The 57,671-nt window shown below is 44.4% G+C and carries 53 protein-coding genes (1 of these 53 running past the window's edge); 35 read left to right on the top strand and 18 right to left on the bottom strand.

What is annotated here, in order from left to right:
* From paaK to B3143_RS10680, 4 genes are all read left to right on the top strand, one after another.
* A protein-coding gene (gene paaK / locus B3143_RS10695) for a phenylacetate--CoA ligase PaaK (RefSeq protein ID WP_286740468.1) crosses the window boundary here: on the top strand, positions 1 to 1,159 show its 3' portion. 134 nt of this gene lie to the left of the window's left edge; only the last 1,159 of its 1,293 coding nucleotides appear in the window; its start codon lies beyond the left edge, outside the window; the stop codon is at positions 1,157 to 1,159.
* Between the two features lie 60 nt (positions 1,160 to 1,219).
* Positions 1,220 to 2,161: a phenylacetic acid degradation operon negative regulatory protein PaaX gene (paaX, locus tag B3143_RS10690; RefSeq protein ID WP_286740466.1), complete on the top strand. Its 942-nt coding sequence runs from the start codon at positions 1,220 to 1,222 to the stop codon at positions 2,159 to 2,161.
* 41 nt (positions 2,162 to 2,202) lie between these two features.
* Positions 2,203 to 2,802, top strand: a complete 600-nt coding sequence (locus B3143_RS10685) for a gamma carbonic anhydrase family protein (RefSeq protein ID WP_286740464.1) — start codon at positions 2,203 to 2,205, stop codon at positions 2,800 to 2,802.
* Positions 2,803 to 2,942: 140 nt separating this feature from the next.
* A complete protein-coding gene (locus B3143_RS10680; RefSeq protein WP_286740462.1) occupies positions 2,943 to 3,722 on the top strand; it encodes a class I SAM-dependent methyltransferase in 780 nt (259 codons plus the stop codon).
* A 55-nt stretch (positions 3,723 to 3,777) separates the two neighbouring features.
* Here B3143_RS10680 and B3143_RS10675 read toward each other — a convergent pair whose 3' ends face one another.
* Entirely contained in the window at positions 3,778 to 4,587 is an 810-nt protein-coding gene (locus B3143_RS10675) for a cytochrome C assembly family protein (protein ID WP_004783358.1), read from the bottom strand.
* Positions 4,588 to 4,725: 138 nt separating this feature from the next.
* Here B3143_RS10675 and ffh point away from each other — a divergent pair, with 138 nt between their 5' ends.
* From ffh to B3143_RS10660, 3 genes are all read left to right on the top strand, one after another.
* Positions 4,726 to 6,132, top strand: a complete 1,407-nt coding sequence (gene ffh / locus B3143_RS10670; protein WP_104426567.1) for a signal recognition particle protein — start codon at positions 4,726 to 4,728, stop codon at positions 6,130 to 6,132.
* Between the two features lie 173 nt (positions 6,133 to 6,305).
* Complete coding sequence (locus B3143_RS10665; protein WP_175966780.1) at positions 6,306 to 6,881, top strand: RBBP9/YdeN family alpha/beta hydrolase; 576 nt, start codon at positions 6,306 to 6,308, stop codon at positions 6,879 to 6,881.
* 133 nt (positions 6,882 to 7,014) lie between these two features.
* Positions 7,015 to 7,620 carry an RBBP9/YdeN family alpha/beta hydrolase gene (locus tag B3143_RS10660; protein WP_180012869.1) on the top strand — a complete coding sequence of 202 codons (606 nt, stop codon included), beginning with the start codon at positions 7,015 to 7,017 and terminating at the stop codon, positions 7,618 to 7,620.
* Here B3143_RS10660 and B3143_RS10655 read toward each other — a convergent pair.
* Together B3143_RS10655 and B3143_RS10650 are read right to left on the bottom strand one after the other, a co-directional pair.
* Positions 7,574 to 8,314: a type III pantothenate kinase gene (locus B3143_RS10655; RefSeq protein WP_286740456.1), complete on the bottom strand. Its 741-nt coding sequence runs from the start codon at positions 8,312 to 8,314 to the stop codon at positions 7,574 to 7,576. The two genes, B3143_RS10660 and B3143_RS10655, sit on opposite strands and share 47 nt — an antisense overlap.
* A 14-nt stretch (positions 8,315 to 8,328) precedes the next feature.
* Positions 8,329 to 9,084: a biotin--[acetyl-CoA-carboxylase] ligase gene (locus tag B3143_RS10650; protein WP_286740455.1), complete on the bottom strand. Its 756-nt coding sequence runs from the start codon at positions 9,082 to 9,084 to the stop codon at positions 8,329 to 8,331.
* Positions 9,085 to 9,111: 27 nt separating this feature from the next.
* Between B3143_RS10650 and B3143_RS10645 the strand changes: the two genes are divergently transcribed.
* From B3143_RS10645 to rlmF, 6 genes are all read left to right on the top strand, one after another.
* On the top strand, positions 9,112 to 9,915 hold the full coding sequence (locus B3143_RS10645; RefSeq protein WP_004783347.1) for a sulfite exporter TauE/SafE family protein: 804 nt from the start codon (positions 9,112 to 9,114) through the stop codon (positions 9,913 to 9,915).
* A gap of 194 nt (positions 9,916 to 10,109) precedes the next feature.
* Positions 10,110 to 10,805 (top strand): GntR family transcriptional regulator, encoded by a 696-nt coding sequence (locus B3143_RS10640; protein ID WP_005234246.1) that lies wholly within the window; start codon positions 10,110 to 10,112, stop codon positions 10,803 to 10,805.
* 11 nt (positions 10,806 to 10,816) lie between these two features.
* On the top strand, positions 10,817 to 14,269 hold the full coding sequence (gene smc, locus B3143_RS10635) for a chromosome segregation protein SMC (protein ID WP_175966787.1): 3,453 nt from the start codon (positions 10,817 to 10,819) through the stop codon (positions 14,267 to 14,269).
* A 1-nt stretch (position 14,270) separates the two neighbouring features.
* Complete coding sequence (locus tag B3143_RS10630; protein ID WP_104426560.1) at positions 14,271 to 15,278, top strand: cell division protein ZipA C-terminal FtsZ-binding domain-containing protein; 1,008 nt, start codon at positions 14,271 to 14,273, stop codon at positions 15,276 to 15,278.
* Between the two features lie 96 nt (positions 15,279 to 15,374).
* Complete coding sequence (gene ligA, locus B3143_RS10625; protein WP_286740452.1) at positions 15,375 to 17,414, top strand: NAD-dependent DNA ligase LigA; 2,040 nt, start codon at positions 15,375 to 15,377, stop codon at positions 17,412 to 17,414.
* Between the two features lie 224 nt (positions 17,415 to 17,638).
* Positions 17,639 to 18,613: a 23S rRNA (adenine(1618)-N(6))-methyltransferase RlmF gene (gene rlmF, locus B3143_RS10620; protein WP_104426558.1), complete on the top strand. Its 975-nt coding sequence runs from the start codon at positions 17,639 to 17,641 to the stop codon at positions 18,611 to 18,613.
* Between the two features lie 121 nt (positions 18,614 to 18,734).
* On the opposite strand, the gene B3143_RS10615 is transcribed toward rlmF, so the two are convergent.
* Positions 18,735 to 19,802 (bottom strand): SDR family oxidoreductase, encoded by a 1,068-nt coding sequence (locus B3143_RS10615; protein ID WP_175966790.1) that lies wholly within the window; start codon positions 19,800 to 19,802, stop codon positions 18,735 to 18,737.
* 338 nt (positions 19,803 to 20,140) lie between these two features.
* On the opposite strand from B3143_RS10615, the gene ftn reads away from it, so the two are divergent.
* Positions 20,141 to 20,605, top strand: a complete 465-nt coding sequence (gene ftn / locus B3143_RS10610) for a heteropolymeric bacterioferritin subunit Ftn (RefSeq protein ID WP_214001541.1) — start codon at positions 20,141 to 20,143, stop codon at positions 20,603 to 20,605.
* 54 nt (positions 20,606 to 20,659) lie between these two features.
* Here ftn and B3143_RS10605 read toward each other — a convergent pair whose 3' ends face one another.
* The 5 genes from B3143_RS10605 to B3143_RS10585 all read right to left on the bottom strand — a co-directional run bounded on the left by B3143_RS10605 (position 20,660) and on the right by B3143_RS10585 (position 25,965).
* A complete protein-coding gene (locus tag B3143_RS10605) occupies positions 20,660 to 21,079 on the bottom strand; it encodes an ExbD/TolR family protein (RefSeq protein WP_286740430.1) in 420 nt (139 codons plus the stop codon).
* Between the two features lie 20 nt (positions 21,080 to 21,099).
* Positions 21,100 to 21,525: an ExbD/TolR family protein gene (locus tag B3143_RS10600; protein ID WP_005234255.1), complete on the bottom strand. Its 426-nt coding sequence runs from the start codon at positions 21,523 to 21,525 to the stop codon at positions 21,100 to 21,102.
* Between the two features lie 15 nt (positions 21,526 to 21,540).
* Positions 21,541 to 22,425 carry a MotA/TolQ/ExbB proton channel family protein gene (locus tag B3143_RS10595; RefSeq protein ID WP_175966794.1) on the bottom strand — a complete coding sequence of 295 codons (885 nt, stop codon included), beginning with the start codon at positions 22,423 to 22,425 and terminating at the stop codon, positions 21,541 to 21,543.
* Between the two features lie 40 nt (positions 22,426 to 22,465).
* Positions 22,466 to 23,170 (bottom strand): energy transducer TonB, encoded by a 705-nt coding sequence (locus B3143_RS10590; RefSeq protein ID WP_214001540.1) that lies wholly within the window; start codon positions 23,168 to 23,170, stop codon positions 22,466 to 22,468.
* Positions 23,171 to 23,307: 137 nt separating this feature from the next.
* Positions 23,308 to 25,965: a TonB-dependent receptor gene (locus tag B3143_RS10585; RefSeq protein WP_214001539.1), complete on the bottom strand. Its 2,658-nt coding sequence runs from the start codon at positions 25,963 to 25,965 to the stop codon at positions 23,308 to 23,310.
* Positions 25,966 to 26,690: 725 nt separating this feature from the next.
* Between B3143_RS10585 and B3143_RS10580 the strand changes: the two genes are divergently transcribed.
* The 6 genes from B3143_RS10580 to B3143_RS10555 are packed head-to-tail and all read left to right on the top strand — an operon-like array spanning position 26,691 to position 36,146.
* Positions 26,691 to 28,448: an ABC transporter substrate-binding protein gene (locus B3143_RS10580; RefSeq protein WP_214002322.1), complete on the top strand. Its 1,758-nt coding sequence runs from the start codon at positions 26,691 to 26,693 to the stop codon at positions 28,446 to 28,448.
* A gap of 22 nt (positions 28,449 to 28,470) precedes the next feature.
* Positions 28,471 to 30,273: an ABC transporter substrate-binding protein gene (locus B3143_RS10575; RefSeq protein WP_214001538.1), complete on the top strand. Its 1,803-nt coding sequence runs from the start codon at positions 28,471 to 28,473 to the stop codon at positions 30,271 to 30,273.
* 19 nt (positions 30,274 to 30,292) lie between these two features.
* Entirely contained in the window at positions 30,293 to 32,296 is a 2,004-nt protein-coding gene (locus B3143_RS10570; protein ID WP_214001537.1) for a M3 family metallopeptidase, read from the top strand.
* 17 nt (positions 32,297 to 32,313) lie between these two features.
* Positions 32,314 to 33,252, top strand: coding sequence for an ABC transporter permease (locus tag B3143_RS10565; protein WP_004783323.1), 939 nt, complete (start codon positions 32,314 to 32,316; stop codon positions 33,250 to 33,252).
* 7 nt (positions 33,253 to 33,259) lie between these two features.
* On the top strand, positions 33,260 to 34,408 hold the full coding sequence (locus B3143_RS10560; RefSeq protein WP_214001536.1) for an ABC transporter permease: 1,149 nt from the start codon (positions 33,260 to 33,262) through the stop codon (positions 34,406 to 34,408).
* Positions 34,409 to 34,418: 10 nt separating this feature from the next.
* On the top strand, positions 34,419 to 36,146 hold the full coding sequence (locus B3143_RS10555) for an ABC transporter ATP-binding protein (protein WP_214001535.1): 1,728 nt from the start codon (positions 34,419 to 34,421) through the stop codon (positions 36,144 to 36,146).
* 195 nt (positions 36,147 to 36,341) lie between these two features.
* On the opposite strand, the gene rluB is transcribed toward B3143_RS10555, so the two are convergent.
* The 3 genes from rluB to B3143_RS10540 are packed head-to-tail and all read right to left on the bottom strand — an operon-like array spanning position 36,342 to position 38,809.
* Entirely contained in the window at positions 36,342 to 37,385 is a 1,044-nt protein-coding gene (rluB, locus tag B3143_RS10550; RefSeq protein ID WP_214001534.1) for a 23S rRNA pseudouridine(2605) synthase RluB, read from the bottom strand.
* Positions 37,386 to 37,427: 42 nt separating this feature from the next.
* Positions 37,428 to 38,018 (bottom strand): SMC-Scp complex subunit ScpB, encoded by a 591-nt coding sequence (gene scpB, locus B3143_RS10545; protein ID WP_214001533.1) that lies wholly within the window; start codon positions 38,016 to 38,018, stop codon positions 37,428 to 37,430.
* A complete protein-coding gene (locus B3143_RS10540; protein ID WP_214001532.1) occupies positions 38,015 to 38,809 on the bottom strand; it encodes a segregation and condensation protein A in 795 nt (264 codons plus the stop codon). Before B3143_RS10540 ends, scpB begins: the two co-directional genes overlap by 4 nt.
* A 449-nt stretch (positions 38,810 to 39,258) precedes the next feature.
* Here B3143_RS10540 and B3143_RS10535 point away from each other — a divergent pair, with 449 nt between their 5' ends.
* On the top strand, positions 39,259 to 39,822 hold the full coding sequence (locus B3143_RS10535; protein WP_214001531.1) for a hypothetical protein: 564 nt from the start codon (positions 39,259 to 39,261) through the stop codon (positions 39,820 to 39,822).
* Positions 39,823 to 39,848: 26 nt separating this feature from the next.
* Here the strand turns inward: B3143_RS10535 and B3143_RS10530 are convergent, their stop codons facing one another.
* From B3143_RS10530 to B3143_RS10520, 3 genes are all read right to left on the bottom strand, one after another.
* Positions 39,849 to 40,121: a hypothetical protein gene (locus B3143_RS10530; protein ID WP_214001530.1), complete on the bottom strand. Its 273-nt coding sequence runs from the start codon at positions 40,119 to 40,121 to the stop codon at positions 39,849 to 39,851.
* Positions 40,122 to 40,159: 38 nt separating this feature from the next.
* A complete protein-coding gene (locus tag B3143_RS10525) occupies positions 40,160 to 40,777 on the bottom strand; it encodes an L-threonylcarbamoyladenylate synthase (protein ID WP_214001529.1) in 618 nt (205 codons plus the stop codon).
* Positions 40,778 to 40,861: 84 nt separating this feature from the next.
* A complete protein-coding gene (locus B3143_RS10520; protein WP_214001528.1) occupies positions 40,862 to 41,524 on the bottom strand; it encodes an elongation factor P hydroxylase in 663 nt (220 codons plus the stop codon).
* Between the two features lie 99 nt (positions 41,525 to 41,623).
* Here B3143_RS10520 and B3143_RS10515 point away from each other — a divergent pair, with 99 nt between their 5' ends.
* The 6 genes from B3143_RS10515 to lysM all read left to right on the top strand — a co-directional run bounded on the left by B3143_RS10515 (position 41,624) and on the right by lysM (position 45,419).
* Complete coding sequence (locus B3143_RS10515) at positions 41,624 to 42,181, top strand: YceD family protein (protein ID WP_004783305.1); 558 nt, start codon at positions 41,624 to 41,626, stop codon at positions 42,179 to 42,181.
* A 77-nt stretch (positions 42,182 to 42,258) separates the two neighbouring features.
* Complete coding sequence (gene rpmF, locus B3143_RS10510; protein WP_004783304.1) at positions 42,259 to 42,441, top strand: 50S ribosomal protein L32; 183 nt, start codon at positions 42,259 to 42,261, stop codon at positions 42,439 to 42,441.
* Between the two features lie 245 nt (positions 42,442 to 42,686).
* Positions 42,687 to 43,673 carry an ACP S-malonyltransferase gene (gene fabD / locus B3143_RS10505; RefSeq protein WP_175966821.1) on the top strand — a complete coding sequence of 329 codons (987 nt, stop codon included), beginning with the start codon at positions 42,687 to 42,689 and terminating at the stop codon, positions 43,671 to 43,673.
* Positions 43,670 to 44,404 carry a 3-oxoacyl-ACP reductase FabG gene (fabG, locus tag B3143_RS10500; protein ID WP_034701607.1) on the top strand — a complete coding sequence of 245 codons (735 nt, stop codon included), beginning with the start codon at positions 43,670 to 43,672 and terminating at the stop codon, positions 44,402 to 44,404. Before fabD ends, fabG begins: the two co-directional genes overlap by 4 nt.
* Before the next feature lie 86 nt (positions 44,405 to 44,490).
* Positions 44,491 to 44,727: an acyl carrier protein gene (gene acpP, locus B3143_RS10495; RefSeq protein WP_004783299.1), complete on the top strand. Its 237-nt coding sequence runs from the start codon at positions 44,491 to 44,493 to the stop codon at positions 44,725 to 44,727.
* Positions 44,728 to 44,909: 182 nt separating this feature from the next.
* Positions 44,910 to 45,419, top strand: a complete 510-nt coding sequence (gene lysM, locus B3143_RS10490) for a peptidoglycan-binding protein LysM (RefSeq protein WP_208462127.1) — start codon at positions 44,910 to 44,912, stop codon at positions 45,417 to 45,419.
* 125 nt (positions 45,420 to 45,544) lie between these two features.
* On the opposite strand, the gene B3143_RS10485 is transcribed toward lysM, so the two are convergent.
* The gene (locus B3143_RS10485; RefSeq protein WP_214001527.1) at positions 45,545 to 46,012 is read right to left on the bottom strand and encodes an Lrp/AsnC ligand binding domain-containing protein; all 468 of its coding nucleotides are present in this window, start codon (positions 46,010 to 46,012) and stop codon (positions 45,545 to 45,547) included.
* 140 nt (positions 46,013 to 46,152) lie between these two features.
* Here B3143_RS10485 and B3143_RS10480 point away from each other — a divergent pair, with 140 nt between their 5' ends.
* The 4 genes from B3143_RS10480 to B3143_RS10465 all read left to right on the top strand — a co-directional run bounded on the left by B3143_RS10480 (position 46,153) and on the right by B3143_RS10465 (position 50,553).
* Complete coding sequence (locus B3143_RS10480) at positions 46,153 to 47,412, top strand: D-amino acid dehydrogenase (protein WP_125278766.1); 1,260 nt, start codon at positions 46,153 to 46,155, stop codon at positions 47,410 to 47,412.
* Positions 47,413 to 47,447: 35 nt separating this feature from the next.
* A complete protein-coding gene (gene alr / locus B3143_RS10475; RefSeq protein ID WP_208462129.1) occupies positions 47,448 to 48,578 on the top strand; it encodes an alanine racemase in 1,131 nt (376 codons plus the stop codon).
* Between the two features lie 20 nt (positions 48,579 to 48,598).
* On the top strand, positions 48,599 to 48,961 hold the full coding sequence (locus B3143_RS10470; RefSeq protein WP_208462130.1) for a RidA family protein: 363 nt from the start codon (positions 48,599 to 48,601) through the stop codon (positions 48,959 to 48,961).
* A 152-nt stretch (positions 48,962 to 49,113) separates the two neighbouring features.
* Positions 49,114 to 50,553 (top strand): amino acid permease, encoded by a 1,440-nt coding sequence (locus B3143_RS10465; RefSeq protein ID WP_208462131.1) that lies wholly within the window; start codon positions 49,114 to 49,116, stop codon positions 50,551 to 50,553.
* Between the two features lie 56 nt (positions 50,554 to 50,609).
* Here B3143_RS10465 and B3143_RS10460 read toward each other — a convergent pair whose 3' ends face one another.
* Together B3143_RS10460 and B3143_RS10455 are read right to left on the bottom strand one after the other, a co-directional pair.
* Complete coding sequence (locus tag B3143_RS10460; protein WP_208462132.1) at positions 50,610 to 51,062, bottom strand: CopD family protein; 453 nt, start codon at positions 51,060 to 51,062, stop codon at positions 50,610 to 50,612.
* Positions 51,063 to 51,085: 23 nt separating this feature from the next.
* Positions 51,086 to 52,315, bottom strand: coding sequence for a beta-ketoacyl synthase N-terminal-like domain-containing protein (locus tag B3143_RS10455; protein ID WP_005234293.1), 1,230 nt, complete (start codon positions 52,313 to 52,315; stop codon positions 51,086 to 51,088).
* Between the two features lie 275 nt (positions 52,316 to 52,590).
* On the opposite strand from B3143_RS10455, the gene B3143_RS10450 reads away from it, so the two are divergent.
* From B3143_RS10450 to fusA, 4 genes are all read left to right on the top strand, one after another.
* The gene (locus tag B3143_RS10450; protein ID WP_208462133.1) at positions 52,591 to 54,093 is read left to right on the top strand and encodes an EcsC family protein; all 1,503 of its coding nucleotides are present in this window, start codon (positions 52,591 to 52,593) and stop codon (positions 54,091 to 54,093) included.
* A 155-nt stretch (positions 54,094 to 54,248) separates the two neighbouring features.
* Positions 54,249 to 54,623: a 30S ribosomal protein S12 gene (gene rpsL, locus B3143_RS10445; RefSeq protein WP_004783283.1), complete on the top strand. Its 375-nt coding sequence runs from the start codon at positions 54,249 to 54,251 to the stop codon at positions 54,621 to 54,623.
* 180 nt (positions 54,624 to 54,803) lie between these two features.
* Entirely contained in the window at positions 54,804 to 55,274 is a 471-nt protein-coding gene (rpsG, locus tag B3143_RS10440) for a 30S ribosomal protein S7 (RefSeq protein ID WP_004783282.1), read from the top strand.
* A 130-nt stretch (positions 55,275 to 55,404) separates the two neighbouring features.
* Positions 55,405 to 57,540, top strand: a complete 2,136-nt coding sequence (gene fusA / locus B3143_RS10435) for an elongation factor G (protein WP_175966832.1) — start codon at positions 55,405 to 55,407, stop codon at positions 57,538 to 57,540.
* Positions 57,541 to 57,671 lie beyond the last annotated feature (131 nt).

Genomic DNA, 57,671 nt, shown 5'->3' with positions numbered 1-57,671 from the left:
AGCCGGTGTTCATCCGGATGATCTGAAATCACTGGACGATCTGGCAAAATTCCCGTTTACCACCAAGCAGGATCTGCGCGAAAACTATCCATTTGGTATGTTTGCTGTGCCTCAGGAGCAGATTGTCCGTGTACATGCTTCTTCAGGCACTACAGGTCAGCCGACTGTAGTCGGTTATACCCAAAATGACATTAATACCTGGTCAGATGTGGTGGCACGCTCGTTACGTGCAGCCGGACTCAGCAATAAGGATACGATTCAGGTGTCTTATGGCTATGGGCTATTTACTGGCGGTCTAGGGGCACATTATGGCGTAGAACGTCTGGGCGCCACCGTAATTCCAATGTCAGGTGGCCAAACTGACAAGCAGGCCCAGTTGATTCATGATTTCAAGCCAACAGCTTTAATGGTCACTCCATCTTACTGTCTGAATATTATTGAGTGTCTGGAGAAAAAATTCGGGACTGCCAAGGACTGTTCAATCAAGACCGGGATCTTTGGTGCAGAGCCATGGACCAATGAAATGCGCCGTGAAATCGAAGAACGTCTGGGTATTGATGCACTGGATATTTATGGCCTGTCTGAAGTGATGGGGCCGGGTGTGGCGATGGAATGTCTGGAATCTAAAGATGGTCCAACGATTTGGGAAGACCACTTCTATCCTGAAATTATCCATCCGGAAACTGGTGAAGTATTACCTGACGGTGAGCTGGGAGAGCTGGTATTTACCACCATTACTAAAGAGGGTATGCCGGTGATTCGTTACCGTACCCGTGATCTGACACGCTTATTGCCTGGTACAGCACGTACCATGCGTCGTATGGACAAGATTGTCGGTCGCAGTGATGACATGATGATTATTCGTGGCGTGAATGTGTTCCCATCACAAATTGAAGAGCAAATCCTGCATATTCCGCAGCTTATTCCAAATTATCAGATTCAGATTTGTAAACAGGGTCATCTGGATACATTGCATATTCGTACCGAAATGCGTAAAGATAATGCTATAAATATGACACACCAATTGGCAAATCAGCTGAAAGTACAAATCAAGACCATGGTCGGGATTAGTGTCAGTGTGGAAGTTTTACCGGAAGGTAGCTTGCCACGTTCTGAAGGTAAGGCTCAGCGGGTGTTTGATATCCGAAAGTCCGCTTAAATACGTCTGGATGACAGGCTCAGGTCTGTCATCCGGCTTTGACAAGGTAAATTGAACGTAATGAATCCGAAATTAAAACAAGTAATTGATGATTTCATTCAGAATGAGACCCTCAGTGGGACCTCATTGGTAATGACGATTTTTGGTGACAGTATTTATCACCGTGGGGGAGTAATTAGTCTTGCCAGCCTGATTCAGCTGATGGATGTATTTGGCTTCAATGAGCGTTCTGTGCGTACCGCCGTATTCCGTCTGGTACAAAATGGCTGGCTGAGTTCTGAAAAAATTGGCCGCACCAGTTATTACCGGATTACCGAAAGCAGCCGTCAGCGTTTTATTACTGCAGACCAGAAAATTTACAGTTTCCAGCATAATGAATGGGATCAGAAATGGGATCTGGTTCTGCTCAGTTCAGTTGAACTGGAAAATAAACAGACACTGAAAAAAGAACTGGAATGGTTGGGCTTTGCCAATATCGCGACCAATGTCATGGCCTATCCGGGGTGTGATCAGCAGAAACTGCGAAACCTGTTACTGAATAACAAGATGACCGATCAGGTCGTAGTGTTTCGTGCTGAAACTTTACAGCTTTGGCAGGAATCTTATCCAACCATTAAACGCATGGTTGAGACTAACTGGCCAATCCCGGAACTGCATCAGCGTTATGAAAAATTTATTAGCGATTTCCGCGAGTTTTTCTATCTGGTGGAAAATGAAGAGGAACTGGATCCAGTACAAGCCTTTCAGATTCGTATCCTGCTGATCCATCAATATCGCCGTATTTTACTGAAAGACCCGAATCTGCCATTTGAACTGTTGCCAACAGACTGGTTGTCACTGATTGCGCGCAACCTGAGTACCAATCTATATCAGGCAGTATTTGCAGCAGGAGATGAGTTTTTCCTGGAGACTGCCCGGACAGCGGAAGGCTTTATGCCACCTGCACATCCACAATTTTATAAACGTTTTGGTGGCTTAAAGCAGCCAGAATTGACTTTTTAATATTTAAAAGATCATGAACCTAGTAGCTCAAGGAGGAGTCTATGCCATGTTATGCGATTGATGGGGTTATTCCTGTCGTCAGCCCTAAAGCTTATGTCCATCCTACGGCTGTGCTGATCGGTGATGTGATCATTGAAGCCGGAGTTTATATTGGTCCGTTCGCTTCGTTGCGTGCCGATTTTGGCCGGATTCATATCCAGAAAAATGCCAATGTACAGGATTCCTGTACCATTCATGGATTTCCGGACAGTATGACCTTGGTTGAAGAATATGGCCATGTTGGTCATGGTGCCATTCTGCATGGCTGCGTGGTACGAAAAAATGCCTTGATCGGTATGAACAGTGTAATTCTGGATGAGGCCGAAATCGGGGAGAATGTTATTGTTGGGGCCAACAGTACAGTTAAGGCTAAATTCAAAGTGCCAGCAAATAATCTGGTACTTGGCAGTCCGGCAAAAGTCATCCGTCCTTTAGAAGAAAAAGAAATTGCCTGGAAAAGCCATGGCACCGAGCAATATATCCAGCTCACTACACGTTGCTTGAATACCATGCAGGAAGTAGAAGCTTTAACCGAAAATTCCGCAGAGCGACGTAGTTATCAGAACCTTAAAGCGGATTATCAAATCAAGCAAAATAGTTAAACTCGCTGATTTTTAAAAAATTTAGATAATTAAAATACGCTAATTTTTTAGTTTTAAAATTATTGGAAATGAAACCAAATTACTATTGTCGCCTTTCCGGATCGAGTTAAGCTGTGAGAAAACAGGTTAGGAAAGTGCAGATGGAAAGTCGGGAATTTAAAGACCATTTCTCCCAGCAGTCCCAAGATTATGCCTTGTTTCGCCCGCATTATCCGGACACTTTGGGGAAGATACTTGCAGAGCTAGCACCGAGTACGAAAGTAGCTTTAGATGTTGGCTGTGGCTCAGGACAGTTTTCAGAGGTTTTGGCACATTATTTTGATCAGGTGATTGCCATTGATGCGAGTAGCGAACAAATCGCACAGGCCCAACCTCATCCGAAAATTCAATATCATCAGGCCTTAGCCGAAGAAATCCCATGTGTTGACCAGAGTGTGGATCTGATTTCAGTTGCACAGGCTGCACATTGGCTGGATCTGGACAAGTTCTATGCGGAAGTTCGCCGTATTGCAAAACCCAATGCCATTCTGGCTCTTATTAGTTATGGGGTATTCAGTGTCGATGAAGAACATCTGAATCATTATTTCAGACATTTTTATGAAGTGACGATCGCGCTCTATTGGGCACCTGAACGTCGCCATGTTGATGAAGGCTACAAAAATCTGCCATTCCCATTTCATGAAATTGCTGTACAGCCGCCGGTATTACAAGTCGAGTGGAACTTTTACCAACTGATAGGCTATATGAGCACTTGGTCAGCCGTAAAAGCAGCCACTCAGGCACTCGGACATAATCCGCTGAATATACTGGCAGATGCCTTATTGCCAGAATGGGAAGATCCGGAATTGCCCCGGATAGTGAGCTGGCCCCTATCTGTACGGGTAGGGAAAGTGAATCCAGATAAAGAAAAGGATAATTAAATAAAAAGCCCAGTCTTAGCTGGGCTTTTGTAATATCGATCGAGGATCAATCACTTTATTTGTTTAATAGCATTTCCAGCACAAACTTGGAACCGATAAAACCAAGCGCCAGCAGGCCAAACCCAAGCAAGGTAAAACGAACTGCTTTCTGGCCACGCCAGCCAAATTTCCAGTGTCCAATCAGTAATGCACCATAAACCAGCCAGGACACAATACTAAAGGCAGTCTTATGGGCCAGATGCTGGGCAAAGAAATTATCGATGGTAAAGAAGCCGAAACCCAATGCCAGTGTCAGTAAAATGAAACCGGTCATCAGCATATCGAACAATAAAGATTCCATATCCTGATAGGATGGCAACAGATTCACCCAAACCCGACGTTTCTGTTTTTTCTTCAGTTCACGATCCTGAAACCGCAAAATGACGGCCTGAATCGTCGCCATCAATAACACAGCGTAAGCAGATAGGGACAAGATAATATGAATATCCAGACCTAGGGAATTCTGTGCAATGACTTTCGCTGGCTGGGTGAAACTAAAACCGAGGATCAGGCCGGTCGCAGCGACGGGAATACCAATCAGGTTTAGCGCAATAATCGGCCGATAGGTACTGTAAATGATACTCAGCAGTAGCATTAGCCCTGAAGTAAAGGAAAGTAAGGCAAATACATCATAATTCATCCCCATCGGGGTATACATGTCACCTGATAAAACCAAAGCATGGAGTACCAGTCCGACTAAAGCTGTTAAGCCGACAAACCATTGATTTGGAGTACGTTTAGTCATTAAATGAATGAACAGATACCAAAAAGAGGAGGTATAAGCGATTAATGCTAAGATCGTGTAAACCAAGGGTAGGCTAAGCATGTCAAACCTTTTTAAGGGTGATGAATATTCATTTATATAAATTCAGTGCGAACTACAGTATCCTATAGCATTCTATGCATAAATTTTCTATTTTAAGAAACAATTTTTTGCTACTGGCTATTTTAAGCGGATTTTGCAATGTTTGATACCTTAACAGAACGACTCACGCAGAGTTTAAGAAATGTTACTGGCTCAGGGCAGCTAACCGAAGACAATATTAAAGATACGTTACGTGAAGTACGTATGGCACTTCTTGAAGCCGACGTTGCGTTACCTGTAACTCGTGAATTTATCGCGAAAGTTAAGGAAGAAGCATTAGGCCAGGAAGTGATGACTCAGTTATCACCAGGGCAAGCTTTCGTCAAAATCGTTCATGACGAATTGACCAAAATGATGGGCGAGGCCAATGAAAGCCTTGACCTTGCAGCCAAACCACCGGTGGTGGTACTGCTTGCCGGTTTGCAGGGTGCGGGTAAAACCACGACTGCAGCCAAACTTGCACGCTTTCTTCAAGAACGTCAAAAGAAAAAAGTGGCTATGGTGTCTGCCGACGTTTATCGTCCGGCTGCGATCAAGCAGTTACAGACAGTGGCTGGCGAAGTTGGCGCGATTTTCCTTGAATCAAGTGCTACTGAAAAGCCAATCAGTATCGTTAATCGTGCAATTGAACAGGCAAAAATCCAGTTTGCCGATGTGTTGATTGTCGATACCGCAGGTCGTCTGCATATCGATGACGATATGATGGAAGAGATTAAAGAGCTGCATGCAGCGATTAATCCGACTGAAACCCTGTTCGTGGTTGATGCCATGACCGGTCAGGATGCGGCAAATACGGCCAAAGCATTTAATGATGCGCTTCCTTTGACGGGTGTGATCCTGACCAAAACTGATGGTGATGCGCGTGGTGGTGCAGCACTGTCTGTTCGTGCGATTACTGGCAAGCCAATCAAGTTTCTTGGTATGGGCGAAAAACTGGATGCCCTTGAACCATTCCATCCGGAACGTGTGGCACAGCGTATTCTGGGCATGGGTGACGTGCTTTCTTTAGTCGAAGAAGTTGAACGCAAAATCGACAAAGAAAAAGCCGAAAAAATGGCGAAGAAATTGCAGAAAGGCGGTAGCTTCAACTTTGAAGATATGCTGATGCAATTCGAGCAGATGAACAAGATGGGCGGCATGATGGGCTTCCTGGACAAACTTCCAGGTATGAGCAATTCTGGTATTCAAGATGCGATTGCGCAGGCGAATCCTGAAAAGCAAGTGAAGAAAATGGAAGCGATTATTCAGTCAATGACCATTAAGGAACGCCGTAACCCTGACCTGATGAATCCAAGCCGTAAAAAGCGTATTGCAGCAGGTTGCGGTATGGAAGTCTCAGAAGTCAACAAGCTGATCAAGCAGCATGCGCAAATGGCGAAGATGATGAAGAAATTTGCCAATCCGTCGGGTATGGCAAAAATGATGAAATCACTGAGCGGTCTGCAAAAACAGTTTGGTGGCGGCGGTGGTATGGGTCCACTGTTCGGCGGCAACGACAAAAAATAACTGTTTTAAGTAAGAAAGGCGCGTATAGCGCCTTTTTTATTGTCTGTATTTTCTTTTATATCTAGTTTAAACAAAACAACATTTGCTTACCCAAATTTCCAGAAAAATCAGGCAGACTCGAAAACATTCGAAATAAAATAATACAGATAAAATAATACAGAAGGATGTATATAATGACTCAAGTGATTGTGGTGCATGGCTATACCGCAAGTCCTGAAGAAAACTGGTTTCCATGGATTCAGGAAAAAGCCCAGCAGGAACATGTCAGCTTGAAAGTACTCAGACTTGACCCATCGACTACGCCAAAACTGGAGGTCTGGGAACAGCAAATGCGTGAACAGATTGACGGGATTGACGAAAACAGCATTTTTATTGCACATAGCTTGGGTTGTCTGGCTGCATTACATTATTTAAGTCGCGAATTAAAAAATCAGAGAATCAGGCAACTGGTTTTGGTGGCCGGTTTTAATGGCAGACTGGGACGTCTGGAAGAAGTTAATCCTTTCATTGACGCGGCTGAAGTGGATTTTGATTTACTGAAACGTCAGATTGATGAACGTGTGGTGATTTATTCGGAAGGTGACGATCGGGTTCAGCCTGACTTTAGCCTGGAGCAGGCGGAAAGTTTGGATGCTATCGTGGTCTGTGCCGAGCATCAAGGGCATTTTATTAATTCGCAGGGCTGTACTGAACTGCCGGAAGTCTGGCGAGTGATTCAGCCTTATCTGATTCAATCTTCCACTGAATAGGGAGGATGATGAATAGATTGGTTCAATGATGGCAGGATGAAGTTGAATAAGGAATATTGAATTTCATCCGCTAATAATTAAAAACTTAACTTTTGTCGGAGCATTTTGCTCTCAATATAATAAGTACAATGCTATGAAAAATATAACGAAGAAAGTCTATATCGTGCCTGATTATCAGGCGACCTCAAATGACCACTGGTATCCATGGTTAAGCCGGCAGATCAAAGACGCAGGGTTCGAGGCCAAACGGATCATGCTGGCCAACCCTTTTCAACCTGATCTGGAAGAATGGCAGCACAACCTGAAACTGCAGATTCCGCATCTGGATGAGCATAGTTTCATTGTTGCGCATGGCTTGGGTGGCTTAAGTGCTCTAAAGTTTCTTGAAGAACACTATAGCCGTACACAATTGAAAATTGGCGGGCTCATGTTAGTCGCAGCTTTTGATACACCACTGGTGGCTTGGTCGGAACTGAATAAAATGGTGCAGGCAGTAAAGTTAGATCTGAACAATCTATCACATGGTGCCAAACGCTTTGTAATGCTGCTTTCCAGCAATGATCCTTATGTACCTGCACCGATTTCACTGCGTTTGGGCCATAGCCTGAATGCACAGATTTTTGAAATCAAAAATGCAGGGCATTTTAACAAGCTGGATGGCTATGCAGATTTTTCAAAGTTACTCGAGCTCCTCAAACTGTGTCTGGCAAATGATCTGCAAAATGCTGCAGGCCTTTAAGTAATAAGTCTGGTTCAATCACGGGCTGAAACCGTTCGAGATGCTGGGCAAAGAGTGCAGCATCTCCACCGGTCAGGATCAGCTGTGCCGGAAAATCTTGCAGTACTTTTTCAATGGTACTGAGCAGACCGAATAAAATGCCATGATGCACGGCATCAATGGTATTGCGTCCAGGACTGAGTTCCTCGAAAGCTGCATCCGGGATTTTAATGCCTTTGGTATTCTGGATCAGGGAGTCGCGTTGTAAATACAGATTCGGCAGGATATAACCTCCGAGATGTTCTTGGCCTTGGGCTAGATCAATGGTCAGGGCAGTCCCGCAGCTGATGACACAGTAATCTTGGTCGGCTGACTTGGCAACGGCCAGCACCTGCAACCAGCGGTCAATCCCAAGCTGTGAAGGATCATCATAGCCACAGATCAAACCTGCATAGCGTGCCTGTACCGTGGCAAAAACTACAGGAATGTTCAGGCAGGTCAAAATCGATTGAATACGGACATTATTCGCTTTGTCCAGTACTGAAGAAATTCCGACCTGATGCAAGCCTAAACTCTTAAAGTGCTGAATCAAGCCAAGAAGTAAGTCGGCAGGTGATTGCAAATGCATTTCCGCGGCATGTTCAATGATCTGGTTCTGCTCCGTAATCCAGTATTTGAGCCGTGTATTGCCGATATCCAACCATAGTTTTTTCATTGAATGATGCCTGTTCAGCCGCCGTTTTTGAGACGGAGTTGCCCCTGATAAAATGTTTGTGTCCCTGCATCCGTTTCGATAATAACGGCACCATCATCCTGAATGCCGAGGAAAGTTCCGAAATATTGGCCTTGAATATCGGTAAATTCAACTGTTTGCTGGAAAAATGCGGCATATTGGTTAAACCGTGCCGGCAGATTCTGACTGCCATAATTAAACCATTCACCCGCTTGCTGAATAGCCAGATACAACTCGGCAATCAGATCCACGCGTGAAGCATGCTGTAGTCCCAATTCAGTCAGAGAAGTCACCTGCTGGTCTGGAACGCTTTCCGTGAGTGGACTGATATTGATCCCGACGCCGACCACCACCTGTTGGGTCGAAATCAGTTCAATCAGAATGCCGCCCCATTTCCCTTGCAGGCTGTACAGGTCATTGGGCCATTTTACCTGCAAGTCCAGTCCTTTTAGACTTGGCATTTGCAGGATATTTAATGCAATTTCCAGCGCCAGACGACCATCGATTGCTGTTTGTGTATGCAGCAATGTGCTTAAATAGATGTTCCCCTCAGGAGAAATCCACTGACGTTGACGCTGTCCACGTCCTTGGGTTTGCACGCGGCTACACACCAGTACCTGTTGTACCCCTTTGGTTGCCAGTTCCCGGACATCGTCATTGGTCGATGTGGTAATGGGCTTGATCAGCAGCACTTCAGGGAGTTGGCCTGCTTGACTTAAACGTTGCTGCAGTTCGCGAGTTTCTACATCCATTTGAATCTAAACGTGGTAAATGTCGTTATGGAGTTAATCATATATTTATTGATTGGTGCAATTGCAGGATTTGCCGCAGGCCTGTTTGGCGTTGGTGGTGGTCTGATTATCGTGCCAATCCTGTACATTGTTTTTACCCAGCTCCAGTACGATCCAAGCGTGATTATGCATATGGCAGTTGGAACTTCTCTGGCCACGATTATTGTGACCTCAATTAGTTCGGTGATGGCACATCATCAGAGAGGGGCAGTGTTATGGGATGTAGTGCGTAATCTGGCACCCGGCCTGGTCATTGGCTCATTCTTAGGAGCTGGAATTGCAGATTATTTATCGGGCCAAGGTCTGCAATTGCTGATTGGCTTCTTTGCAGTCTGGATTGCATTCAGAATGTTTAGAGGCGCACATTATCAGGTTGATCCGAATCAGAAATTGCCTTCAGCTGCATTACAGCTGGCAGCGGGTGGCGGCATTGGCGTGGCATCGGCCATATTCGGGATTGGTGGCGGCAGTTTGACTGTGCCTTTCCTTAATCGTTGTGGTGTCGTCATCCAGAAAGCGGTAGCCACTTCTGCTGCCTGCGGTTTGCCGATCGCGGTGGCCGGTGCCTTAGGTTTCATCTGGTTTGGTCAGAAAGCTGAAGTCGAAGTGCCAAATACGATTGGTTATATTCATATTTATGCGTTTATTGGTATTAGTGTGATGAGTTTTATTACTGCAAAATTTGGTGCAAAAGTGGCGCATTTATTATCACCAGTTCTATTAAAAAAATGTTTTGCGGCCTTGCTGACTACAGTTGGTCTGTATTTTATCTATCAAGGCTTTACTGCCTGAACTACTCATTTTTTATCAGCTAAATTTTTTGAGGAGAATAGGTCACTATTCTCCTTTTTCTTTGACTGGGTTGGCTGTATAGACACAAGATTGTCTGACAATGTCAAAGTATTTCCTGCAAAAAAGCCGTTTAATAGCTGAAAAGTCATCCAGAATGACTGCACTTGCATCAATAAAAATAAGACAGGAACAGTATGCAACAACAAGAAGCACACAGTTTGTCTGAACAGATTGCCAAGCATATCAGTGAACAGATTATCCGGGGTGAACTGGTTGAAGGCGAACGCATCCAGGAACTCAGAATTGCATCGGAGCTTGACGTCAGTCGGGGATCAGTCCGAGAAGCCTTGCTCTTGCTTGAACGTACCCAGTTGATTGAAATCTTCCCGCGTCGCGGTGCTATTGTCTCGGAAATGTCGGCCATGCAGGTTCGTGCCCTGTTTGACCTGACCTCTTTATTGCTGGGGCAGATGGTACATCGTATGGCGGAGACCTGGCGCAGTCATGAGGCAGAGCGCATTCAGCTATTATTAGAACAATTGGAAGCCGAAACCCGCCAAGGCCATACCGAAAAGTTTTATGATTTGATCTTTCAGGGAATGGCCCAGCAACAGGAGATGGTCGGTAATCTTTACCTGATGCGCTACTATCAGGAACTATTGCCATCTTTACGCCGTAGCTATTTTCTGACCCTGAATATTTCAAGACGTGAGCTACAGGAATCTTTTGAATTATTTAAACTGGTGACGGAAGCGATTTTAATTCGTAAATCCCATCAGGCGACGTTATTTATGGAAGATTTTTGTCGACACTTGCGCAACCTTGTGTTGGAATCTCTGACACGGATGAAACAAATTGAACTTGCGTGGGCCAGACGCTCACGACGTTAAATCAGGACACTATGCGTTTAAGCAGTTTAAAACTTTCAGGCTTCAAATCTTTTGCTGACAGTACCACCTTACACTTCAAGGATAACCGGACTGCAGTGGTGGGACCCAATGGTTGTGGTAAATCAAATGTGATTGATGCCATACGCTGGGTGATGGGTGAGTCCAGTGCGCGCCAACTACGTGGTGGCAGCATGCAGGATGTGATTTTTACCGGAACTGCCAAGCGTAAACCGGTGGGCATCGCTAGTGTAGAACTGCGCTTTGATAATACCTATGGCAAGCTGGGCGGTGCGTATAATGCCTATAATGAGCTGGCAGTGCGTCGTCAGGTTAACCGTGATGGCAAGTCTGAATATTTCCTGAATGGCACCAAATGCCGACGTCGTGATATTACCGATATTTTTCTGGGAACCGGTCTAGGACCGCGTTCTTATGCAATTATTGAACAGGGCATGATTAACCGTCTGGTGGATGCCAAGCCGGAAGAAATGCGAGTCTTTATTGAAGAAGCTGCCGGTGTTTCCCGTTATCAGGCACGTCGCCGCGAGACCATGCTGCATCTGGATCACACTACGCAGAACCTGTCGCGTCTGGAAGATATTGCCTCAGAGTTAAAGTCTCAGCTTAAAACCTTAAAACGCCAGTCAGAAACTGCGATTCAATATAAGGAACTGGAAGGCCAGATCCGTACCATCAAGATCGAAATCCTGTCATTTCAGTGTGAACAAAGCCAGCGTCTGCAAGAAGAGTATACTGTGCAGATGAATACACTGGGCGAGAATTTTAAGCTGGTACGTTCTGAATTGACTACTGTTGAGCATGATCTGGGAGCGACCAGTGAACTGTTCCAGCGCCTGATTCAACAGTCCACACCGCTACAAACTGAATGGCAACAGGCTGAGAAAAAGCTCAGCGAACTGAAAATGACCCTGCAGCAAAAGCAGTCCTTATTGCAGCAGAACTCGACCAGTCTGGTCAAGCTGGAAGAACAAAAAGCGCAAACCAAAGAACGTTTACAGCTGATTGAATTGCAACTGGACACCCTGCATCAACAACTCGAAGATCAGACTGCACAATTGCAGCAGCAGGAAGGTCAAAGTCAGGAACAAAACCAGGGTCTGACTGATCTGAAATCCCAGCAAGGCACAATTGCTGCCCAGTTTGCTCAGATTAAAACCCAGGTTGAGCAACAGCAACAACGTAAACAGCAAATGCTGGCGCAAAGTGAACAGCTGGCTAAAAATATTGTCCGGATTGAACAGCAAAAAGAAACCTTGCAACAGCAGGCAGCACAAATTCAGCAGCAGGCGCAGCAATATGAGCTGGAACAGTATCAGGCTGATAGAGCTGAAACTGAACAGCAAATCACTGGCTTTGAGACTCAGCTCAAAACACTGAAAACTGGGCTTGAGCAGCTACAGGCAGAACAGGCAGGTCAGCAGCAATTGCTCATACAGATGAAATCAGAAATTCAGGTGCTGCAATCAGAACGCAAAAACCTGAGCCAGTTACTGACCAAAGCCAATCCAAACGTCAAAGCGGATGCGGTGCAGTTAATGCAGGTGTTGAAGCTGAATCCACAGGCCAAAGCTCATGCCAGCCTGATTGAAAAGTTCCTGGCGAAATGGCTTTCTGCGCAAGTATTAGAAGAAACTGAGCATTTTTTAGAGAATAGTGCACGCCAGCTCAAAGCTCAGATGATACAGGATAATATTCAGATCGCTGAACTCCATTGTTTAGCAGACTGGATTGAAGCGCCTCAATATTCGCTCTGGCAACAGGTGGCCGTAGCTGAGAACTTTAAACGGGCAGTTGGTTTACAAACTCAGCTGAGAACAGGCCAGTCGATCTTAAGTCTGGATGGCTATCATGTTGGACCAGATTGGGTAATTGCCTTGGACTATGATGAAGCCAGTCAGGCGGGACAAGGGGCATTGAGTCATCGTATCCGTCTGGATGAAATTGAGCAGCAATTGACTCAGCTTGAACCGAAATTCGCAGATCTAGAGCAACAGTTACCTGAACTCACTGCTCAAGTAAAAACTTTGCAAAGCCAGATTCAAAGCATCAATGAGCAGCAGAAGCAGGCACAAGAGCAGTTACAACAGCTTGATCTGAACATTGCCAAAGTCCAAAGTGCGACACAGGCCTTTGCGGTACAAAAACAGCAACTGCAGAACCAGTTACAGCAACTGGATGAGCAGCTGGAAGAAGATGCGATGCAGAAAGATGATCTGGAAATTGATCTGCATGCACTGAATCTGAAACTGGAACAGGCACTGCCCAATTACAAGACCTTGCAATTCCAGCTAGAAGAACTTAATGCCCAGCTGGAAGACTCACAGCAAGTCACCCAACAGGCGCAGCAGGAATTGGAATTACTGCGCCGTCAAACGGTACAAAGTCAGCAGCAGGCTGAATTGCTGGAAAAAGACCAGTTGTTTTTAAAAGAGCAGTATCAGCAGATTATTGCGCAAATAGAACAGGCCAAAAAGTTTGTCGATCCGGTACAGCTGGAATTGCCTGCTTTACAGAGCCAGTTTAATGAACAAGCTCTGATTACGGAAAAACTGCAAAAGACCTGGGCAGACTGGCAGATCGAGCTGAATCAGATCCAGAGCAAGCAGCAGCACCTGACTGAGCAGCGCCACACTTTCCAGCAGCAAGATGAACAATTGCGTACTGAACTGGAAGCCAAACGTCTGGCTTGGCAAGCTGCCAAATCTGATTTACAGCATTATTCAGAGCAGCTGAAAGAGTTGAATAGTGAAGTAATTTCAGGGCTGAATATTGATGTAAAAGTACATCAGGCCAAACTGGAAAAAGCACAGGCTCAATTCGATAAACTGGGTGCAGTGAATCTGGCAGCTTCTGAAGAGTATGAAGAAGTTTCGAAACGCTATGATGAACTCAACCATCAGATTCAGGATCTGGAAAATACCGTTGAACAGCTGCAGGCAGCAATGAAAAGTATTGATCAGGAAACCCGTAAGCTGTTTATGAATACCTTCGATCAGGTCAATGCCGAGCTACAAAACCTGTTCCCGAAAGTATTTGAGGGCGGTGAAGCGAGTTTAAGTCTTGAAGATGGATGGCAATCGGGTGTAAAACTGATGGCTCGCCCACCGGGCAAGCGCAACAGCTCACTGGCATTGCTTTCTGGTGGTGAAAAGGCTTTAACCGCATTAGCACTGGTCTTTGCAATTTTCCGCCTAAATCCGGCACCATTCTGTGTATTGGATGAAGTGGATGCACCGCTGGACGATGCCAATGTGGGGCGTTTTTGTAAGTTAGTCAAAGAGCTTTCTGAACAAGTGCAATTTATTTATATTACCCATAACAAACTTGCAATGATGATGGCGACTGATCTTTTAGGTGTAACCATGCCTGAACCGGGAACCTCAAAATTAGTGACAGTAAATTTGGAACAGGCAAAAGAATACGGCTTAGCTGCGGAGGTATAACATGGAAATCACCACAATTATCGGGATTGTTATTGCAATTGTGATTATGCTATTCGGCATAAGACTGATCTTGAAAAAACCTGCGGAGGCTGTACCGTCACTGGATGCGGATCTGCATATTGATCCTGACAGCCAGACTCCGGTTATTCCAAGGCATGTACGATCTCAACTGTCTAAAACAGAAAGTCCGGCAGCTGCACGTGTGGAACCGAGTCTGAATGAAGAAGTGGTAAACAATATTGCACCTGCGGAAGAACAACAAGAAGCAGCCAAAGTAGAGCCAACTTTGACTGAAACCGCCCAGCCCGAAACCAAAGCAGCAAGTTCACTCGATACACCGGTGGTTGCAGAGGAAGCAGAACCGGAAGTAACCAAAGCTGAAGAAACCACAACATCTGCTGAACAAGAAAATAAGCCTGAAACAGTAGAAGTAGCAGAAACAGAAAAAGAGCCTAAAGCAGCTGAATTTAGCCTGAATAGCAATATCGAGAAAGCTGAAATTTCTGACTTCAATGATGAAAGTAGTATTCTGGATGCACATCTACATGAGCAAAAAATTGTGGATGAAGAATGTTCGCTGGCTAATGCTGAAACGATTATTTCTTTGCATGTTTATCCACAGGGCCGTGCTCTTTCAGGTGAAAAAACCTTAAAAGTTTTATTGAAATATGGCCTGCGTTATGGTGAGCTGGCATGTTTCCATCGTTATAGTGAAGATGGCTCGAAACTGCTATTTTCAGTATTGCGTATGGCAGATACCGGTATGGAAGGTTTTGACTTAGAAACTCTGTCGACTGAAGAAGTCAAAGGTTTGGCATTCTTCCTGGCTTTACCGCATAGTGATGTACAGAATGCCTTCGATACCATGGACAGCATTTCACGTCTGATTGCGCGTGAAGTGGATGGTCTGGTTTATGATCAGAACCAGCAGGAAATGACCCCACAATTACGTGAATTCTGGCGTCATCAGGCGATTGATTATCGTGCTGGACAGACTGCAGAAGTTTAATATTCCAATATTGAATCTGCAGAATCCGATTTTTATAATAGCGAAAAGCTGAATATTGTATAGGGCGGATTTTCCGCCCTTTTTTATGGTGAAATTATGACCCAAGATGCCACTGTCATTGCGCAAATGCGTCAATTGATTCAACTGATTGCCAAGCATAATCATGCTTATTATGTGATGGATCGACCTACGATTGAAGACAGTGAATATGATCAGCTCTTTCATCAGCTCAAAGCTTTAGAAGAACAATATCCACATTTACAACAGCCAGACACACCGACAGTTAAAGTAGGCGGTCAGGCACTTTCCAAATTTCTGACCGTAACGCATGCGGTGCCAATGCTGTCTTTAGGCAACGTGTTCAATCAGGATGATCTGTTTGCTTTCGCACGCCGTATTGAAGAGCGTTTACCCAATCAAAAGATTGAATACGATGTTGAGCTGAAATTTGACGGTCTGGCAATTTCCCTCTGGTATGAACATGGCGTACTGGTTCGTGGTGTCACTCGTGGTGATGGGGAAACTGGCGAAGATATTACCCAGAATGTCAAAACCATTCGTAACCTGCCGAAATTTCTGTCTCCAGTGAATGGCGTGATTCCAGAATTACTGGAAGTGCGAGGCGAAGTGCTGATGCCGAAATCCGGCTTTGAACGTCTGAATGCGGCCAATGCAGCGAAAGGCGAAAAAACTTTTGCCAATCCACGTAACGCTGCGGCCGGCAGTTTACGCCAGCTTGATCCGAATATTGCAGCTTCTAGACCTTTGGCTTTCTATGCTTATGGAATTGCCCAGTGTGTACCACATCATGGTCAAACCACAATGTCAGGCAGTTTGGAATGGCTACAGCAATTTGGCTTTGCTGTTGGTGAGCGGCATTTTATCTGCAGTAGCATCCAGGAAGTGCAAAAAGTTTACGAGCAAATCATTGAAGAACGTTCAAAGCTTAGTGTCGAAATCGATGGTATGGTCATTAAGGTCAATGACCTGAAACAGCAACAAAAACTGGGTTTCTTGAGCCGTGAACCACGTTGGGCAACCGCTTATAAATTCCCGGCAGTGGCGGCATTGACCACCGTTGAAAATATTGACTGGCAAGTGGGCCGTACCGGAACGTTGACCCCTGTGGCACGTTTAAATCCGGTTGCCGTGGGCGGTGTGACGGTTTCCAATGTGACCCTGCATAATATTGGTGAAATTCACCGTCTGGATGTAAGGATCGGGGATACGGTCAGCGTTTACCGTAGTGGTGACGTGATTCCTAAAGTTGAAAAAGTCTGGCCAGAATTTCGTCCTGCCGATGCTGTAGAAGTGTATTTACCTGAGAACTGTCCGGTGTGTGGTTCTCCAGTCGTCATGCCGGAAGGTGAAGCACTGGCACGTTGTTCAGGTGAACTGTATTGTGCGGCGCAGCGCATCGAAACCATCCGTCACTTTGTTTCACGTAAGGCTATGGATATCGAAGGTCTGGGCGATCGCTGGGTGGAGTCACTGTTACATCTCAATCTTTTAAAAGATGTCTCGGATATTTATCACTTGCATGAGCATCGTGAGCAATTACTGCAAATCGAAAAAATGGGTGAAAAGTCCGTTCAAAATCTCATTGATTCGATTGAGAACAGCAAGAAAACTACATTGGCAGCGTTTATTTATGCGCTCGGGATTCGTAGCGTAGGTGAAACGACAGCACGTATGCTGGCCAATACTTTCCAGACTCTCGACGCTTTACGTAGTGCTGATGTAGACGCTTTAAAGAAAACACCGGATGTTGGTGATATTACCGCAGAGTGGATTGTTGATTTCTTCCAGGCACCGCATAACCTGGAAGTATTGGATCGCTTGTTGGCTGCCGGTATTCATTGGGATGCACCAATTGCACCAACGCGCCAACCACTGAATGGTGAAAGTTGGGTAGTGACTGGAACTTTAAGTTCTATGGGACGTGATGAAGCAACACAACTGTTGCAAGCCTTAGGTGCACGGGTCAGTGGCAGTGTATCGAGTAAAACCAAATGTGTGGTGGCGGGTGAAAAAGCGGGTTCTAAGCTCGATAAAGCAGAAAAACTCGGTGTGCCCGTGATCAATGAAGCGCAATTTATTGCTTTGATGAAAGAGCATGGGCAAATCGAAGAATAATCAGTTCTAAACAATGACTCAAATAAAAAAGACACCCAGGATGATGAATCTTAAGGTGTCTTTTTTATTGCTAATTCAAAACTATAGGTGAATGAGAGGGGAGGATAGACAAATACAAGGACGGGTTCGGCAATGTAAGTTGAATTCACGTACAATATCGATTCATTTGCAGGTATAGATCCTGCCTGATTGATTCTATTCTCCCGTTGATGATTGGCATACACATGGCGCAAGCAAAGAAATCTTTTCCGCAACAAAAATCGCAATTACATGCACGAAATCTGCATCGCAGTCGTTATGATTTTCCTGAGCTTATCAAGACTTGTCCGGAACTTGCGCCTTTTGTCAGCCCGAATCAATATAACGATCTTTCAGTCAACTTTTCTGATCCTCAAGCTGTGAAAATGCTCAATAAAGCATTGCTCAAGCATTTTTACGGCATTCAATATTGGGATATTCCTCAAGATTATCTTTGCCCACCGATTCCAGGTCGAGCCGACTATATTCACTATTTGGCGGACTTGTTAAGTGATAATAATAAAGGTCAGATTCCAACAGGACACGCCGTTCACGTATTAGATATTGGGGTAGGGGCGAACTGTATTTATCCGATCATTGGGCATCGTAGTTATGGTTGGAAATTTGTTGGCTCAGACATTCATTCGGCATCGGTGAAAAGTGCACAATTTATTGTGGAGGCAAATCCGAATCTCAGGAAGGGGATTCAGATTCGATTGCAAAAGACACCGAGCAATATTTTCAAAGGGGTGATTAAACCTTCAGATCGTTTTGATTTGACCCTGTGTAACCCACCATTTCATGCTTCGCAAGATGAAGCAAATGCCACAGCAACGCAAAAATTACGCAAACTTGGCAAACCGGTTGATCGGTCTAAAGTGGTGTTAAACTTTGGTGGACAAAAGAACGAGCTGTGGTGTGACGGTGGAGAAGAACGCTTTGTTTGCCAGATGGTACAAGAGAGCACACAGTTTGCTGAGCAATGTCTTTGGTTTAGTACACTGGTTTCTAAGAAAACCACATTGCCTATGCTGTTAAATACCTTGCGTAAGTGCGGTGCAGTGGATGTAAAAACCATTAAAATGACCCAGGGGCAAAAAGAGAGTCGTTTTGTAGCTTGGACTTTTCTAGATGTAAAGCAACAGCAAGCGTGGAAAAATGCGCGTTGGACTTCTGCTTAAGTAGATTTTTAAGCAGTCGTCATAAGCTTGCCGATAAATGACTTGATGCATAAGCTCAAACTAAATCTGACAGACACAATAAAAAGTCGGTCACTGTCAGATCAGGTTTGAGCGAGTACGGTTAAGGAATATATTTTTTCACCACACCATCATCCAGCAATTGCTGGAAATGTTCGACCAGACTTTCTTTCACCGGACGATATTCCAGACCGAGTTCATCCTTACTTTTTTGGGCATTAAAGAAAATTGGATAACCCATATTGAGTTCAACAAACTTGCGGCTAAAGCCGGCCAGAGGACCAAAAATCTTGAAAGCCGTTTTTGGCAACTGGTTGCGCGGGAACGGGAATTTAGGACCAAAGGCTTCACGCAGGATTTTACCCATTTCTAGCAGGCTTAAAGTCTCACTACAGATAATATAACGGTCATGCGCTTCCGGATTAAAGGCGGCACGGATATGGGCTTCAGCAACATCCTGAACATCCACCACACCATTCCACATCGGTGGAACGCCGAGTAAAGTCATGCCATTGGCAAACTGTTGCAGAACTTCCACACTGCCTGATTGAGTATTAGGCGTTAAGGATTCCCCAAAGACCAGTGCCGGATTGATACAGATCAGGTCCCAGCGATCCTGCGCTTCCGCCATTTCCCAAGCTTTGCGTTCTGCCATGACTTTGGAATACGGATAAGGCTGATGGGTTTCTGAACTGGTGGTATTCCAGTGAGATTCATCAAAACTGGTGTGCTCGGTTTGCAAAATATCAATCGCATCGCCATATGTTGAGGCAATACTTGAGGTGACAATCACACGTTTGACGGATTCAGTTTTATTGGCACTATTCAGCACATTTTGCGTGCCCAGAATTGCTGGTTCAATAATGTCTTTAAGCGCATCCTTATAATTGGTGACCACAAAAGGCGAGGCCATATGAAAGACAATTTCACAACCTTCCATGGCCGCATCAAAAGAACCGGGCTTGAGCAAGTTGGCTTCAAACAGCTTTAGGATCCCCGGGCTGCTGTCTGCAATTTGTTCTAGGTGCGTATAACTCTGTGTTTTATTCAGATCACGTACAGTGGCATGTACGGTATAACCTTGTTTCAAAAGTTTCTGGATGACCCAACTGGCGATATAGCCAGATGCGCCGGTGACCAGAACAGGTGCTGTGCTATGTTGTAATGTCATATTTAAACCGTTGTTGTTTTAACTTCTTTCATCGTAGGCACAATTATGCATGAACCAGGCTAAACAGGTGAGTCCAAAATAAAAATAAACAACAAGATAAGTGCTTATTAATATTTACAAAAATTAACGTTTGAATATTCCAGCTTGCTGGATTGAATAAAAACGGAACGAAAAATGCAAGATGTTGTTTTATAAATGGGAATTGTCCGAATAGAGAGCGTAAATGCAAGTGCTTCTCATTTTAATTATATAAAAATCAGACATTTACCATAATTTTGCTTTTGCAAATCAAAAATCTTTTCTCCATAATAGGATGATAAAAGCAGGGAGTAATTCAAATGCGCGGTAATCCAGAAGTCGTAGATTATTTAAATATGCTGATCGGTGGCGAACTGGCTGCTCGTGATCAATACCTGATTCACTCTCGTATGTATGAAGATTGGGGTCTGACGAAAATCTTTGAACGCATCGACCATGAAATGCAGGAAGAAGCACAGCATGCAGATGCCCTGATTCGTCGTGTCCTGTTCCTTGAAGGTACGCCAAATATGCAGCGTGATGACATCGAAGTTGGTGAAAATGTGGTGACCTGCCTGAAAGCTGACCTGAAGCTTGAGTATCATGTCCGTGAAAAGCTGGCTCAAGGGGTAAAACTTTGTGAAGAGAAGGGCGATTATGTGACCCGTGACATGCTGCGCCAGCAAATGTCAGATACGGAAGAAGACCATACTTACTGGTTAGAAAAACAGTTACGTTTGATTGAGCTGATTGGTCTGCAAAACTATATCCAGTCACAAATGTAAGATATTGAATAATAAAAAACCCAGCAGATGCTGGGTTTTTTTGATTCTGTAGACTTAAGAATTGTTGTTGCTGACAATTCCGATTTTTTTTACTTCCAGACGCTGAGCCGCAGCCATCACCATCGCGATATGCTTGTATTCAGTTGCACAATCAGCCTTGATTTTAATCTGATCCTGATCGGCTTTTTGCGCCACGGTCTTGAATAAGGCTTCTAGCGCTTGGGCATTCGCCACCGGCTGATCATTCCAGAAGATCTGGCCTTGAGCATCAAGACGTAAATTCACAATCTCTGGCGGTTTTTCCTCAGTCGGTGGTGGTGTACCATTCGGCAGGTTGATATTAATCGAATTATTCGGCAACGGAATAGTGATAATAAACATAATCAGTAAGACCAGCATGACATCAATCAATGGTGTCATGTTGACGTCCAGCATTACATCATCATCTTGATTTGAGCCAACATTCATTCCCATAACTGGATTCTCCCTCAATCTTAAGGTGAAGCGGGCGGGGTCGTGACAAATGCAATCTTGCCAATACCTGCTTGCTGGGTAGTACTGATGACCTGATCAATCGCTTCAAAAGCTGTTCTTTGATCACCGCGAATATGCACTTCAGGCTGAGGACGTTTCTGGGCTTCTGCCTGTAAACGGGTCAGTAAAATTGCCTTGTCCGGAATATAGGATTCATTCCAGAAGATATCGCCATTTTTATTGACTGCCAGCTGGATATTTTCCGGCTTGGTTTCATACGGGACATTACGTTCTTCAGGCAGATCGACCGGTACGGTATGAATTGCAACCGGTACTGTAATCAGAAAGATAATCAGCAGTACTAGCATCACATCAACCAGAGGCGTGGTATTAATGGTACCAATGACCTCATCATCGCTGTCGTTTGAATTGACCATCATTCCCATGGTTGACCCCCATTTTTATTTTGTGTCGCGGTGAACAGGATTGTTTGAGCTGATTTCGCCGCTCAGTAGTACAGCATGCAGGTCAGAACCGAAGGTACGAACTTCTTCCATCACCGCTTTATTACGGCGAGTTAACCAGTTGTAGCCAAGTACTGCAGGAACTGCCACTGCCAGACCGATTGCAGTCATGATCAGTGCTTCACCGACCGGACCAGCAACTTTATCAATTGATGCCTGACCGGAGATACCAATAGCAGTCAGTGCATGGTAAATGCCCCAAACGGTACCAAACAGACCTACGAAAGGTGCAGTAGAACCGACTGTAGCAAGGAATGCCAGACCACCACTCAGATGGCTTTGAATCTTGTCGACTGCGCGTGAAATAGAAATCGTAACCCAAGTATTAAAGTCGATACGTTCAAGTAAAGTGCCGCCATGGTTTTTGGTTGACTTGATGCCTTTTTCAGCGATAAAACGATATACGCTGGCTTCATCCAGATTTTGCGCTGCATTGTCCAATGAAGAAGATTCCCAGAACTGATGTTCTGCTTCTTTGGCCTGTTTGCGAATCTTGCCTTGTTGCAAGCACTTGGTGATCATGATGTACCAGGTACCGATTGACATGATCACCAGAATGAACAGGGTCACTTTAGACACCATGTCACCTTCTTTCCACATGGCTTCCAGACCATAAGGGTTGCTGGCAGGTTTTTCAGCTGCAGCAGGTGCTGGCGGTGTAGGCTCAGCGACAGTCGCAGGAGTTGTGGTTGCCGTTTCAGTGACGGTCGTTGCAGGTGTAGGGGATTCTTCAGCAAATACGGTTTGCAAAGGTAGTAAAGTACTTGCCGCAATGACACTTGCAGCAGTGATATTTTTTAAAGTGTATCGTGCGTTTTTCATAATGAATCTCCTCATTTTGTTTTTTAATCTGTTGTCTGGATCAGTCCAAGATAAATTCGTAGGGAATGTCGTACCAAGATTCTTGTGGTTCACCATTTTTCATTGCAGGTTTGAAGGTACATAAGCTGAAAGCCTTGGACGCTGCACGGTCGAGAGAACGGCTGCCACTGGATTTTTTCACTTTGGCATCTTTCACTTTGCCGTCGGTATTCACAAAGACAGAGATCAGCACATTACCTTGCTCTTCATTCATTAATGCATCGCGCGGGTAATCTGGACGCTTACAACCCGCTTCACCTTGAGATACGCCACGTGTAACGCCAGTTGGTTGCGGTGGAGCAGCAGGCGCCGCTGCAACAACTGGAGCTGGTGCAGCTACCGGACTTGGGGATGGTGTTGTTGCAGCTACAGGCGTTGGTTCTGCAACCGGTTGAGTGACGGTTGGTGTAGGCTGTGTTTTCTGTACCGGAACCACTTTTTCTACCGGTTTAACCTCAGGAACCTGTGCCACTTTTTCTACCATTTTAGGTGGCTCAGGTGGGGTTTCTTTAGGTGGCTCTGGTTCTGGTGGTTTAATATCCTGAATAATCATCAATTCAACCGGTTCTTCTGACGGTTTGATGATGTCTTTTGCCATACCTGCCATTAGCACCAGGCCCACCAGGATATGCAAGAAAATCACGACACCAATTCCAGTCAACTTTTTGGCGGAGCTTTTTTCTATGTCTTCAAACGTTGTGCTCATCATGACTCCTGGAATTTAAGACAAACAAGAAATAACGGTTTATTTCAAAGCTGATGTAGCTGCATTATTTTTTGTTTGGCTAAAATGATATGAATACTGCAAATACAGCATGGCGCTGTATTTGCAGAAAGCTTGTCTTAGAATTTGTAAGTACCACGGATGTAGTAAGTACGACCTGTAGGATCTGAGTAACGAGGGTCATAACCGTATTGGAAGTTATCCAGAACATCAGATGCAGCAGGCTCTTCATCAAAGATGTTGAGGATACCGCCAGTCAACTCCAGGTTTTTGAAGCCTTTATAAGTTGTTGCGAAGTTATAAAGTGTGTAGTCACCCACATCACGTTCGCCAGAGTAGTCTTCATAACCACGAGTGAACTGTTGTTCAAAGATCATTTTCCAGTCTTCATAAGACCAGTTCAGGTTGGCAACATGTTTCCAGCGAACTACTGCCGGGTCTTCATATTTACCTACTAGACCAGACCATTCACCGCCTGGTTCACTTTGGTAGTCCAGATTGATCACGTAAGTACCATCAATACCGAAACCGAAACGACCAGTAGAAGTTTTAGGTGTCAGGTAGTTCAGGCTCAGGTCTACACCTGAAGTTTTTAAACCGCCAGAGTTCATCAGGGTAGTACGGATGTGCTGGATACGGCCTTCGCTATCACGTATGAAACGGTCTGCATAAAGGTCTGGATTACCAAAGATTGATGATTCACCCACTGTACCTACCAGACCATCGATCTCGATATTGAAGTAGTCAGCAGTGAGGACCAGGTTTTTGATTGGTTCAAATACTAAACCAGCAGTGAACGATGTAGATTCTTCTGGTTGCAGGTCAGGTGAACCACCTTGGGTACGCTTGAACTGGGTATTACATTCAACCTGGTATTTAGGTTCAACTGGCGTACCACCTGGACATAACACAGGGTCATTGTATTTCGCACCTGTCCAGGTTTCACTGATTGGCGCGTTGATTTCGTACAAGCTTGGTGCACGGAAACCGGTGCTATAAGATGCACGTAACATGACTTCCTTCATTGGTTCCCAACGTAGACCAACTTTCGGGTTGAAGGTATCACCGAAGTCGCTATAGTCATCATAACGGGCAGCAATTTGAGCTTCCAGACTTGGCAGGATTGGGATCTGGAATTCAGTAAAGAATGCTGTGATGTCACGATCACCCTTACTGATTGGTTTGCTCGGGTCAATACCAGAACCTGGTACTTGAGCCACGATTTCAGAGTTTACTTTCGCTTCCCAGTCCTGAGTCGTGAAGCTACCACCGAAGGCAAAGCCAACATCACCTGCAGGTAGTTCAAAAATTGGACGACTGATCGTAAAGTCTGCAGTTGTAGACTCTAAAGAGGCGATGTTAGTTTCGCCATTAATCACAAATGATTCCCAAGGGGTATCGCCTGGACGTGCTGGACCGAATGGGTTGATACGACCTTCATTCAATGCAGTTTGTAGGTTGCTACGGTGTAAGTAACCACCTGTAAATTCATCAGTTGCTTCGCTTTTCGCGTATGACACGCCTGCGTTGATATCCCAGCCTAATGCCTCACCTTCAATACCTGCAAAGAAGCGGTGTGAGTCATTGGTTGACATACTTTGACGGTTACCTGCCTGAGAACGGAGGTAAAGTTGAAGTGGATCACCGCTTAACTCGCCATCTGTAATAGCCGGAGTAATACCATTACCTGGATAGTATTGGCTGCTTGAAGGTAAAGTCACGGTACGGCCATAAACGTCTGGTGCAATTGAAGTGGATACTTCAGAACGTGTAAACACGTATTCACCAACCGCATTTAATGAATCATTAAGCTTGAATGTCCCTTTACCTAATGCAGATAGTGTTTCAACCTGTGGTTTGATCGCAATTAAAGCCTGCGTATTTAGATAACAGAAGCCGTCATCTGGAGAAGACCAAGGAACATTATTACAGTCATCTGGGTATGGGTTACCTAAATAACCAGTGGTTGGATCATAGATGTTTGCCGGGAAGCCGCTTGCAGAGCCAGCATCAATACCTAATTCAGGAATTACACCACCACGGCGGCTGACTTTACGCTGTTGAGCATGGATCTGGTTAGATTTACGGTAGTCCAAGACACCCATGACGTTAAAGCCATTTTCATCTAGGTCACCGAAACCACCGAAGATCGCAGCTTGTCGTTTCTCACCACCTGAATGTTCGGTTTCATGTAAGGCTCCGGTAACACCTAAGCCATTGTATTCAGATTTGGTGATGAAGTTGATTACCCCCGCAATCGCATCTGCACCATAAACTGCAGAAGCACCATCACGTAAAATCTCAATACGGTCAATCATCGCCATAGGGATGATGTTTAAGTTCGTACTATCTGTACTAAATGCACTATAGGCAAGACGACGGCCATTTAAAAGCACAAGTGTTTTGTCTGAGCCTAGACCACGTAAGTTGGCTGTCGAACCTGAAGTATTACTTGCACCTACGTTTTGAGCAGTAGAGAAACCAGCCTGGTTCGCGCTGACTTTTACTAAGGCTTCTTCAACAGTAGTTACACCCTGGTTCGCAAGATCTTCACCTTTGATGACGGTGATTGGTGAAGAACTTTGTGCAGCGACCCCCTTGATTGATGAACCCGTCACTGTCACTTTCTGAACTTTAGTTGGCTGTTCAGCAGATGCTGCTTCTTCGGCATGGGCCAGCGGCAGACACATCATACTTAAGCTGAGTGCGCTTAACTTGAGTAGTCTTTTGCTGACGGTTGGAGCCCCCATAGATCCGACCAATTTATTTTTTTTCATCGTAAATTTCACCCTTTTGTTATGTGAAGTAGTGCTGGGTTGATCTAAGCAAGGCGAATGCCAACTTATAAAATTTTATATTTTTATATTTTTAAGTAATTGAAAAATATTAATTTAATTGAATGAGGTTTGAATTTATTGAGCGATATTGAAGAAAAATTAAGAAGTCTGTGTATCGAATCTGAAGAAAGAAGGAAATGAGACCCCTGTCAAAGCAATAAATAAATATTTAATGAATAAGAAAGTAGTCCAAAAATGAGAGGGAAATTGAATAAAGTTTAATCATGGTGCATAATTTTTACATAAAATATACAATATTTTTATAAAATAAATTTTTTATAATACAAGTACTTGTGTTTATTTATTGTTTACCTAAAGGTATACAATAGTGCAATAAGATGAAACAGGGTTGAGTTATTTTTGTGCGAAATGAACTTTAGTGAGAATTTTAAGGGTAAAAATTTAATTAGTGATTCATGGAAAATATTATGTTATTCATAATGTTTTAAATAATTAATAAAAATAAACTTTTTTCAGTTAAAAACAGGAAGGAATCCCTATTTTTTGCAAGGATGGCATGAAATTCGCTTTGTTCAGTTTATTCCATCTGTCCAGCTTTGACGCATCCATTGAAGCAAATATGGGATGATGTATTTAAAACTTCCTATAGCAATAAAACTTCAAGATAAAGAATAGGTACAAATTTGAAATCAGCACTTTTTAGCATGACGATTTTGGCCTTGGCTATGAGCTCGGGGCAAACTGCCTGGGCAAAATCATCTGCACATCCGGATAAAGTTTTAAACCTGGCTTTCGAAGCACCTGATGACGGTTTTGATATGGTCAAAACCTATAATTTTTATAGTGGTAGCGTTGCTGAAGCTATTTTTGAGCCTTTGTTGCGTTATGACTATCTGGCGCGGCCGGCAATCTTGGCTCCAAATACAGCTGAATCTTTACCCAAGGTTGAGCAGGATGGCAAAGTTTATACCTTTAAAGTCAAGCCAGGAATTTATTTCAGTGATGATCCAGCCTTTCAGGGCAAAAAGCGTGAACTGGTGGCGCGTGATTATATCTACTCCATGCAAAGGATCATGGATCCGAAAAATCATTCTCCTTCTTTTTCCTTTATCGAAGGCAAAATTCTTGGCGCAGATCAAGTCATCCAGCAGGCCAAAAAAACGGGAAAATTTAACTATGATGCTCCGATTGCCGGTTTAAAAGCCCTAGATAAATATACCTTGCAAATTACCCTGACCCGTTCAGACCTGAACTTTCCTTACATTCTGGCCTATGTCGCTTTTGCTGGTACTGCACGCGAAGTCATCGAACATTATGGCGATCGGGTAGGTCAGCATCCAGTCGGAACAGGGGCATATCAGTTACACAAATATGTGCCGCGTAGCCGTATTGAGTTAACTGCTAATCCAAATTATCGCGGTTTTGTCTGGAACTTTAAGGGGGATGGTTCAGAGTGGGATCAACGGATTGTTAAAGCCATGCAAGGCAAGCAGATGCCACAAATTGGTAAGGTTAAAATCAGCATCATTGAAGAAGAACAGTCGCGCTGGCTGGCTTTAAAATCTGGACAATTAGACTATGACAAACTGACTGCAAGCGGTGCTGAACAGGCACTGGAAAATAAGCAGCTGAAAAGTGAATACAAGAAAAAAGGCATCCTGCATTATCCGAATAAAGAACCGGAAATCACCTATACCATCATGAACATGCGTGATCCGGTGATTGGTGGGAACTCACTGGAAAAAGTAGCACTACGCCGTGCCATTGCTTTGTCCTATAACCAGAAAGAAGCCATCCAGCAGCTATACAAGGGCCATGCGGTTAAAGCTGAAATGATTCTTCCTGAAGGCGTGGGCGGATATAACCCGAATTATAGAAGCAGCATTGCCTACAACCCATTGCTTGCCAATAAACTGCTCGATCGCTTTGACTACAAGAAAGGCGCCGACGGTTACCGCACCTTGCCTGATGGCAAACCATTGGTTTTGAAAATGAACTCGACCAGCTCAAGTTCTTCCGTCATTTCTGCGGAGCTATGGAAAAAGAACCTGGATGCAATCGGGGTAAAAGTTGAATTTAAAGTCAGTAATTTTGCCGACAATTTAAAAGAAGCCACCCAGTGCAAACACATGATGTGGGGTGGTGCCTGGATTGCAGATTATCCGGAAGGGGAAAACTTTGCCCAGTTGCTGTATGGCCCAAATGCCCAGCAAGGTAACCTGAGCTGCTATACCTCCAAAGCCTATGATGCGCTGTATCAAACTGCAATGAAACTGCCGCCTCAGCAACGTACTTCATATTATGAGCAGATGAACCGCCAGATGGAGGCCGATAATCCGTGGATTCTACACAATACCCGGGTACGCAACTGGCTGATTCACCCACAGGTACAAGGCTTTAAGGCACATCCGGTGACTAGGGCAGTTTGGCAATATCTGGATATTGAACCTATTAAAAAATAACTTGAGAAGATTAAGAACCAGTATGAATGTGAATACAAACGCTTTAAAAAAGCTGGCCAGTGGGGTTTTAATGGCCAGTTTAATGATGGCCGGTGCTGCACCCACATGGGCTGCTAATCCCGCTAATCCAAATAAAGTCTTAAAAACGGTCTTTCCCGCGGCTGAAACCGGTTTCGATCCCGGTTATATCCATGACCGATATTCGGCCAAGATTAACTCAGCGATTTTCGAAACTTTATATACCTATGATTATCTGGCCTCACCAGCGAAACTGGTGTCATTGACTGCGGTAGATATGCCTCAAGTCAGTGCAGACGGTTTGACTTATACCATTAAAGTTAAAAAGGGCATTTACTTTGCAGATGATCCGGTCTTTGGTGGTAAAAAACGTGAACTGACCGCCTATGACTATGCCTATTCTCTAAAGCGTCTCTTAGATCCAAAGCTTAATTCACCTAATAGCTGGCTGCTGGATGGTCGGATCAAAGGGCTGGAAGCATGGACAGCCATGGCGAAAAAAAATGGCAAAGTCTATGAAAATCCATTTGAAGGCATTCAGACTCCAGATCGCTATACCTTGGTACTCAAGCTGAATAATCCGGATCAGAACTTTCCGATGTTGCTGGCACATGGTCCGGCTGCCGCAGTCGCACGCGAAGTCATTGAAAAGTACAAAGACAAAGCTGGCTGGGTGATGAGTAAGCCAGTCGGTACAGGGCCTTATGTACTTAGCCGCTGGACACCGGGATCACGCATTATCTTAAAGCCGAATCCGGCCTACCGTGGTTTTGTCTGGAACTATAAAGCTAACACTGCAGAAGACCAAGCGATTGTCAGTGCGATGCAGGGCAAAAAAATGCCTCAAATCGGCACCATTGATGTGCGTGTCATTGAAGAAGCACAATCACGGATGTTGTCATTCAAGAAAAATGAACTGGATCTGGTGGAAATCGACGGCGATCTGGTCGTGCAGGCATTGGATGGTGACAAGTTAAAACCTGAGCTGGTCAAGCAAGGCATCAAGCTTTCACGCATGTTGGAGCCATCGATTAACTACCATTACTGGAATATGCAAGACCCGGTGGTGGGTGGCTTTACGCCAGAAAAAATAGCCTTACGTCGTGCGATGGCAATGGCTTTTTCTGTTGAAAACATGATTAGCGTATTACTAAAAGGAGATGGCGCAAAACTGCACATGCCTATTCCGCCAGGAGTTGCAGGCTATTCACCCGCTTATAAAACCAGTACGCTATATTCGGTCAAGGCAGCCAACATGTTGCTGGATCGCTATAACTACAAGATCGGTGCGGATGGCTGGCGGAGAACTCCTGAAGGCAAACCTCTGGTGATTGAACTGATTACGGCCAATACCAGTCGTGGTCAGCAACAGGGCGAATTCTGGAAAAAGACCCTAGATAATATTCATATCAAACTGACCAGTAAGGCCATGCCATTTGCTGAAGGCATTAAGCTGGAAAAGCAATGTAAAACCATGTTTAAAAGCTCTGCATGGATTGCCGATTATCCGGATGCTGACAACTTCATGCAGTTGTTCTATGGCAAAAACGTCAATGTCACCAATAATGCCTGTTTCAAGCATGCGGAATATGACCGTTTATATGAACAGAGTCAGAGCATGCCACCGGGTCCTGAACGGGATCTGGTTTATCGCAAAATGACCCGTATTCTAGAGGTCAATATGCCCACCATGATGCTGTATAGCACCTACCGTAATGCATTAGCGCAACCTCATGTTATTGGGCACAAGTCCCATCCGATTCTGTCCACAGAATGGATGTATATCGATATTGATACTAAAAAGTAAGAAAAAGCTGGAGATGATGATGACATTAAAACACTTGAAATTTACCACACTCTGTCTGGCGATGATCGGGGGATCTCAAACCGTCATGGCAGAGACCCAAACCCAGCTTTTGCCTTTGTTCAAGGCTGCAGAAATTCCGGCATTGTGCGATGCCAATCTGGATAAAATGCAAAAAGATATCCAGAAATTTGAAAGCCAGAAAATCAAAAATAAGGCCGAAGCCCGTCCTTATCTGGCAGCTTGGGATACATTGCAGGCATCGATTGGTGATTTTGTTTCACCTATCGGTTTATATAGCAATGTTGATCCTGATCCGGCCTTGCGTCAGGCGGCAGATGACTGTGAGCTGAAAATCAGTAAATACCTGACTTCCATGTATCAGAGTCCAAAACTGTATGCCCAGTTCAAGAAACTGAAAGCCACAGATCCGGTCGATGAGAAATTCCTGAAAGATATTCTGAATCAGTTTGAAAAAACCGGGGTACAACTCAGCGCAGAGAAGCAGAAGCGTTTGAAGGAAATTATTGAAGAAAGCACCAAACTGGGACAGGACTATTCCAAGAATGTACGTGATAACCCTGAAAAAGTTGAATTCACTGCTGCAGAACTAAAAGGTTTACCTACGAGCTATATCGCCGGTTTAAAGAAAAATGAAAAGGGCAATTATCTGCTCGGCTTCGACTATCCGGAATATCAGCCATTTATGGAGCTGGCAGAGAGTGATGAAGCACGTAAACGTTATCAGACTGCCTATACCCGTCGCGGTACCGATAAAAATCTCGAATATATGAAAAAGGCCATTGATCTGCGTTATGAACTGGCCCAGCTCTTTGATAAAGATAGTTATGCGTATGTTGCTTTAAAAGATCGTATGGCCAAAACCCCAGAAGCAGTTAACAGTTTTCTGGATGAGGTTTATGCCAAAGTTGCGCCATTAGAAAAACAGGATGTTGAAGAATTACGTCAGTTCAAGGCAGAAACTTTAAAAATTCCTTTGGAAAAAGCAGAGATTGAGCGCTGGAGCCAGGGCTACTGGAGTGAAAAACTGCGTCAGGCCAAATACAAGGTGGATCAGGAAAAACTGCGTGATTATTTCCCGACTGAAGCGGCTCAAAAATGGTTATTTGCGGTGTCTTCCGAATTATATGAGATTGAATTCAAGCCGGTAAAAGTCAAAGCCTGGCACGATGAAGTTGAATACTATGCCGTGCATGACAAAGCCACCGGTGAGTTTATGGGCGGACTTTATGTCGATAAATACCCACGTGAAGGCAAATATGGCCATGCTGCAGTCTGGGGCGTTTATGGTGGCAGCCGTTTAAATCATCGCCGTCCGGTCTCTGTTTTGGTGACCAACTTCAACCGTAAAGGTCTGAACAGTAATGAGCTAGAAACCTTTGTGCATGAAATGGGTCATGCGCTGCATGGAATTTTATCTAAGACCCGTTATACCGAGCAGTCAGGTACATCGGTAGAGCGTGACTTTGTTGAAGCACCTTCACAAATGTATGAAGAGTGGGCGCGCCGTTTCGAGACTTTATCTAAAGTAGCAGATTACTGTGAACCTGCTTGTCCTCGTGTTGATGAAGCCATGACCGAACGCTTAAAGAACGTGAAAAATTATGGTCGCGGCCTGCATTATGCCCGTCAGACCCTATATGCTCAGTACGACATGGCCCTGCACGGTAAAGATGCGAAAAGTATTGATCCATTAAAACTCTGGCAGGATATGGAAAGTAAAACTGCGTTGGGTTCTGTTCCAGGTCAGCAATTTCCAGGTCAGTTCGGGCACTTGATGGGTGGCTATCAGGCGGGTTATTACAGCTATATGTGGTCTGAAGTGCTGGCACTCGACATGTTGTCTGCTTATGGTGATCATCTGATGGATCCGAAAGTCGGCATGCACTATCGCGAGACTGTACTGGCACAAGGCGGACAAAAACCGGGCGATCAGATGGTTAAGGACTTTCTGGGCCGCGAACCGGACAGCAAAGCTTTCTTTAATGAAATTTCAGGACATTAAGTCAAGGAAGGAAAGCGATGCTGGCATATATTATTCGAAGGATTTGGCAAATGATCCCCACCATGCTGGGGGTGATTCTGCTGATATTCCTGTTATTTAACTGGGTCGGGGGAGATCCGGCCTATATCCTGGCCGGTAAAATGGCCAATGCTGAGCAGATTGAAAATATCCGCCAGCAGCTCGGGGTCGATCAACCTTATTACGTACAACTGTGGATTTTCATCCAGCAGATTTTGACCTTTGATTATGGCGTGAGCTGGAGTACCGGTGAGTCGGTATCCCAGATTATTACCACGCGTTTGGGGCCATCACTGACCATTTTGATTCCACTCACGATTCTGCAAACGATTGTTTCAATCATTCTGGCGCTCGGGGTGGCTTCAGTGCGTGGTTCGCTGACTGACCGCATGATCATGATGCTGTGTACCATCGGTATGTCGATCAGTATTCTGGTCTATATCATCGTATTCCAGTACGTCTTGGCTTATGAACTGAGCTGGTTCCCGGTACAGGGCTGGAGCGATAACTTTACTGAAAACTTATTCAAATATGCACTATTGCCAGTATTAATCATGCTGGTGGTGAGTATTGCACCGACTTTACGTCTGTACCGCAGTTTTGTTCTGGATGAAGTCAATCAGGATTATGTCCGTACCGCACGTGCCAAAGGTCTGGGCGAAAGCCGCATTCTGGGCGTGCATGTATTGCGTAATGCATCAATTCCAATCATTACCGATGTCATGGCGGGACTTCCGGCTTTACTGATCGGTGCTTTCCTGATTGAACGTTTCTTTGGTATTCCAGGCATTGGCCGTGAAGTAATTATCGCAGTTGAGCGTTCTGACTTTCCGGTGATTAAAGCGATTACGGTCTATGTTGCGGCTGCGACCATGTTATTTAACCTGATTGCCGATCTGATCTATAAATGGGTCGATCCACGTGTACAGTTGAAGTAGGTGAATTATGCTGAGTGCGATATTTAAAAAAGAGCAACATGCTTCAGCAGTGCCTGAGTCTGCTTCAACCGGATTATGGCAGCTGGCGTTGCGTCGTCTGAAACGTGACCGCATTGCGATGTTCTCCCTATTTGTGGTGCTGTTTTATCTGCTGATGTTGCTGCTTTCCATGACCGGTATGATTGCCAAGGACTGGAATAAGGAAGTGGCGGTGAGTTATGCACCCCCAAGTTTTATCTATACACCGTCTGTACCTGGAGCTGCAGGTGAAGATCAAAGTACTGAATCTGCCGTAGTGCCAGTTAATCCAGTTGATCCTTTAAAAGATGTGATTGCCGAACTGGAAGCAGAAATTGCTGCTGAACAGGGTGCAGGTGCGATTGATTATTATGGTGTAGTCGATCCACTGGCTGAAGATATGAAAGCCATTGATCAGGAATTAGGTGGTCAGTTACTGGATCAGAGTAGTGAGCTTAAACAGAGCCTATTCTTTGGCGCAGATAAATGGGGTCAGGATGTACTACTGAAAACCATTAAAGGTGCAGAAACTTCGATCTTGGTTGGCTTGATTGCTGCGCTGGTTGCAGTGGTGATTGGTACAGTACTGGGTGCGATTGCTGGCTATTTCGGTGGCTGGGTCGATGATGTGTTGAACTGGTTCTACAATATCTTTACTTCTATTCCTTATCTGTTGCTGGTGTTAGCGATTGCAGCAGTACTGCAACAAAAAGGGGTTTTATCGATTATCCTGATTTTGGGTCTGACCGGCTGGACCGGGGTGTTTCGTTTAGTTCGTGCTGAATATATGAAGCATACTGCGCGTGAATATGTACTGGCGGCTAAAGCCATCGGGGTAAGCAATATGCGCCGTATCTTCGTGCATATTTTCCCGAACGTCAGCCATATTGCGTTGGTACAAATGTCCATTCTTGCAGTGGCCTTTATTAAGTCCGAAGTGATTCTGAGCTTCCTGGGCTTTGGCGTACCGATTGGGGTAGTGTCATGGGGAAGTATGCTGAATGAAGCACAAAGCGAGCTGATTTTAGGCAAATGGTGGCAATTGACTGCGGCATCGGTGGCGATGGCGGTGCTGGTTACAGCTTTCTCAATGTTTACTGATGCATTACGTGATGCATTAGATCCAAAACTGAAATAGGAGCGCAGCGATGTCTGAAATGAATCCAAGCACAGCACCCGCGTTACTTCGCGTAGACAACCTGCGCATCAGTTTTAAAGGTGAAAATAAACAATATGTGGAAACGGTCAAAGGAATTTCATTTGAAATTCCGGCCAATACCACAGTGGCGTTAGTTGGTGAATCTGGAAGTGGTAAGTCAGTCACTTCATTGGCAGTGATGGGACTGTTGGCGCCAGAAAATTCTAAAGTCGCTGAAGACAGCCAGATCCTGTTTGAAGGGCGTGATCTGCTAAAACTCAAGTCGAGTGAAATGCGTCAGATCTGCGGCAAAGAAATTGCCATGATCTTCCAGGAACCAATGTCCTCATTGAATCCAGTGTTTACCGTGGGCATGCAGATCTCGGAAATTCTACGTCTGCATTTGGGCATGAATAAAAAGCAGGCCCGTCAAAGAACACTGGAACTTTTGCAGGAAGTCGGTATTCCTTCACCGGAAACCAAGATTGATGCTTATCCGAGTCAGTTATCTGGCGGACAGCAGCAACGGGTGATGATTGCCATGGCAATTGCCTGTGAACCGAAACTCTTGATTGCTGATGAGCCAACGACAGCACTGGATGTGACTATCCAGAAACAGATTCTGGATCTGCTTGAATCCCTGCGTCAGCGCCGTCAAATGTCGATGTTATTCATCAGTCATGACCTGGCGGTAGTTGGTGAAATTGCGGATCAGGTCATTGTAATGCGTTATGGTGAAATTCGTGAGCAAGGTTCGGTGACAGAAGTTCTGAACAATCCTCAGGATATTTATACCCAAGCCTTGTTGCATTGCCGTCCACAGCTGTCGCACCGTCCTTTGCGTTTGCCGGTGATTAGCGACTTTATGAAGCAGGATAGTCTGGCGCATGACCTGCATGCGAACACCTCTGCTCAACAGGAACGTTCTCGTGGTTTAAAAGGTAATGAAGAGATCATTCTCGATGTACGTGATCTGAAAAAATCCTTCTATAGCCGTAAAGGCCTATTTGGCAAAGATGAATTTCAGGCCGTGAAAGGGGTGTCTTTTCAGCTGGCTAAAGGCAAAACCTTAGGGCTGGTTGGTGAATCAGGTTCTGGTAAAACCACGATTGGTTTGCTTTTGATGCGTCTACAGCAGGCCACAGGCGGCAAAGCATTGTTTCAAGGCAAAGATATTTTGTCGATGACGGAAAAAGAGTTTACGGCCTATCAACGTAAAATCCAGATCATTTTCCAGAATCCGTATGCTTCACTGAATCCGCGTTTTACCGTGGGACAAATCCTGATGGAGCCGATGCAGATTCATCATATCGGCAAGGATGATGCAGAACGTAAACAGATGGCACTCGATTTACTGGAAAGGGTCAGCTTACCGGCTCAGGCCTTCTATCGTTATCCACATGAATTTTCAGGCGGCCAACGTCAGCGGATTGCAATTGCACGTTGTCTAACTTTAAAGCCTGAGATTCTGATCTGTGATGAATCAGTGTCAGCGCTGGATGTATCCGTACAGGCGCAGGTGCTGAATCTATTGCAGGATTTGCAGGATGAATTTGGTCTGAGTTATATCTTTATTTCGCATGATTTGTCAGTGGTGAAATATATTTCTGATCAAATCATGGTGCTAAATCATGGTGATCTGGTGGAAATTGCTAACTCAGATGACCTGTATCAATCTCCACAGCATGATTATACCAAGCGTCTGTTAAGTGCGATTCCACAGGGTATTCCGCAGTAATTTACTGAAATAAGAAGTAAAAAATGCCCACATTGCTGGGCATTTTTATGACGGGAATTCACTTTCAGGAAATAGGAAGGAGATACTCGCCTTTTATATCGGGTTCTATTGAGAAGACCAGGGATAGATAAAATTGAGTTATTATTATTCTTTCAAAAAAAAGAGCCACCGAAGTGACTCTCTCTTATTCAAAGCTTAGAACTTTTTAAAGCCTTTATTCGCACCATATAAACCGCGTGGTGCATTGCCTTCACGATTTTCGCGGCGACCAAACTGGTTGTCTTCACGGTTGTCACGACGTGCAAACTGGGTGCCATTCTGGTTTTCACGACGACCAAAGCCCTGATCATCGCGACGTTCACGATTGTTGTATTGCGGCTGCTGCTCATCGGTATCACGGCGTTGCTGACGCAGGTAACCACCACGGCGCGCTGCCATTGGTTTTTCCTGCATACGTTCGTTACGACGTTTCGCCATACCAAATAAGCCGGTACCTTGACGCGGTTTCAGCTCAACTGATTTGGTCAGGTTATCGATATCCTGTTTATCCAGTTCAATCCAGCGACCTGTACGAAGTTCACGTGGCAGAATCACGGTACCGTAACGAGTACGTAATAAACGGCTGACTTTCAGGCCTTGTGATTCAAAGATACGACGAACCTCACGGTTACGACCTTCTTTCACGACAACTTGATACCAACGGTTGATCCCGTCACCACCCAGTTCAGAGAATGATTCAAACTTCGCAGGACCATCATCTAGCACCACGCCTTTCAGCATGTTGTTTTTCAGTTGTGGAGTCACTTCACCCATGACACGAACCGCATATTCACGTTCGATTTCATTGGATGGGTGCATTAAACGATTCGCTAGTTCACCGTCATTTGTAAACAGCAACAGACCGGTCGAGTTAATATCCAGACGGCCGACCATGACCCAGCGATCGCCTTGAATTGATGGCAGGTTGTCAAATACTGTTGGACGCTGTTCAGGATCGTTACGTGAACAGATTTCGCCTTCTGGCTTGTAATAAATCAGTACGCGACGACGGATTTCGTCTTCGATCTGGAACTGCACTTTACGACCATCGATGCGAAGCTCATCACCTGGTTCGATTCGTTCACCCACTTGGGCAACCTGCCCATTTACACTCACACGACCTGCGGCAATGACTTCTTCCATATAACGGCGAGAACCCAAACCAACACGTGCAAGCACCTTTTGCAACTTTTCACTCATGACAGCATAACCTTAGAAATAATTATTCAACAGTTCACCTATTTATGACTTCGGTGCATTCGCATCGAGCGCCATAAAAGCTTCCTTGGCATCCTGCAGGGGAGGCAATTGGCCTAAAGAATTTAAGCCAAACGCATTTAAAAATTGTGGCGTTGTCACTAACAACGCAGGTCTTCCAGGGAGTTCACGAAAGCCAGATTCTTTAATCCAGTTCCAGTCAAACAGTGTACGCAAAATCTGACTGTTATTCGTGACACCACGAATTTGTTCAATATCAGCTCGGGTCACTGGCTGATGATAAGCAATCACCGCAAGCATCTCCAGTAATGAAGGTGACAGGCGTGTCGGTCGCTCAGGCCAGGTCTGTGCAATAATATTACGATATTTTACACGCACTTGAAAACGGTAACCTTGCACAGTTTCAACCAGTTCAATAGAACGGCCATGCATTAGCATGGAAAGCTGCTGTAAATACTGGCGCAACTCCTGCTTACTATAGCGATCTTGAAATGCTTCTTTCAGTCGAGCTAAGGAAACAGGGGAATCACTGGCAAAAATAATGGCTTCCAGCTGCATCAGAATTTCATGTAGATTATCTTCCGCAGACAAGGAGGTATTGTGTTCTGTGTTCATGCATGTGCTCCTTGAATTGCGAGCGGTGCCTCAATGCCTGAGGCAATAATTTGAATTTTTTGCTGGCGGGTAAGTTCTAGTACGGCCATAAAGGTCACGACTACACCCATGCGTCCCTGACTTGGCTTGAGTAAGTTATCAAAAGACAAGACTTCACCGGATTCCAGACAGCTTTCAATATAGGCAATCCGCTCTTCCAGTAATACCGGTTCCTGTTGTACTTGATGAATGACCGGTTCAGGGCGGTTAAAGACACAAAGCAAGGCATCGCGCAGCAGATCAGCACTATGACCTTCATTGGGCTGGATAAACTCGCCTAGGTGAACATTGGCCTGAAAGGTATCGCGTTCCAGAATCGACATCTGACCCAGACGTTCTGCAGCCTGCTTAATCCGTAAATAATTTTCCAGACGCTCAATCAGATCCTGTTTTGGATCCTGTTCAACCGCAGCCACGCTTTTCGGTTTAGGCAGCAATAAACGGGATTTGAGATCGGCCAGTAAAGCAGCCATCACCATATAATCCGCGGTTAGCTCAATATTCAGGGATTTCATCGCATCCATATAGGACAGATATTGGGAGGCAATCGGCGCGATATCAACCTGTAACAGGTCAAAACCATTTTTCTGGATCAGGTAGATTAAAAAGTCGAGGGGGCCTTCAAAATGTTCTAACAGAATTTCAAACGCTGCTGGAGGAATATACAGATCCTCTGGAATCGTATTTTGCCATTCATCCAGAACCCGGATGTTTGGAGCAGATTCCATAGCGTTATGGGGCATTTGAGTCATTACAATTATAAGCCACGCGAATTTTCAAAGGCATGAAATGGCTTACTCCCCGAGCTCTTGTCAGGAGAAAAAGCACATAATTTAGTATTTGGCATTGTACTGGAAAATTGTCGTTAAATAAAATAGATATGCATTCAAAAGCAAAAAAACCATATTTATTTAAGGGGAAATTTTATTTTTTTAATTGGGTAAAACGCATAAGTCTGATATTAAACAGCATATTAGCTAAAATTAAATGCAATATAGCCTGGGTGGCTTAAGAAACTGTAACTTCATATAGAGAATTTTTAAAAGATTCTCAGCACCTATTAAATAATGACTGAGTTAAAGCTCATCAGGGAATATGTGATAAAAATAAGAAAAAACAGTTATCTATCGCCTAAAAAATAAACTAATATAGCCAAAAAAATATTGATAAATAATAATCATAGATCAGGTTAATTATAAAAATGCCAATCATACTTGTGTTAATCGGCGTCATCGGCTTAGGGGTATTCTGGGGCTATCCGCAATATCAGCTTATGCAGCTTGAAAATGAAATGCGTACCAATCTGAAGTCTGGCGGCTTTTCCAGCTTTGTTGAGCAGGCCAAGCCAGTGATGCAGGCCATGAAATTGGATTTTAGCGTACTGGACCAGTATCCTCATATTCGTTTCTATATGCGTAATACGCTTTATACGGGCAAAGATTTACCCGACGGTGTTACTGCGATGGTCAAAACCATGAGCTGTAATTCCATTGATTCTTTTAGGACTATGGAATCCAAAGCCAGGACTGCGTTATTGAATGTGCTTGAAGAGGATCAAATCACTTTTCATGTTTCAGTCAAAAACAGGTTTGGTGCTGAACTAGCAACTCATCAGCAAAAACTGTCGGAATGTCCAAACTTCTTGCAGTTAAAACATTATAAAGAAGGTGATCCGTTACCCCCAAAGTCAAGTTTGAATAATCAAGTTCCTTCAGTTACACCAGCAGTTAGTGCATCTACTCAGGAGCGTGCGGCGAGCTATTAAATCCTGGCATGCGTGATCAGGTTATTTTAATTCTGCTCTCGCAATACATATTCGATGACACGCTGACAGGTATTTGCCAGACAAACATTGTTCGTTGAATAAACTTGTAGAAGCTTTCTTGCCATCGCAACATCAAGAAAGTATGCGTATTCAATATTGTTGATATTCAGGTTTAATTCTGGCTTGGAATTTTTATTGATAGATATTGCCTTGGATTCCAGTGTCCAAGGCAATTCGGCATAGATTAGATGATCGGCAGGAAATTCATTCAGATTCAGGAGGATATAAAACAGATCCATTTTATTTTCTTGTGAGACTTAATTAGAAGTAGCTTTATTTATTCAAAGGCACTTACATCACCGACACCACGACGGATCACCTCAGGCTGATCTCCTGATAAATCCACAATAGAAGTCGTACTTAATGTGCCCAATCCACTGTCGATAAACACATCAATACGCTTACCGAGTTGCATCTCAATGTCATAAGGATCATCTAAAGGATCCGTCTGATCTGGCAAGATGAGTGTGGAAGTTAGCAGCGGTTCGCCCAGTTCTTGAAGCAGCATCTGACATACAGGATTGGTGGGGATACGCAAACCAATGGTTTTTTTCTTCGGATGCATTAAACGTTTAGGCACTTCGCTGGTTGCCGGAAGAATAAAAGTGGTCACAGCAGGTGTATTATTTTTCAGCAAACGATAGATGGCATTGTCGACTTTGGCATAAGTCGCAAGATCGGATAAGTCACAGCAGATAATAGCATATTGGTGCTTAGGTCCTAAGCCACGAATCTGCGCGATTCGCTCCATCGCATGTTTATTCCCAATCTGGCAGCCAATCGCATAGGCTGCATCGGTCGGATAAACCACAACATCACCGGCACGAATACGTTCTACCGCCTGACTGATCAGACGAGCTTGCGGATTATCCGGATGTACACGTAAATGCAGCATAAATATTCCTCCCAACCTGCCTTAAACTTATTATGAAATGCCTTTGTATAAAGTAACAATGACAAACAGGTAGATTTGTGTAATTTAATCAAGCATTTCACGTTGAAATTCATCAGATTGTAAACTTTTGCCCGCACGGGTGCAGACACAGATACAATCAATGAAGCGTTTGGCATCACGTGGCAGTTTGGCTTCACCACTAAAATAGCGTTGCACCTGGGCATAGACATTATCTTTAAAGCTGGAGCCATCGCCACCATCGCCGGTTAAATTGTCCAGAGACACACGGAACTTACGGCCAAATGCTTTGGAGAACATCAATTCAATTGCTTGTGGCTTGATTTCGACCTGCTCAAATAATGCCTGCTGTTCCTTGGTGCGGCCATCTGGCGCATACCAATAGCCCAGATCTGGCAGCTGACGGCGCTTGTCTCCGGCAATGGTCCAGTGGCTAATTTCATGCAGGGCACTATTAAAGAAACCATGCGCAAACTGGATCCGGGCAGGGTTATCTTCTGTAGCCGGGAAATACTCCGGTTCAAAATCACCACGGACTAAAGTGACATTTAGGTGGGAAAACCAGTGATTAAAGTGTAAGATGAGCCAATCAACCTGTTCCGCTTCTGAGGATAAATTCGCCCACGGTAAGCGTTGCACTTGCTGTAGTGAGCTGTCAGAATCGGAGGTTGAAAGTGTGCTAACGAGTGATGAAACATTCACTTCTGTTTGCGGCTGCAACAGATGCATGACTGAAATTACCCAATTGGTCTGTCTAAAAATAAGTACAAAATTGTATCTTAATCTTTGACAGAGTTCTGATGAATTTGTAGAATTGCCGCCTTAATTATGTCAGCAAATACCTTTCCGGCACAGATTGAGCCGTTTAAATGGGCTGAACAGGGCTTTAAATGGTCAGGTCAACTGCCTTTATCCCGCTTTGTTCGTATTGCTCGTGAAGCTGTTGGATCAATTGATGATCAATTGATTAACATAGACTGTAAGCTATCAATGGATGCCTATCATCGCATTGCATGGTTGGATGGTCATGTTGAAACGAAAGTTCCAATGGAATGCCAGCGTTGTCTGGAGACCGTTGAAATCGAACTCGTTTCAGATTTTCATCTAGCTCTTGTGGATGATGAGTCACTGATAGAGCGCTTGGATGAGGATGCTGATTTCATCGTCTTAGGTGAAAGTGAAGCAACGACGAAGGGTTCATATGATGCACCTGCCACCGCTGACTTACTCGCACTGATAGAAGATGAATTGTTATTGTTGATGCCGCTGTCTCCTAAGCATGACGTTTGTGAGCATAAGCATCAACCTGCCGCAGAAGAAGTTGTTGAAGAAAAACGGGATAATCCGTTTGAAGTTTTGGCAGCTTTGAAGGGTAAACTTAACTAATTTTTGTGTTATACTCATGCGTATAAGACAATCGAATTTGTTCTGATCCATTTTTTCGATATTTGTAAGGAGCCATCATGGCCGTTCAGCAAAACCGTAAAAGTCGCTCTCGCCGTGACATGCGCCGTTCACATGACGCTTTAACTGAGAATGCATTAACTGTAGACCAAACTACTGGTGAAACTCATCGTCGTCACCACGTATCTAAAGATGGTATCTACCGTGGTCGTCAATTATTCGCTAAAGCATCTGCTGAATAATTGATGATGTATTAAGCATTAAAGCTTAGTAGAAAAAATGGGAGCGTTAAGCTCCCTTTTTTTATGCCTGATTTTATCTCTTGGTTTTGCGGTCATCATGTGAAGTCGCGGTTTTTGTTGTATTTGGCAATTACCCAAGCCAAAATTACGTGTTAAATTGCGCTCCACAATGGGTAAGGTGATCTGATCGGCCAATTTTAGGTCTAAGAAAAGATTCGCACCTCTTGAATGAAAGGATTTTATTTATGTCTGCTAAACAACTCGAACAAGCAGCTCAAGCAACTAAAACTGCATTTGTGTTCCCAGGTCAGGGTTCACAAAAAGTCGGCATGCTCGCTGAACTTGCAGAACAGTTTAGTGGTATCCGCGATACATTTGCTGAAGCATCTGAAGCGGTGGGTTTTGATCTGTGGCAGATTGCACAGACGGGTGAAGGTCTGGATCAAACCGAATTTACTCAACCGGTACTATTAACAGCATCCATCGCTTTATGGCGTGTATGGTTAGAGCTGGGTGGAGTAGCACCAAAATATATGGCGGGCCATTCACTCGGTGAATACAGCGCGTTAGTTGCAGCGGGTGCTTTAAGTCTGGGTGATGCAGTCAAGCTGGTGAACCTGCGTGGTAAGTTGATGCAAACTGCTGTACCTCAAGGCGTAGGTGCAATGGCGGCGATTCTGGGTCTGGATGATGCCAAAGTGATCGAGCTTTGTGCACAAGCAACAGCAGCAGGCGAAGGTTCAGTTGAAGCAGCCAACTATAATGCTCAGGGGCAAGTCGTAGTTGCTGGTAATAAAGAACGTGTAGAAGCCGTGATGGCACTGGCCAAAGAAAATGGCGGTAAAGCGATTGCACTACCAGTTTCAGTTCCTTCACATTGTTCACTGATGAAACCTGCCGCTGAGCAGTTCGCAACAGCTTTGGAACAAACTGCCATTGAGATGCCACGCATACCTGTATTACAAAATGTAGGCGCAAAAGCAGCTGCGGACGTGACTGAACTTCGTCAGGCTTTGACTGAGCAGCTGTATGAGTCAGTACAATGGACTAAAACACTACAATTCCTTCAAGATGAAGGCGTTGAGTACATTGTAGAATGTGGCCCAGGTAATGTACTGGCCAATATGGCAAAACGTTTACCGAATATCGAAAAAGCACTTCCATTAGATACTCAATCTCGTCTGGAAGATGCGTTGAACACCGTATTGGTGGCAGAAGGGAAAATTGCATGACACAGGAACGTAAAGTTGCCTTGGTGACAGGTGCAAGCCGCGGCATTGGTGCTGCAATTGCACAACAATTAATTCAAGACGGTTATTTTGTCGTAGGTACTGCGACTTCTGAAGCGGGTGCAGAGAAACTTAATGCACAATTTGCTGAAAATGGTGCCGGTAAAGTTCTAGATGTACGTGATGGTACTGCAATTGATGCACTGGTCAGCGATATTGAACAAAACTATGGTCCTGTGCTGGTACTGGTGAATAATGCCGGTATTACCAAAGACAACCTGTTATTGCGTATGTCGGAAGACGACTGGGATGATATTTTAAACATCCATCTGAAAGCCGTTTATCGTTTATCTAAACGTGTGCTGAAAGGTATGACTAAGGCACGTTTTGGCCGTATCATTAATATCAGTTCTGTGGTGGCGCATTTTGCTAACCCAGGTCAGGCGAACTATTCAGCTGCCAAAGCAGGTATTGAGGCGTTTGGTCGCAGTCTGGCTAAAGAAATGGGTAGTCGTCAGATTACAGTCAATGCTGTTGCACCTGGCTTTATCGCAACTGAAATGACTGAACAGTTAAGTGAAGAAATTCGCAAAAAAATGAGTGATCAAGTGGCTTTAAACCGTTTAGGTGATCCACAAGATATCGCGAATGCCGTAAGTTTCCTGGCATCGGACAAAGCCAGTTACATTACAGGTACAGTCATTCACGTTAATGGTGGTTTATACATGAGCTAAACGGCACATGTATTAACTTTCCAAATTTTATAGATTCAATTAAACTAACGGCATTAAAAACGCCACAAGCAATGAGGAGAATTCCTGTGAGCGATATCGAACAACGCGTTAAACAAGCGGTTGCAGAACAACTTGGTATCAAAGTCGAAGAGATTAAAAACGAAGCATCTTTCATGGATGACTTAGGTGCTGACTCTCTAGATCTAGTTGAACTTGTTATGTCTTTCGAAAATGACTTCGACATCACTATTCCTGATGAAGATTCTAACGAAATCACAACTGTTCAATCTGCTATTGACTATGTTACTAAAAAACTTGGTTAATGCTGATTTTCAGCTTTGCTGAACCTAAAGACCACCGCAAGGTGGTTTTTTTGTGCCTGTAGAATAGATATAGGGTGATTTTACAATCGATAACCTTTTGCTTACCAATGACTAACTTTGTATCTGCTGCTTTCCTTGTACAAATAAGAATGATCTGATGAATAACAAGAATGGAGTCCACTATGGGTCTTTTTGATTTTGTAAAAGGCATTGGTAAAAAGAACACTGCAGCTGCGGAGCCACAACAAACACCGGCAGCAACTCAACAGGTACCTGCCGCTGCACCTAAAGCAGCATCGGCTGAACCTTCTGCACAGGAAATAGCGAACAAATTATTAGGCCATGTTAAAAGCCTAGGACTGCCAATTACAGGATTGTCGATCAGCTATAACTCAACTTCAGATCTGGCAACCGTACGCGGACAGGTACAAAGTCAGGCGGATCGTGAAAAGATTATTTTAGCGGTAGGAAATGTTGATCATGTCGCTAAAGTGGATGACCAGCTGACTGTAGCGAATCCGGAACCTGAAAGTAAGTTCTATACGGTTAAATCGGGTGATACCTTATCTAAAATTTCGAAAGAAATTTATGGTGATGCCAACCAGTACAACAAGATTTTCGAGGCAAATCGCCCTTTACTGAAAAATGCGGATGATATTTTTCCGGGTCAGGTACTACGTATTCCTGCCTAGTTTTAGATAATCATCAATATAAGTTAATAAAATTTTATTTTAAACTTATCTAATTCAGATAAACGGTTCACAACAAAGCCCCTTATGGGGTTTTGTTGTATCTACCACTTGAACCCTTGTCAGAATTAGATTCTTACATCCAGATATGAACTTTCCTTTACTTCTTCCATAACCACATAACTATGTGAGGAAGCAGAAGAGGGGAGCTTTTTTAATAAATCCCCAAGCAGACGCCGGTAAGCACTCATTTCCTTTAGGCGTGCTTTCACCAGATAATCAAAATCTCCCGAGATCAGATGACATTCCAGCACTTCAGGAATTTCGCTTAAGTCACGCGCGACCTGTTCAAATACATCACCGGATTTGGCAGAAAGTTTGATTTCTAGAAACACTAACAGGTTCTTTTCCAGCTTTTCCGGATTGAGCCGGGCATGGTAACCCATGATGATTCCATCGCGTTCCAGTCGCTTGACCCGCTCGGAACAAGGTGTGGTGGAGAGGTTGACTCGGGAGGCAAGTTCACTAATGGCAATGCGTCCATCGCGCTGCAGGATATCTAAAATCATGCGATCAATGCGGTCTAATTTACGCATCTATTATTCCCTTAATTTTTAAAAATGACGCGAAAAATCTAGTGAATTTGCTGAATATATCAGTTTAAAACAGTGAAATTCACTATTGATCCAAAAATATACTGGTGAAATAAACTATAAACGTCATTGAGGGTAATGTCATGCGCGTAATTGTATTAGGTGGTGGTGTCATTGGTGTAACAAGTGCCTACTATCTTGCGCAGCAGGGAGCAGAAGTGACTGTCCTTGACCGTCAGGCAGGTCCAGCTGAAGAAACCAGTTTTGGTAATGCAGGCCAGATTTCTCCTGGTTATTCGACACCTTGGGCAGCACCTGGCATTCCATTTAAAGCAGTGAAGTGGATGTTTCAGCATCATGCACCATTGGCGATTAATGTCGATGGTAGTCTGTGGCAGTTACAGTGGATGGCTCAGATGCTGAAAAACTGTAATGCTCAGCATTATGCAGTGAATAAAGAACGTATGGTGCGGGTCGCTGAATATAGCCGTGACTGTTTACGTAATCTACGTCGTGATATCGGCATCTCTTATGAAAACCGTTCTAAAGGAACCTTGCAGATTTTCCGTAAGGAAGCACAGCTCGATGCAGTACAACGTGATATCGAAGTGCTGAAAGAAACCGGCGTGGATTTTGAATTGCTGGATCGTGAACAGCTAGCCAAAGTTGAACCGGCACTGGCTGAAGCTAAAGATAAACTGGTAGGTGGTTTGCATCTGCCAAATGATGAAACTGGTGATTGCTACCTGTTCACCAATGCGCTGGCTAATTATGCCAAAGGCATGGGCGTACAATTCAAGTTTAACCAGCAGGTTGAAAAACTGCTGTTTGAAGGTGACCAGATCAAAGGTGTACTGGTTAATGGTCAGGTATTGACCGCAGATAAATATGTGCTGGCTTTTGGCAGCTATTCCCGTGATTTCCTGAAGCCGCTACATCTGGATCTGCCGGTGTATCCAGTCAAAGGTTATTCATTGACCATTCCAATTGTGGATCAGACTCATGCACCACAATCGACTGTGCTGGATGAAACTTACAAGATTGCATTGACTCGTTTTGATCAGCGGATCCGTGTCGGTGGTATGGCAGAGTTGACAGGCTTTAATTTGGGCCTGAACGAAGATCGCCGTGCAACCTTGGAAATGGTCACTCGTGACCTGTTTCCGGGCGGCGATATGGCGCAGGCCAGTTTCTGGACCGGCTTACGTCCAATGACTCCGGATAGCACACCAATTATTGGACCGACACGCTTTAACAATCTGTTCCTGAATACTGGGCACGGTACCTTAGGCTGGACTATGGCCTGTGGTTCAGGAAAGCTGATCAGTGATCTGGTACTGGGTCAAGCACCTGAGATTAGTACTGAAGGTTTATCACTGAATCGTTATCAGCAGGTTGCTTAAGCTTTTAAGGATTATCAGTTTCAGGGAAGAAATTTATGCCACGTCCAATACACGCGGTGATTCATCAACAGGGATTGCAACATAACCTGCAAGTTGCACGTTCCTGTGCACCTCAAAGCCAGGTCTTTGCAGTCGTCAAAGCTGATGCTTATGGGCACGGTATTGAGCGGGTTTATCTCGCATTAAAAAGTGCCGATGGTTTTGCCTTTCTGGATCTTATTGAAGGAAAGCGTTTGCGTGCCTTAGGCTGTGACAAGCCCTTACTGTTGCTGGAAGGCATTTTTGGCCTTGAAGATTTGTTCGACTGCGCCAAGTATGAGATGGGTTTTGCAATTCATGCCCAGCATCAACTGGAATGGTTAAAAACCTTTGTCCAATTACAGCCAGACGTACAGTTTGATGTCTTTTTAAAAATGAATAGCGGAATGAACCGGCTCGGTTTTTTACCTGAGCAGTATTCTTCCGCTTTTCAGGAATTAAAAAATATTCAGCAAGTACGCTCTATCAGTCATATGACACATTTTTCCGATGCGGATGGCATGCGACTTGGACAGGAAGGTATTGAACATCAACAACTGGTCTTTATCGAAACCATTCAAAATCTGCCGGGCAAAACCTCACTCAGTAATAGTGCTGCCATTCTGCGCCATCATCAGCATATACAGTCAGACATTGTACGTAGCGGCATCATGCTTTACGGCAGTTCACCTGACTATCCTACCCATACGATTGATCACTGGAACTTAAAACCGACCATGAGTCTGCGTAGCGAACTGATCGCGATTCAGCAGGTTCGGGCAGGAGACAGCATTGGTTATGGCTCTACTTTTATAGTTGAGCAAGATATGCAGATTGGAATTGTGGCCTGTGGTTATGCGGATGGTTATCAGCGAATCACACAAACTGGAACACCAGTTTTGGTAGATGGGATTCGAACCCAAACGATCGGTCGCGTCAGTATGGATATGCTGGCAGTTGATCTGGATTCTGTACCGGATGCACAGATTGGTAGCGAAGTTGTGCTGTGGGGACAATCCATTCACGGCACAGTATTACCGATTGATGAAGTGGCCGCGGGTTCAGGTACGGTTGGCTATGAGCTGATGTGTGCCATCACCCAACGTGTGCCCGTGCAGATTGAAAGTTTAAGATTAAACAAATATTAGAAATAAGAGAGGATAAAATTATGACGGAACATATAGATATTCAGCGTTTGAACAGCAATCAGGTGATGAGTGCTGTCACCATTCACAATCAAACCGTGTATTTATCAGGGCAGGTGCCGGACAGCACCAGTCTGGATATTCGTGGTCAAACGCGTGAAGTGCTCATGAAGATTGATCAACTCCTTCAACTGGCAGGTACAGACAAAAGCCGTCTGTTATCTGCACAGCTCTTTGTAAAAAACCTGGAAGACTTTCAAACCGTCAATGCTCTCTGGATTGAATGGCTCGAGGGATGTGGCACACCAGCACGCGCAACCATTCAGGCGGACCTGGTAAATCCCGCCTGGTTAATTGAAATTGCAGTGATTGCAGCACTCCCTTAAGTTGCTTCAGATTTTTATATCTCCCAACTTGATTTTGTAAGCATATCATGCCTGATCATTTAATCCATTAAATGAAACTGCATCTGCAATCAGGATTTCAGGAAGAAATCCGATCAGATAAGCGAAGGCTTGATGTGAAAAAGGAACCGAATATGAATACAGCCTCTTCTAAAGATGATGCATCATCATCTCCCCAAGAATTACAACGTAAGCTCTCTAACCGCCATTTGCAGTTAATTGCCATTGGTGGTGCCATTGGTACAGGCCTGTTTATGGGTTCTGGTAAAACGATTGCACTGGCAGGGCCTTCAATCTTGTTTATCTACATGATTATTGGAGCCATGTTCTTTTTCCTGATGCGTGCATTAGGGGAAATCCTGTTATCCAATTTGCACTATAAATCCTTCATTGATATGGCGCATGACCTGATTGGTCCGGGGGCTGGCTATTATATTGGCTGGTCGTACTGGCTGGGCTGGATTCTGGTCGGTATTGCCGACTTAGCGGCAATTATCAATTATCTGAATTTCTGGCTGCCACCCGATATGGCTTTTACACCCATGGGACAGGCCATGATCAGTGCGGGCTGTGTATTGCTGGTACTGGGAATTAACCTACTGACCGTGAAGCTGTTTGGTGAAATCGAGTTCTGGTTCGCCCTGATTAAAATTCTGGCGATTCTGGGCCTGATTGTGATTGGCGGATATATGATCTTCAGCGACTTCCAGGCACCAAGTGGATCGGCTGCCAGCCTGACCAATGTCTGGGCATATGACGGTATGTTCCCTAAGGGCACGATGGGCTTTCTGGCCGGCTTCCAGATTGCGATGTTTGCTTTCGTAGGTGTGGAACTGCTGGGTACGATGGCGGCTGAAACCAAGGATCCGGAAAAGAACTTACCTAAAGCAGTGAATGCGATTCCTACGCGAATCATCCTGTTCTATGTATTGTCTCTGCTGGTGATTATGTCTGTAACACCGTGGGTAGAAATTCCTGCTGATCAAAGCCCTTTCGTGACCCTTTTCCTGCATGCGGGTATTCCCGTATCAGCCATTATCATGAATCTGGTGGTGCTGTCTTCTGTAATGTCTTCCATGAACAGTGGCGTGTTCTCTACCAGCCGGATGCTGTTTGGTCTGGCACGTGATGGTCAGGCACCCCAGGCTTTGGCTGAGCTTTCAAGTCGTGCAGTTCCGGCTAAAGGTCTGTTATTTTCCTGTGCCTTTATTATGGCGGGTGCAGCTTTCCAGTATTTTGTGCCGAACACGATGGAAGCCTTTACGCTGGCCAGCTCACTCTGTGTGATTCTGTTTATCAGTATCTGGGGGCTGATTATGGTGTGTTATATCCGTTACCGTAAACAGCAACCTGAAAAACATGCCACTTCGACCTTCAAAATGCCGGGCGGAATCTGGATGTCCTATCTGGTGCTGATCTTCTTGTTCTTTGCCTTAGTTATTTTAAGTCTGGAAGCAGATACCATGAAGGCACTGATGATTAGTCCGCTGTGGTTGGTGATTCTGTTCGCCACCTATCATACTTTGTATAAACCACGTCTTCGTAAACGTCAGCAACTTCTCTCCGGAGAATAAAAGTGCAGACATAAAAAATCCCCGATCAATCGGGGATTTTTTAATTTTAGGGAATTTTAGAAAGTAGGTTTTACCACCACTAAAATCACCACAGCAAATAAAATCAGCGTTGGCATTTCATTAAAGAAGCGCCAGAACTTGTGTGACTTGTAATGAGCATTTTCTATCAGTTTCTTGCGGTAATAACCACATACCAAATGGTAAATGACCAGCAAGCCGACCAGCCCTACTTTCAGGTAGAACCATACGGCTTCATGGTAATGACGCGTTGCATCACCCCAATCGACCAGAAAGTGTGCTGTGATCAGCGTGGCGACCATGGCTGGCCACATGATTCCGCGATACAGCTTGCGTTCCATAATTTCAAAGCGTTGATGACTTACGACATCTTCACTCATGGCATGGTAGACATAAAGCCGTGGCAGATAGAACAAAGCAGCGAACCAGCAAACCACAGCAATAATATGTAATGCTTTTACCCACAAGAAAGCATCAGAAGGAGCATCCATCAAGTCACCCTAAAATGGGCGGCTTAGCCTTCCCATTTTTTGAAAACGAGACAAGCATTTACGCCGCCGAAACCGAAACTGTTACTCATCACAGTATTCAATTTTGCGTCACGTTTTTCAAGTACGATATCAAATGGTTTTGCACCTTCATCCAGTTCAGTCACGTTGATGTTTGGTGCAATAAAGTCATTTTGCATCATCAGGATAGAGTAGATCGCTTCCTGTACACCTGCAGCACCCAGGCTATGACCTGTCATAGATTTAGTCGAGCTGAGTGGAGGAACCTGACCTTCACCGAAGGCACGCGCCATGGCTTTAAGTTCAGTAACATCACCCGCTGGAGTAGAAGTACCATGTGTGTTCACGTAGTCAATTTTATCTACGCCATGCTGTTTGGCTTCTTCTAGAGCCATCAGGATACAACGTGTTGCACCTTCGCCAGATGGAGCAACCATGTCAGCACCATCAGAGTTGGCTGCATAAGCTACAACCTCAGCCAGAATATTCGCGCCACGTGCCTGAGCATGTTCCAGTGACTCAAGCACCACGAAACCGCCACCGCCAGCAATCACGAAACCGTCACGGTCTGCTGAATATGGACGAGAAGCTGTTTCAGGTGTGTCGTTGTATTTAGAACACAACGCACCCATCGCATCAAACAGCAGGCTTTGAGACCAGTGATCTTCTTCACCACCACCGGCAAGCATTAGATCCTGTTTACCCAGTTGGATCAGGTTGTAAGCATAACCAATTGCATCGGCAGAAGTTGCACAAGCGCTAGTAATCGAGTGAGCAATCCCTTGTAATTTAAATGCGACACCGACGTTTGCAGTAATGGTGTTTGACATGTTACGTGGGACGAAGAATGGGCCAACTTTACGCGCACCTTTTTCTTCCAGCAATTTTGTCATTTCTACTACAGAAGCTGTCGAGTTGCCACCTGAACCACCCGCAATACCATAACGTGGATTATTCGCCAGATCTTCCTGTTTTAAGCCAGCATGTTCAACAGCAGCCACAGCAGCATTGTAGGCATACATTGCACACACGCCCATGAAGCGTTTCAGCTTACGGTCAATGCCATCAAAATCCTGTTCAGCAGCAGCGCTCACATGGCTCTTGAAATTCAGTTCAGCATAAGTCGGATTAAAACGTGTTCCTGAAATCCCATTTTGTAAAGAGTGATTCACATCCTCTAATGTATTACCAATGCACGAGTTAATACCCATACCAGTGATGACAACACGTTTCATCTACAGATCCTTATAGTTTATCTCTGGGGCAGAGGGAGATATTTGACGTTGATAAGACAGCAAAATATAGCGCTGACCCCTATTTCACAATGCAGAACATCATAGCAGAAAGAATTTTGAAATCTTATGGCAAATGTTATGCCGTGTGACAGTAGGTTGAGTTTATAAAGTACTGTGTAGAGCTTTTACTAAATGAAACAGAATAAGGTTGAGATAAATGCTGACTACACCTAGTATTTATACCAAATACAAGCACGTGCATGCTGAGGTAAAAAATGGTAAATGCTAATAATAAACAATCTAATGGTCTGATTTCGAATGCCTTTGGAGTGGCGAAAAAGTTCAGTTCAACAGGTTTGGAACTGTTAAATCATGTTGCACCAGATTCTGTGACTAAAACCTTCAATACCGATCATGCTGTTGATGGCTCGGCAAAAGTCAAAAGCCCTTTTGCTTCAAAAAAATATGAAAATCCTAAAGACATGCTACGCGAACATCTTCCAAATGTTTCCCGTCAGCTGCTGGGCCGTCGTTTTAATACCGTGAATAATGTAGCGCATTTTGTTTCTCCCCAGCTGGCCGACAAAGTATCTGACTACTTTTATAATCACCTGAATCAGTTCAGCAACCAGATGAGTTCGGTTGATGCCATCCTGAATGAAGCAGGGGCGAAGGATCTAGAAGAACTGACTCAGGATACTACGCGTTCACAACGCATTTCTCAGGCGTTTGCCGAACAAAATAAATGGATGGCGACAGTACAAGGTGCTGTAAGTGGCGTCACTGGCGTATTGGGAACCGCGATTGATATTCCAGCTTCTTTACTGATGGCACTGCGTACCATCTATCAAGTAGGGCGTTCTTATGGTTTTGATCTGAGCAAGGAAAACGATCAGGAAATCGTACAGCATATCTTTAGACAGATTGATCTCAGTCTGATTGCAGAAAAACAGGCACTGTTAATGGGCCTTAAAGCGCTGAGCAGTACCTTAAAGACACATGACCTTTCCCAGCTACAGACCATACTCGGGTCAAGCAATGATGTGGAAACACTGAAAAAATGGCTCAGCAATCAGGATGGCAGCATGAAGTGGGAATGGATGAACCATTTCCCGAAACTGTCTTTATTAGAGCAGTTAACCAAACTGACTCCATTGGCGAGTGCAGGGATTGGCGCAGTCTATAGTCATCGCTTTGTGAATGACGTGAACCAGAAAGCTCAAGAAGTATTCTCGCATGCCCGTCAGTATCTGCAACAACATCAAGACCTAGGCTTGTCACCATATGCTGCCTATGAAAAAGCCGTTGATCTGCTCCAGCAGGCGGCACCGAAGCTGATGGAAAATCTTGACCATTCGGCAGCGGATAAAGATAAGCCAATTCTGGATAAAGAAATCCCAATTGAAGGCAATCAAACCATCAAGCAGGTCAAACTGGTCAAGAAAGATCAGGAAAGCTTGAGCCCGGAAGAAGCTGAAGTGAAAAAAGATGAAAAGGTCAGCGAAGGTCTGGATGAATTGACCGATAAACTGGTTGAACATGCTGACGCTAAACAAGAACAAAAACCGGCTATTCCAAAAGATTCTTTTGATGCAGATGCAGCACTGGAAGAAGAGCTCGGCTTGCAGGAAAATGACACAGAAATGTTACAGGCAGCCGCTGAAGAAGAGACGGATACAAACAAGCCTGAAAACTCCGAGACTGCAGACAAACAAACGCAAGCTGAGGAAACTACGGAAGATGTTGCAAAAAATGCTGCCACGAAATCGAAAAAATAAGTGATTTTCGCCATAAAATAAACGCTTAAAGTCGAGATGCGATCGTATTTTGCCTGACTCCGGCATATTGACCGATTTTGCATCTTGACATACAATTGCATGCCCTCAAAAAGTAGTATTTTTTTGGGGCTTTTTATTAACGGGAGAATTGCCACATGGCAACAACAAATCAGTTGATCCGTAAGGGTCGTACGACTTTAGTTGAAAAATCTAAAGTTCCTGCGTTGAAGGCTTGTCCACAGCGCCGTGGTGTTTGTACACGTGTTTACACAACTACACCTAAAAAACCTAACTCAGCAATGCGTAAAGTTTGCCGTGTTCGCTTAACTTCAGGTTTCGAAGTTTCTAGCTACATCGGTGGTGAAGGCCATAACCTACAAGAGCACAGTGTTGTTCTTATCCGTGGTGGTCGTGTTAAAGACTTACCAGGTGTACGTTACCATACCGTTCGTGGTTCTTTAGACTGTGCTGGTGTTAAAGATCGTAACCAAGCTCGTTCTAAATACGGTACTAAACGTCCTAAGAAATAATCTTTTGAGATTAAGTTCTTATTTCGCTAGAACTGCAATCCTTTATCGTCTCGCTTGTCTGATTTCTGCATTTAATTTTGTGAAAATTCAAGCGACGTGTAGTAAGGCCAGCGAATGCACACGACACTTTGTGCTACTGCTGGATTAACCTGAAGTGTCATATTTATAGGTAGTTTTAAAATGCCAAGACGTCGCGTAGTCGCTGCTCGTGAAATCCTTCCGGATCCTAAGTTCAGCAGCCAAACAATCGCTAAATTCATGAACCACGTAATGCAAGATGGTAAAAAATCTATTGCTGAAAGTATCGTTTACGGTGCTTTAGACCGCGTTCAAGAAAAATCTAAAGTAGACCCAGTTGAATTTTTCGAGACTACTCTTGAAAAAGTTCGTCCTATGGTCGAAGTAAAAGCACGCCGTGTTGGTGGTGCTACATACCAGGTACCTATGGAAGTGCGCCCATCCCGTCGTACTGCCTTGGCTATGCGTTGGTTAGTAGATGCTGCTGCTAAGCGTTCTGAAAAAACTATGGCTTTACGTCTTGCTGGCGAGTTGCTTGATGCAGCTGAAGGTAAAGGCGCAGCGGTTAAAAAACGTGAAGATGTGCACCGTATGGCTGAAGCCAACAAAGCATTCTCTCACTACCGTTTCTAAGCAAATAAAACAGGCCCTTATCAGGACGGTGATGATATGGGTTTCACCCAATTGTCATCAAAGCGCTTTAAGTTGCTAGCAACTTAAAGCGTCCTGTTTTAAACAACAAAATTTAGGAATGCAAGAGATCATGGCTCGTCAAACCCCAATTTCTCGTTACCGTAACATTGGTATCTCTGCTCACATTGATGCGGGTAAAACCACAACTACTGAACGTATCTTGTTCTACACAGGTGTATCTCACAAAATTGGTGAAGTACATGATGGTGCAGCAACAATGGACTGGATGGAGCAAGAGCAAGAACGTGGTATTACCATTACTTCTGCTGCTACCACTACATTCTGGTCAGGTATGTCTAAGCAGTTCCCAGAACACCGTATCAACGTAATTGATACCCCGGGACACGTTGACTTCACAATCGAAGTTGAGCGTTCTATGCGTGTTCTTGATGGTGCATGTATGGTTTACTGTGCTGTAGGTGGTGTACAACCTCAGTCTGAAACTGTATGGCGTCAAGCTAACAAATACCAAGTGCCTCGTTTAGCATTCGTGAACAAGATGGACCGTACTGGTGCAAACTTCTTCCGTGTTGTTGAACAAATGAAAACACGTCTTGGTGCGCACCCTGTACCTGTAGTAATCCCTGTTGGCGCTGAAGAAAACTTCCAAGGCGTTATCGACTTGATCGAAATGAAAGCGATCATTTGGGACGAAGCTTCACAAGGTATGAAGTTCGAGTACGGCGAAATCCCTGCTGATCTTCAAGAAACTGCTGAAGAATGGCGTACAAACATGGTTGAAGCTGCTGCTGAAGCTTCTGAAGAGTTAATGGATGAATACCTGAACAATGGCGATTTGACTAAAGAACAAATTGTTGCTGGTCTACGTATTCAAACATTGGCTTGTGAAATTCAACCAATGCTTTGTGGTACAGCGTTCAAAAACAAAGGTGTTCAACGTATGTTGGACGCAGTAATTGAATTCTTGCCATCACCGACTGAAGTTAAAGCGATCGAAGGTATCCTTGACGACAAAGCTGAAACTAAAGCGACTCGTGAAGCATCTGACGAAGAACCGTTCTCTGCATTAGCGTTCAAAATCATGAACGATAAATTCGTAGGTAACTTAACTTTCGTACGTGTTTACTCTGGTGTTCTTAAACAAGGTGACTCTGTTTATAACCCGGTTAAATCTAAACGTGAACGTATCGGCCGTATCGTGCAAATGCACGCGAACGATCGTCAAGACGTTGAAGAAATCCGTGCTGGTGACATCGCTGCGTGTGTAGGTCTTAAAGACGTAACTACTGGTGATACACTATGTGATGAGAAAAACATCATCACTTTAGAGCGTATGGAATTCCCAGAGCCAGTAATCGCATTGGCTGTTGAACCAAAAACTAAAGCTGACCAAGAAAAAATGTCTATCGCTTTAGGTCGTTTGGCTAAGGAAGACCCATCATTCCGCGTTCGTACTGACGAAGAATCTGGTCAAACAATTATTGCTGGTATGGGTGAGCTTCACCTTGACATCATCGTTGACCGTATGAAACGTGAATTCAACGTTGAAGCGAACATTGGTAAACCAATGGTTGCTTACCGCGAAACAATCAAAAAGACTGTTGAGCAAGAAGGTAAGTTCGTACGTCAAACTGGTGGTAAAGGTAAATTTGGTCACGTATACGTACGTTTAGAACCGCTTGATCCTGAAGCTGGTAAAGAATACGAATTCGCTGAAGAAGTTGTAGGTGGTGTGGTACCTAAAGAATTCTTCGGTGCAGTTGACAAAGGTATCCAAGAACGTATGAAGAATGGTGTCCTTGCTGGTTATCCAGTAGTTGGCATCAAAGCGACATTGTTCGACGGTTCTTACCATGATGTCGACTCTGACGAATTATCGTTCAAGATGGCTGGTTCTTATGCCTTCCGTGACGGTTTCATGAAAGCAGATCCTGTTCTTCTTGAACCTATCATGAAAGTTGAAGTAGAAACTCCAGAAGACTACATGGGCGATATCATGGGTGACTTAAACCGTCGTCGTGGTATGGTTCAGGGTATGGACGATTTACCTGGTGGTACTAAAGCAATTAAAGCTGAAGTTCCACTTGCTGAGATGTTTGGTTACGCAACTCATATGCGTTCTATGTCTCAAGGTCGTGCGACTTACTCTATGGAATTTGCTAAATATGCTGAAACTCCACGTAACGTGGCTGACGGCATCATTTCTAAGTTCCAGTCTGGCGGTAAAAAAGGTGACGACGAGTAATCTTTCGATTACTATAAGCCCAAACTAATTCATAGTTAAAAACCAAGCGCTCATGCAGTGATCCTGCATGAGCAGTTCAAAAAGGAAGATCTCATGGCTAAGGCTAAGTTCGAACGTAATAAGCCACACGT

Source organism: Acinetobacter sp. UBA1496 (assembly GCF_002324975.1).
GTDB lineage: Bacteria > Pseudomonadota > Gammaproteobacteria > Pseudomonadales > Moraxellaceae > Acinetobacter > Acinetobacter variabilis.
The sequence above is the reverse complement of the archived record's forward strand: the minus strand, read 5'-3'. Positions and strand labels throughout refer to the sequence as shown.

Coding starts and splice junctions, on each gene's coding strand:
- B3143_RS10595 (WP_175966794.1), bottom strand. CDS start 22,425: ATGAAAAACGCACGATACACTTTAAAAAATATCACTGCTGCAAGTGTC.
- B3143_RS10535 (WP_214001531.1), top strand. CDS start 39,259: ATGCCAATCATACTTGTGTTAATCGGCGTCATCGGCTTAGGGGTATTC.
- B3143_RS10565 (WP_004783323.1), top strand. CDS start 32,314: ATGCTGGCATATATTATTCGAAGGATTTGGCAAATGATCCCCACCATG.
- B3143_RS10460 (WP_208462132.1), bottom strand. CDS start 51,062: ATGGATGCTCCTTCTGATGCTTTCTTGTGGGTAAAAGCATTACATATT.
- B3143_RS10540 (WP_214001532.1), bottom strand. CDS start 38,809: ATGACTCAAATGCCCCATAACGCTATGGAATCTGCTCCAAACATCCGG.
- B3143_RS10675 (WP_004783358.1), bottom strand. CDS start 4,587: ATGCTTAGCCTACCCTTGGTTTACACGATCTTAGCATTAATCGCTTAT.
- lysM (WP_208462127.1), top strand. CDS start 44,910: ATGGGTCTTTTTGATTTTGTAAAAGGCATTGGTAAAAAGAACACTGCA.
- smc (WP_175966787.1), top strand. CDS start 10,817: ATGCGTTTAAGCAGTTTAAAACTTTCAGGCTTCAAATCTTTTGCTGAC.
- B3143_RS10665 (WP_175966780.1), top strand. CDS start 6,306: ATGACTCAAGTGATTGTGGTGCATGGCTATACCGCAAGTCCTGAAGAA.
- B3143_RS10655 (WP_286740456.1), bottom strand. CDS start 8,314: ATGAAAAAACTATGGTTGGATATCGGCAATACACGGCTCAAATACTGG.
- B3143_RS10685 (WP_286740464.1), top strand. CDS start 2,203: ATGCCATGTTATGCGATTGATGGGGTTATTCCTGTCGTCAGCCCTAAA.
- B3143_RS10650 (WP_286740455.1), bottom strand. CDS start 9,084: ATGGATGTAGAAACTCGCGAACTGCAGCAACGTTTAAGTCAAGCAGGC.
- scpB (WP_214001533.1), bottom strand. CDS start 38,018: ATGAACACAGAACACAATACCTCCTTGTCTGCGGAAGATAATCTACAT.
- rpmF (WP_004783304.1), top strand. CDS start 42,259: ATGGCCGTTCAGCAAAACCGTAAAAGTCGCTCTCGCCGTGACATGCGC.
- B3143_RS10580 (WP_214002322.1), top strand. CDS start 26,691: ATGACGATTTTGGCCTTGGCTATGAGCTCGGGGCAAACTGCCTGGGCA.
- B3143_RS10555 (WP_214001535.1), top strand. CDS start 34,419: ATGTCTGAAATGAATCCAAGCACAGCACCCGCGTTACTTCGCGTAGAC.
- B3143_RS10525 (WP_214001529.1), bottom strand. CDS start 40,777: ATGCTGCATTTACGTGTACATCCGGATAATCCGCAAGCTCGTCTGATC.
- B3143_RS10470 (WP_208462130.1), top strand. CDS start 48,599: ATGACGGAACATATAGATATTCAGCGTTTGAACAGCAATCAGGTGATG.
- fabG (WP_034701607.1), top strand. CDS start 43,670: ATGACACAGGAACGTAAAGTTGCCTTGGTGACAGGTGCAAGCCGCGGC.
- alr (WP_208462129.1), top strand. CDS start 47,448: ATGCCACGTCCAATACACGCGGTGATTCATCAACAGGGATTGCAACAT.
- B3143_RS10600 (WP_005234255.1), bottom strand. CDS start 21,525: ATGGGAATGATGGTCAATTCAAACGACAGCGATGATGAGGTCATTGGT.
- rluB (WP_214001534.1), bottom strand. CDS start 37,385: ATGAGTGAAAAGTTGCAAAAGGTGCTTGCACGTGTTGGTTTGGGTTCT.
- ffh (WP_104426567.1), top strand. CDS start 4,726: ATGTTTGATACCTTAACAGAACGACTCACGCAGAGTTTAAGAAATGTT.
- B3143_RS10520 (WP_214001528.1), bottom strand. CDS start 41,524: ATGCATCTGTTGCAGCCGCAAACAGAAGTGAATGTTTCATCACTCGTT.
- fabD (WP_175966821.1), top strand. CDS start 42,687: ATGTCTGCTAAACAACTCGAACAAGCAGCTCAAGCAACTAAAACTGCA.
- B3143_RS10660 (WP_180012869.1), top strand. CDS start 7,015: ATGAAAAATATAACGAAGAAAGTCTATATCGTGCCTGATTATCAGGCG.
- B3143_RS10585 (WP_214001539.1), bottom strand. CDS start 25,965: ATGAAAAAAAATAAATTGGTCGGATCTATGGGGGCTCCAACCGTCAGC.
- rlmF (WP_104426558.1), top strand. CDS start 17,639: ATGGCGCAAGCAAAGAAATCTTTTCCGCAACAAAAATCGCAATTACAT.
- B3143_RS10450 (WP_208462133.1), top strand. CDS start 52,591: ATGGTAAATGCTAATAATAAACAATCTAATGGTCTGATTTCGAATGCC.
- B3143_RS10680 (WP_286740462.1), top strand. CDS start 2,943: ATGGAAAGTCGGGAATTTAAAGACCATTTCTCCCAGCAGTCCCAAGAT.
- B3143_RS10615 (WP_175966790.1), bottom strand. CDS start 19,802: ATGACATTACAACATAGCACAGCACCTGTTCTGGTCACCGGCGCATCT.
- B3143_RS10605 (WP_286740430.1), bottom strand. CDS start 21,079: ATGGGAATGAATGTTGGCTCAAATCAAGATGATGATGTAATGCTGGAC.
- B3143_RS10630 (WP_104426560.1), top strand. CDS start 14,271: ATGGAAATCACCACAATTATCGGGATTGTTATTGCAATTGTGATTATG.
- fusA (WP_175966832.1), top strand. CDS start 55,405: ATGGCTCGTCAAACCCCAATTTCTCGTTACCGTAACATTGGTATCTCT.
- paaX (WP_286740466.1), top strand. CDS start 1,220: ATGAATCCGAAATTAAAACAAGTAATTGATGATTTCATTCAGAATGAG.
- B3143_RS10480 (WP_125278766.1), top strand. CDS start 46,153: ATGCGCGTAATTGTATTAGGTGGTGGTGTCATTGGTGTAACAAGTGCC.
- B3143_RS10590 (WP_214001540.1), bottom strand. CDS start 23,170: ATGAGCACAACGTTTGAAGACATAGAAAAAAGCTCCGCCAAAAAGTTG.
- B3143_RS10530 (WP_214001530.1), bottom strand. CDS start 40,121: ATGGATCTGTTTTATATCCTCCTGAATCTGAATGAATTTCCTGCCGAT.
- ftn (WP_214001541.1), top strand. CDS start 20,141: ATGCGCGGTAATCCAGAAGTCGTAGATTATTTAAATATGCTGATCGGT.
- B3143_RS10465 (WP_208462131.1), top strand. CDS start 49,114: ATGAATACAGCCTCTTCTAAAGATGATGCATCATCATCTCCCCAAGAA.
- B3143_RS10455 (WP_005234293.1), bottom strand. CDS start 52,315: ATGAAACGTGTTGTCATCACTGGTATGGGTATTAACTCGTGCATTGGT.
- B3143_RS10570 (WP_214001537.1), top strand. CDS start 30,293: ATGACATTAAAACACTTGAAATTTACCACACTCTGTCTGGCGATGATC.
- B3143_RS10560 (WP_214001536.1), top strand. CDS start 33,260: ATGCTGAGTGCGATATTTAAAAAAGAGCAACATGCTTCAGCAGTGCCT.
- rpsG (WP_004783282.1), top strand. CDS start 54,804: ATGCCAAGACGTCGCGTAGTCGCTGCTCGTGAAATCCTTCCGGATCCT.
- ligA (WP_286740452.1), top strand. CDS start 15,375: ATGACCCAAGATGCCACTGTCATTGCGCAAATGCGTCAATTGATTCAA.
- rpsL (WP_004783283.1), top strand. CDS start 54,249: ATGGCAACAACAAATCAGTTGATCCGTAAGGGTCGTACGACTTTAGTT.
- B3143_RS10645 (WP_004783347.1), top strand. CDS start 9,112: ATGGAGTTAATCATATATTTATTGATTGGTGCAATTGCAGGATTTGCC.
- B3143_RS10575 (WP_214001538.1), top strand. CDS start 28,471: ATGAATGTGAATACAAACGCTTTAAAAAAGCTGGCCAGTGGGGTTTTA.
- B3143_RS10515 (WP_004783305.1), top strand. CDS start 41,624: ATGTCAGCAAATACCTTTCCGGCACAGATTGAGCCGTTTAAATGGGCT.
- B3143_RS10485 (WP_214001527.1), bottom strand. CDS start 46,012: ATGCGTAAATTAGACCGCATTGATCGCATGATTTTAGATATCCTGCAG.
- B3143_RS10640 (WP_005234246.1), top strand. CDS start 10,110: ATGCAACAACAAGAAGCACACAGTTTGTCTGAACAGATTGCCAAGCAT.